Consider the following 57,671-nt stretch of genomic DNA (forward strand, 5'->3'; position numbering starts at 1 on the left):
CCGATCGCGGGCACCGATGCCTACGTGTCCTGTGATGCATTGGTCCTTTCCGTGGGGCTGATCCCGGAGAACGAGCTCTCCCGGATGGCCGGGGTTCTCCTGGACCCCATCACAGGTGGTGCACGTGTAGATGATTGTTACCGTACCTCGGTCGACGGAATTTTTGCGGCCGGGAACGCCCTGCACGTTCACGACCTGGTGGACTTCGTTTCCCTCGAGGCCGAGCGGATGGCCTCGAGCCTGGTAGGTTATTTGGATGGAAAGAGACGCTCGATGCATGAGATACCAGTAACTGCCGGTAAAGGGATCGCCTATGTCCTTCCCCAGAAGGTAAATAAAAACCGCCCCTTCACCTTATCACTCAGGGTGAAGGAACCCTTGGAAGAGGCCACCCTGACGGTTAAACAGGGAAGCCGGATCCTGCTCGCCCAAATCTTTTCTCAACTGCTACCGGCAGAGATGCTCCAGTTGGATGTCATGGCGGAGGAAGCGCCGGGGCAAGACCCCCTGGAGGTGATGGTCTCGTGAACCGATCCTACACGTGTATCCTTTGTCCCAACGGTTGTCGTTTGCAGGCGACCCTTGAGGATCATCAACTGCAGGCCTTGACAGGCGCCCGCTGCGATAAGGGGCGCACCTATGTCGAACAGGAGCTGGTCAACCCGCATAGGCAGATCGCATCGTCTGTCCTGGTTGAGGGTGGCACTTTTCCGCTGGCCAGCGTCCGGCTGACCCGTCCGATCCCCCGCGATCGTATCTTCGATGTCATGGCCGAAGTCAAGAAGATCCGCTTGCATGCACCGGTCCAATCGGGAGAGACCATCTCTCTCGATGTGCCGGATCTGTCCGTAGGCTTGATCGTCACACGATCCGTTGCACGCAAATAATGCCATGAAGAGCCCGAGGCACCCACCGATCCCGACTAGGATCCAAGGTGTGCACCGGGCTCTTTTTGCTATTGGAAAAAATCCTTGGGAAGCGTTTGCAAAAATCATTGACGAGTAGAAACTAGTATGGTAGCATGTAACTATAAAATGGGCTGTGTAGGTCCATGGCAGGAGGCGGTTGCCATCGTTCTAGAAAGAGTTGAACAGGAGAATCACATGTCCGTCGGTGAATTCGTTTACCAGACGATCAAGAAGAACATCATCAATTTGAACATCAAACCCGGAGATCGGATCAGCGAGAAAGAAATCGCGGATCTCTTGGACGTGAGCCGCACACCCGTGCGAGAAGCCTTCATCAAGCTTTCGAAGGAAGGCGTGCTCTATATTCTCCCACAGCGTGGGACTTACATCTCAAAAATCGACCTCGAGCAGGTGGAAGAAGCACGTTTTATCCGGGAAAGCCTCGAGAAGGCCGTGATGGGTATCGCCGTGACGGGTATCGATGGTGGATCGATCGCTTTACTCGAGAAAAGCCTCAAGGCCCAGAAGCGTTACATCGAGAACCAGGAGTATGAGGCCTTCTTGGAGGAGGATGAGACCTTCCACAAGATTATCTTCAAGGCATGCCGGCGGGAACGGAGCTGGGAAGTCATTGAGCAGGTCAACACCCAGTACAAGCGGGTGCGGCTCCTGAGCTTTGAGCTTTACCAGAATCTAGAGACGGTCCTCGAACAACACGTGGCTATCTACGAAGCCATCCTGAACCAAGATTTGGATGCAGCCGAGAAGATCGTTAACCATCACGTGAAGAAGATTCTGGGCGATCAGATTGAACTCAAGAAACGATACCCAGAGTATTTCAAAGACCAAGAGACCCAAGATCTTAGTTAGATTGAGGAGGGGACAGCTGATCATCTCGACAACTGTCCCGTTATTCTCCCGTGGATAGACAATCCGTTCATTGAAAAATAAATTTTTTTGGATGCGTTTTCCCAATAGGGATTGACATCAAGAACACTAGTATGGTAGCATGGTTTTGTACTCAGGCAAGCGTTTGCTCAAAGAACGTTGCAGGTATGAAAAATTTTTTAGGACATCTTACATACTTGTATACCAGTTCTCATGAGCTCACCTGAGCAACACAATAAATGTGTTAAAAAAATGAGGAGGGGACAAACATGAAGAAGTACAGAGTATTGGCACTTGCACTGGTCGCGTTATTATCCTTGACAGCGTTGGCAGGTTGTGCCGGCACAGAAGAACCAGCAGCTCCAGCAGACAACGAAGCAGAAGCGCCCGCTGAAACAGGTGGCGAGGAAGCACCTCAGGAAGAAGTACAAGATATCGAGTGGAAGCTCGGTCACCTCGGTAACGATACACACCTTTGGAACGTGACGGCAATGCACTTCGCCGATCTCGTGAATGAGAAGACCGATGGCCAGGTAACGGTTAGAGTCTACCCCAACGAGCAGCTCGGTAATGAAGTAGACAACATCGGCATGATCCAGTCCGGCGCTGCCGACATGGTCATCTCCGGAGAGTCCATGCAGAACTGGGCACCCAAAGCAGCACTCATGGCCGTACCTTACGCATTCGGCGGTATCGACCACATGAGAGCCGTCATCGAAGGTGAGATCGGTGAAGAGATCGAAGCACAGATCAACGAGAAAATCGGTCTGAAGCCTCTCTACTACCATGTGAGAGCACCTCGTAACCTGACATCCAACAAGCCAATCAGCACACCTGCAGATCTCGAAGGCTTCAAGATGCGTGTTCCGAACGTACCGCTCTTCGTAGAAGCTTGGAAGGCAGCGGGTGCAAGCCCACAGGTCATGGCCTTCAGCGAAGTCTTCACAGCGCTCCAGCAGAACGTGATCCACGGTCAGGAAAATCCTTACGACCTGATTCACTCGGCTAACTTCAACGAAGTACAGGAGTACACCAACGAGACAGAGCACGTATACGGATGGTTGTACGTACTGGTAGGAGAAGACCAGTTCAACGAGTTAACTGCAGCGAACCAAGAAGCGGTACTCGAAGCAGCTGCCGAGACGCAAACTTTCGCAGATGATCTGTTCTCTGCAGAGATCGAGAACTACAAAGCCGAACTCCAAGAGCGCGGTATGAAGATCAACACGGACGTTGATAAGGATGCGTTCCGCGAAGCGATGGCCCCGGCCGTTGCAGAGTTTCTATCGGAAGAACAACTGGACCTCTACAACCGAATTGTAGAAGCTGGTCAATAGAAGGATATTGATAGTAGGATACCTCACCTGTGAGGTATCCTATTTCAAATCATAAGTTGAAATCACACAGAATGGAGTGCGAAATGAGAAATAAGGATATCATCGAAAAGATTCTCAAAGCGGGCGCTTTCCTTTCCTTTGCCGGCCTGATCATCACGGTGCTACTGCAGGTAGTCACACGATTCCTGATCCCCGGCGTCACATTAGTCTGGACAGAGGAAGGATCGCGTTTTCTTTTTAAATTTGCCGTCGCCTTCGGGGCCCCCCTGGCGATGAAGCACGAAGAGTTCGTGAACGTGGACATTATCCTGAACCTATTGTCTAGAAAGACGCGTGATGTGTTCGAAATCATCATCCAGGTCATGAGCATCGGTCTCTTCGCGATTGTCTTCAAGCAGTCGTTGACCTTCGTTGAAATCGGACATAGCCAGCAATCGCCCACACTGGGAATTCCCATGTCGGTGGCCCACGGTGTGATCATGGTGGCTAGCCTGTTCATCATGCTGTACGGGGTCTCAAACTTTTATAAATACTTGATGGATCTTAAGAAAAGAGGTGGAACGGCATGACCGCACTAATCCTATTCGTCGCTTTCATCTTCTTGATCTTCTTCGGATTGCCGGTGGCCTTTTCCCTGGGCGTTTCATCGCTGGTCTACCTGTTGATCGAGGACATTCCCCTGACGATCATGGCACAGAAGATGTACGCCGGCATCGATTCCTTCACGCTCGTGAGTATCCCGGGCTTCATTCTGGCGGGTAACCTCATGAACACCGGTGGCATCACCAAGCGGATCATCGCCTTCGCCAACGCGATTTTGGGCTTCATCCGCGGTGGTCTGTCGCTGGCCAATATCGGTGCATCCATGCTCTTCGCAGGCATCTCGGGTACCGCCCTCGCCGACACCGCCAGCATCGGCGCCATGCTGATCCCGGCCATGAAAGAAGAGGGGTACGAAGCCGACTTTGCTTCGGCCGTGACCGCGTCCTCTTCAACGGTCGGTCCGATTATCCCCCCGAGTCTACCGATGATCATCGCCGGTACGCTGACCGGAATCTCAGTGGGTAAACTCTTCATCGCCGGTGCGATCCCCGGGCTCCTGCTCGGTGCCTCCATGATGGCCGTATCCTATGCGATCAGCGTGAAGCGCGGGCATCCCAAGGGTGAGCGCCAGCCGATCGGCGTCATCTGGAAGACCTTCAAGGAGTCCATCTGGGCCATGGGTCTGACCGCATTGATTCTTTTCGGTATCCTCAGCGGCGTGTTCACTCCTACAGAAGCGTCGATCATCGCCGTTGTGTACGCGGTAATCGTAGGAAAATACATCTACAAAGAGTTGAAATTCTCGCAACTACCCGAATCGATCATCGAATCGGTCAAAATGTCCGCGGCCATCATGATCCTCGTGGGCTTTGCGAACCTCTTCGCCTGGATTCTCGCGAGCGAACAGATTCCGCAGATGATCGCCGAAGGCATCCTAGCCATTTCGTCCAACAAATACGTGGTCATCCTGCTGATCAACCTGTTGTTGCTTTTCGTCGGCACCTTCATGGAGACGATCGCAGCGCTGATCATCTTGTTCCCGGTATTGTTACCGGTAGCAGTGACCATCGGTCTCGATCCCATCCAGTTCGGTGTCATGGCCGTCTTGAATCTCGTGATCGGTCTCACCACACCCCCCGTGGGCGTCTGTCTCTTTGTCGCCTCCAGTATAGGTGAGGTTTCACTGGCCAAGATTTCCAAGGCTGTACTACCTTTTCTTGCCGTGAGCATCGCTGTCCTCTTGCTCGTCAGCTATGTGCCGGCCATCAGTATGTTCCTCCCGAACCTTCTCAACTAATATAGACATTGAAAGGAGCAACCTCCATGAAAGCAATCCAAGTGATCGAGCCCCTGAAGCTCCAGGTGGTAGAGGTCGAAGAACCTAAAATCCAATCCGAAGACGAAGTGAAGATCCGGGTGAAGGTAGCCGGCATCTGCGGTTCCGATGTGCATATCTACCATGGAACGAACCCGATGGCGACCTATCCCCGCGTGATCGGACACGAGTTCGCCGGCGAAATCTATGAAGTCGGTCAGGGTGTCGACAATCTGACCGTGGGCGACCGCGTGGTCGTCGAGCCCATCGTCTACTGCGGCGCTTGCTATGCTTGCAAGAGCGGTCGACCGAATGTCTGCGAAAACCTTGAGGTACTCGGCGTCCACAGGGATGGCGGGATGGCGGAGTACATCGTGGTCCCCGCGAAAAACGTCCACAAGCTCGGTGAAGACGTGGACTGGAAAGTCGCCACCATGGTCGAGCCCTTCACCATCGCCGCCCAGAGCACCTGGAGGGGCGATGTGAAAGACGGCGAGTCGGTACTGATCATCGGTGCCGGACCCATCGGCATGGGGATTCTGCAGTATGCCAAACACAAGGGAGCCACCTGCATCGTGGCGGACATCGACAGCGATCGTCTCGAGGACGCCGTGGCTTTCGGCGCCGATCATGTGATCAATCCCTTTGAGACCGATATGGTCGTCAAAGCCCTCGAACTAACGGGTGGCACCGGTCCCAACGTAACGATCGATTCAGCCTGTACAGTGAAGACCTTCGAACAGGCGGTGGAGGTAACCTCACCCGCCGGTCGTGTGGTGGTACTGGGCTTTGGTAAGGAGCCATCGCAGATTCCACAGCTGCCGATCACGAAGAAAGAACTGACCATCGTCGGCTCACGTCTCCAAACGGCCAAATTTCCAGAGGTCATCGCGCTCTTCAACCAAGGCGTTCTCAATCCTGGGGCCCTCGTGACACACACCTTCCCCTTTACAGAGGTCGAGCAGGCCATGGCAACGGTGGAAGACAAAGCGATCAAAACGAACAAAGTCATCTTAACCTTTTAAATAGACACCCGATAGAGAAGGAGGCATCACCATGCAAATGACATGGCGTTGGTACGGTATCAACAACGACGATATCACCCTAGACCATATCAAGCAGATTCCCGGTGTGACCGGCATCGTCTGGTCCCTGCACGATAAAGTAGCCGGTGAAGTGTGGGAAGAAGCGCGCATCAAGGAAACCATGGATCACATCCGTTCGAAGGGATTCAACGGAGACGTGGTGGAGAGCGTGAACGTCCACGACGATATCAAGCTCGGCAAAGATACGCGCGATGGCTACATCGATATCTATATCGACACGATCCGCAAGCTGGCCAAAGAGGGCGTGAAGGTCATCTGCTATAACTTCATGCCGGTCTTCGACTGGACGCGGACGGATCTTTACAAAGAAGCACCGGACGGTTCCAACGCACTCTTCTACGAGAGAAATCTCGTGGAGGGGGCCGATCCCCAGGAGATGGTGGACCGGATCCTCAAGGGTGCGGGCGACAAGACCATGCCCGGTTGGGAGCCGGAGCGCCTGGCCAAGCTGGAGGACCTCTTCGAAGCCTACAAGGACATCGACGAGGAGAAGCTCTTCGCTCACCTCCAGTATTTCCTCGAGCGCATCATACCCGTCTGCGAAGAGGTGGACGTCAAGATGGCCATCCATCCCGATGATCCGCCCTGGCCGATCTTCGGTCTGCCGCGCATCATCCGCAGCCGCGACCACATCCGCAGATTTCTCGATCTCGTGGACAGCCCCTACAACGGGCTGACCCTTTGCACGGGTTCTCTCGGTCCGAATCCAGAGAACGACCTGCCCTCGATCGTCCGCGCCTTCGGCGACCGCATTCACTTCGCCCACGTGCGCAACGTGAAGGTCTTCGACAACGGGGACTTCATCGAGACTTCCCACCGCGCCAAGGACGGGAACGTCGACATCGTGGAGGTCCTGAAGGCCTACCACGAGATGGACTTCGACGGCTACCTCCGTCCCGACCACGGACGCCACCTTTGGGGCGAGGAGAAGACCTGCCGCCCCGGCTACGGCCTCTACGACCGCGCCTTTGGCGTCATGTACATGTGGGGCGTTTGGGACACGCTGGACAAGGAGAGGGATCAACATGAAGCTCAGTAAAGAGAACCTATCGAAGAAAAGTTTCTGGCAAGAGAAGGAGATCAACCTCCCTGGCTTCGACATCGACAAAGTACGCGCGCAAACCGAAAAGAACCCCGGTTGGGTTCACTTCGGTGCGGGGAACATCTTCCGGATCTTCCCGGCGCGCCTGCACCAACAGCTGCTCGATCAAGGGCTGGCCGACTATGGTATCGTGGCCGCCGAGACCTTTGACTTTGAAATCGTCGACCGCGTTTTCGACGCCTACGATAACCTGACCCTGTCGGTGATCATGAAGGCCGATGGTACCTTGGAGAAGTCCGTTGTGGCCAGTATCGTGAATGCCCTGACCTCGCGGACGGACAACGGTGATTTCAAAAGGCTGGTCGAAATCTTCGAGAAACCATCGCTGCAGATGGCCAGTTACACGATCACGGAGAAAGGGTACGCCATCAAGGACCACGAGGGGAATTTCTTCAGTTTCGTACAGGCGGACCTAGACAAGGGTCCCGCGTCCCCCGTGCACGCCATGAGCGTCCTGACGGCTCTGCTGTACAAGCGCTTTGAAAAAGGGGCCACGCCCCTGGCCGTGGTCAGTATGGACAACTGCTCCCACAACGGGGACAAGATCAAGTACGCGGTAACGGAGATTGCCAAGGCCTGGTTCGATAAGGGTTTCGTATCGGAGGCCTTCCTAGCCTACATTTCCGATCCCAAGCAGGTTTCCTTCCCGCTCTCCATGATCGATAAGATCACCCCCAGACCAAGCGATACGGTAAAGGGATCCCTCGAAGCCTTGGGACTCGAGGACATGGATGTCATCATCACAGAGAAAAACTCCTATACGGCCGCCTTCGTCAATGCCGAGGTGGCGGAGTATTTGGTCATCGAGGATCTTTTCCCCAACGGTAGACCGCCACTGGAGAAGGCCGGTATCCTCTTCGGCGACAGGGAGACGGTCAACAAGGTGGAGACCATGAAGGTGACCACCTGCCTGAACCCCCTGCACACGGCCCTGGCTGTGACGGGCTGTCTGCTCGGACACGAGCTGATCGCCGATGAAATGCAGGATGAAGTGCTGGCCAAGCTGGTCCACAAGATCGGCTACGACGAAGGGCTTCCCGTCGTCATCGATCCGGGCATCATCGATCCCGAAACCTTTATCGACGAGGTTGTGAAGGAGCGGTTCGTGAACCCCTTCATCCCGGATACACCGCAGCGAATCGCTACGGACACCTCGCAAAAGGTGGCCATCCGTTTCGGCGAGACGATCAAGTCCTACGCTAGGGACGAGGACAGGGATCCCGCGTCCCTCGTCGGGATCCCCCTGGCCATTGCCAGCTGGCTCCGCTACCTTATGGGCGTGGATGATGCGGGCAAGGAAATGGCCCTCTCCTCCGATCCCATGCTCGAGACGCTGACGCCCCTTCTGGGTAGCGTCAAGCTGGGCGACACCTCAGCGGATCTTCAGAAGATCCTATCGAGCGAAGAGATCTTTGGCGTGAACCTCTATGAAGTGGGGCTCGGCGAGAAGATCGAAAAGATGTTCATTGAAATGATCAGCGGGGCGGGCGCCGTGCGCGCGACCCTGGCCTCTTATCTGGCGTAAGCGAAAGGCAGGAAGAAAAGATGAAACGAATCAAGTTAATACAAGAGCTCACCGCCTCCGGTGTGGTAGCCGTCATCCGAGCCGCATCGGCCGACGATGCCGTCAAAATGATCGAGGCCGTAAAAGAAGGTGGCGTGCGCGCCATCGAGATCACCATGACCGTCCCAGGAGCCGTGGAGCTGATCAAGAATCTGTCGACCACCTACAAGGGGACCGATGTGATCATCGGGGCGGGCACGGTGCTGGACCCCGAGACCGCACGTGCCTGTATCCTGGCGGGTGCCGAGTACATCGTGAGCCCCGGTTTCGACAAGGAGACCGTGGAGCTGTGCAACCTCTACCGCGTCCCCGTCATGCCCGGTGTCATGACCGTCACCGAGGTCATGGAAGCGCTGAAGAGCGGCGTGGAGATCGTCAAGGTCTTTCCCGGAAGTGCCTTTGGCCCGGGGATCATCAAGGCCTTCAAGGGGCCGCTGCCCCAGGGCAATTACATGCCCACGGGAGGTGTGAGCCTGGACAACGTGAAGGAATGGATCAAGGCCGGTGCCGTTGCCGTGGGCGTCGGTGGGGACTTGACCGGTGATGCCAAGACGGGTCGATACGACCTGGTCACGGAAAAAGCAAAGGCCTTCATCAAGGCCGTCAAAGAAGCGCGGGAGGAGAAATAATCATGGAACACAAGAAACGAGTTGTCACCTTAGGGGAAATCATGCTCCGGCTCTCAACGCCCGGCTACCAACGGTTCGTACAGGCTGAGCAGTTTGATGTCGTGTATGGCGGCGGAGAGGCCAACGTGGCCGTCTCCCTGGCCAACTACGGGCACGATGCGACCTTCGTATCCAAGCTGCCTACCCACGAGATCGGTCAATCGGCGGTCAACCACCTCCGTCGCTTTGGCGTGAATACCGATCATATCGCCCGCGGCGGCGAGCGCGTGGGCATTTACTTCCTCGAGACCGGTGCCTCCATGCGCCCCTCCAAGGTGGTCTACGACCGCGCCAACTCTGCAATTAGCGAGGCTGATGCTTCGGACTTCGATTTTGATGCGATCTTCGAGGGGGCCGATTGGTTCCACTTCTCCGGCATCACACCGGCCCTAGGTGAGAAGGCCCAGGCTGTGACGTTGGCCGCCCTGAAGGCTGCCAAGAAGCACAATGTGACCGTCAGCGTGGACCTCAACTACCGCAAGAAGCTCTGGACACCGGAAGAAGCCAAGGCCGTGATGAGCGAGCTCATGGCCTACGTGGACGTTTGCATCGGTAACGAGGAAGACGCCGAGAAGGTCCTCGGCTTCAAGCCCGGCGAGACGGATGTGACCTCGGGCGATCTGGAGATCGAGGGATACAAGAAAATCTTCAAGGAGATGAAGGAAACCTTTGACTTCAAATACGTCGTGACCACACTCCGCGAGAGCCACTCGGCCTCCGATAACGGTTGGTCAGCCCTGATCTACGATGGCAACGACTTCTACCGCTCGCGTCACTATGAAGTGCGCATCGTCGATCGCGTCGGTGGCGGCGATTCCTTTGCCGGTGGCTTGATCCACGGTCTCATGACCATGGATGACCACGAGAAAGCCCTGGAGTTCGGCGTGGCCGCTTCGGCCCTCAAGCATACCGTCTTCGGAGACTTCAACCTCATGAGCGAGGCCGAAGTCATGACACTCATGGAGGGCGACGCCTCAGGACGCGTACAGCGTTAAGCAGATGAGGATCGCAACGCTGGGTGAACTGCTCTTACGACTGACGCCAAAGGAGCGTCGGCGCATGGTGCAGGCCGAGGGCTTCAAGGCCATCTATGCCGGTGGCGAGGCAAATGTCGCCATGGCGCTGGCGCACTTCGGTCACGAGGTGAACTTCCTCACCCGTGTGCCCGATTCTCCGCTGGGCGACGCGGCGCTCAACCAACTCAGAAGCGGTGGGGTGAACATCGGTCCTTCTACGCGGGGCGGCGATCGCCTGGGCATCTACTTTGTAGAAGAAGGACAAGGACCCAGGGGACCCAAGGTGCACTACGACCGGGCGGGATCCTCCTTCGCAACGTCGAAAGCGGAGGATTACCGAATTGATCGTTTCCTAGAGGGCGTGCAGTACCTGTACATCTCCGGGGTCACACCGGCCCTAGGGTCGGGTACGCGGGCACTGGTGCTCAACGTGGCTCGGGCCGCTAGACAGAAGAAGATCCCGATCGGCGTGGACATCAACTACAGGAGCAAACTGTGGTCGCCAGAACAAGCGGCCGCCTTTATGGAAGAACTCCTGCCCATGGCCGATCTCGTGATAGGCCTGCCCTTCTTCTCCGGGGACAGGGTCTGGACCCACCGGTCAGATCTCGATGCCAGGACCCACCGCAAACTGTGCCAAGAGACGGCAGCTACCTACGGACTCCGTTACGTGGTGAAGACCCTGCGCGCGGTCCACTCGGCTTCGGAGCACACCTACGGGGCCATCCTGTACGACGTGAAGAGCGGGGAGCTCAGCCAAGCGAAGAGCGAACCGGTGGACGTGGTGGACCGTATCGGCGGCGGCGATGCCTTCGCGGCCGGTCTCCTCCACGGGCTGTTCAGAGGCATGTCTCCAGGGGATGCCCTTACCTACGGTGTCTCCGTTTCCTATCTGAAACACACGATTCCCGGTGATATGAATTTCATCGAGGAATCTGAAGTTTACCCGATCATGCACGGAAATCATTCCGGCAGGATCGAGTGTTGAATCACATCAGCAACATCCATTAGCTAACCCCATTCATTCTAATAGAACCCCCTCATTATGACCCCTGATCGATATCGGCCGCACGATATTGTTTGGGGGCTTTTTTGGGCCTTTCATCCGAAGAGTGGTTCGCGGTATAATGGGGGTTGTTAAGCAGGGAGAATCATAGGGAGGAGGTGCAAGGACTTGGAACGCAAACGACTACTGAAGGCATGGGCCCTAGGTCTGACCAGCTTTATCCTGATCTTGTACTCCACCCGTTTTTCCTTCAACGAGTTTTCGATCAATTTCCCCTGGGGCCTGACCTTCCCCATGTTGGTCACATTGGCCTGGGGAACGCCCTACGGACTCGTTAGTCTAATCGGTGGTGGCGTCCTGCTCTATCCCTTTTTCCTAGGACCCAACAACGGTCTCGCCTCGCTGGTCCCGGCGGTGGTAGCGGTCATTTGGGTCGGTCTTCATGGATGGGGACGACAAAAACGCAAGGAGCGAGATGCCCTTGCCTACAATCCCTATGTGATCCAGGGGGCCTATAGCCTCCTGCGGATTCTACTTTATCTCGTTCTTTTTCCCGGGCTGCTCCGTTTGAACAGTGTGGTGGGCTTTTCTTGGGCCCGGACGGCCATTGAATCGGAAGTCCTCTTGATCTTTGTGTTCAAGGGCATTGTGGTGGAAGCAATCTTTCTGGCCATCGCCGATAGCCTGCTTATGCTTCCCTTTATCCGGCGGTGGATGGGGCTTGCTATCCGTCCGGGAAGCCACAGGAATACCCTGACCCTCTTGACCATGGTGGCAGGCGGTCTTTTCTTCGCCTGGATGCTCCTCTTTGTCCAGCAGGTTCTCGTCGCGGGGGAACCCATCGCCACGTGGTTCAGTGGAGGGCACGAACAATCCGCCGTCACCCTTTTGCTGACGGCGATCTTTTTCACCGTAGTGGGCGGGATCACGGCCAAGTTCGTGGAAAAGACCCTCGCCTCGAAAGTCCTCCTCCGCGGCCAGCAAAAAGACCTCATCCGGGCACACGCGTCCCTTCGTCGTTTGAACGAAGAGCTCGAAGCAAGGGTGGAGGACCGCACGGCAAAACTTCAGACCGCCGTATCTGAACTGGAGGCCTTCAGCCATACCGTCTCCCACGATCTGAAATCGCCCCTCAGGGCCCTGGACGTCTATGCTGCGACCCTACAAACGGAGTGTGCAGACAAGCTTGACGGGGAAGGGAGCGAGCTCTTAGATGACATGCGGCTTCAGATCGGGGAGATGATCAGTCTTGTGGAACATCTCCTACGCTATGCCGTGACCAGCCAGGCACCGCTGAACCGAGAACCAGTAGATCTGGGTGATCTGTTCCGCGAGACTTTCGACGCCATTGGAAAATCCCGTTCACAGGAAAAGACACGGTTGGTCCTGCGCGGTGCTCTGCCCACTGTATGGGTGGACCCACAGCTCTTTAAGCAGGTGGCCCAGAATATCCTGGATAACGCCGTAAAGTTCTCCAAAGGGGTAAGGGATCCTGCCATCGAAGTGTCATGTACCAAAGGGACAGGGGGAATCCGCTTGGAAATCCGGGATCATGGCATCGGGTTTCACGAGGTGTCCAAGGACCAGCTCTTCACTCTCTTCGGACGGGGGCACAGGAAAGAGGACTACGAGGGAGCAGGCGTGGGCCTAGCCACTGTGAAGAGGATCGTCGAAGGTCACGGGGGTAGCGTGTCCATCGACGGTGCACCGGGACAAGGGGCCGTGGTGACAATCTATCTACCCCACACCAGTGAGGAGGTGCCCTGTGTACAGCGTGATGATCGTGGATGATCTGTCGATTTTTCGCCGGCAGATCAAAAAACTTCCTGTTTGGGGAGAAGCAAGTGACTTTGAAATCTGTTCAGAGGCCCAAGATGGACACCAGGCATTGGCATTACTAAGAAAACAGCCCGTGGACCTCTTGATCACAGATATCCGCATGCCGGTGATGGACGGACTCGGTCTCCTCAAGGCGGTACGGGAGGAGGGCCTGGCCACCCACGTTGTCTTTCTCACCGATTACGATGAATTTTCGCTGGCCAAAGAGGCCATCGCCCACGGAATTTTCGATTACCTCCTTAAGCCCGTTGAGGAGGCGGCCATCTGCGACGTACTACGAAGGGTGGGAAGTGCCCTGACCGAGGAGCGAGCCCAAGCGGCAGAGCTGGAGATGCTCAGGAAAACACTCGATGAAACGGTGGCCCCTTATTATCCGGAGAAGGAGGCCAAGGCACTCCTCCGGACCCTCACAACAAGCCACGATGGTCACGCGGCGATCCTCACACGGATGGTCCGGACCACGGAAGTTGCACTTGATCAGGACCCCATGAAATGCCGGAGGGTCCTCTCTCGGGCCCTCGAGGATGTGAAAGAGGGACTGGTGGGAAAGAAGCCCTGGCTCGTTCGATGGCTGGACCCCGAAGTCTTGGCCATTTCTTCAGTGGAGGATCCCCTTGATCTGAAGGCAGTCCTAGGGGCCGTCGATCGACTGGCCCGAGCGCTCGAGCGCATCGACCCCTGGGGCAAGGATCACCCTCTGATCGATCAGATCAAGGAGGAGGTGATCCGTAGGGTGGAGGAAGGAATCTCCCAGGATGATCTCACGGAGCACGTCCACCTGTCGAAAAAGCACATCGCCGAGACCTTCCGCCGGGAGACGGGCGTTACGCTGGGCGATTACCTGACCACTGTAAAGATGTACAGGGCCGCACGCCTGCTTTTTGACCCGAGCTTAAAGATTTACCAAATTGCCGATCGGCTCGGGTACAGCGATGAGTACTTCACAAAACGCTTCAAGCGGACCTTTGGGAAAACGCCACTTCAATACAGAAACGAAACATCCGCAAAATGACCGGGTAGAACCCGTGCATCCGACCTTTTGAGCTGACCTTCTGTCTAGTATGATTATTTCATAACAAACTTTCAGAAGATAAAAGGAGGATTCACATGGCTATCCGGTCATCTAAGTTCAAGCAAGCGGCACTACTTCTCATCCTCGCGCTCGGGCTCACCGCCTGTGGTACGAGCGAAGCAACAGAACCGACGTCAGAAACACCTGAAGCGGCAGTAGAAGCGTCGGTAGAAGAGGCACTCGCCTGGGACATCCAGCCGCCACTGGGTATCGTCAAGGGCGACTATTACTATGCGGAGGAGCGCTTTCGACAAGGCCACATGGGTATGCTCGAGATCGTGAAGCAAGATGATGCGATCGTCTACGTGGAATTCAACGAGATCACCCGGCCTAACTATTACGAGCGCTTCTACCAGAATGTTCCCAAGCGTCTGTCCGAGTATAACTTTACCATGGGCGATAAAAAGGGTGCGGCTTGGGTGCAGAGCGTTGTGGCCGTGGAACAGCAGATGATCGACGAACAGCGCGTGATTGGTGAGTTCGATGCCGTCTCTGGCGCTTCGAACAGCATCAATCAGTCCATGGTACCCCTGGCCGAGAAGCTCGTGGACGAGATGGAGGCCCCATCGGATCAGCAGTACTACGCGATCGCCGAAAAGGTCGGCGGCGGCCTCACGGGTTTCGTCCAGGTGGTCCTGAAAGACGGTAAGATCCAATCCGTCCGCTACGATGAGATCTTTGCCAACCACCCCGATGAGATCGAGGACCCGGCTCTGAAAGCGTTCTACCGTCAATCCAAGTACGAGAGCGTACGCTACCAGGAGCCGTCGCGCATTGGCTTCAACGTGCAGATGGATGCCCTCAACAAGAAGGTCTCGGAGACGCAGGATCTCTTGGATCTTTCCGGTCTACCGTCGACGGATGAGTCCGGTGACTACGCATCGAGCGGCTTCACTATTCGCAATGATGCGTGGGACAACTATCTGCACCTCGCTGGAAAACTCCTCGAGGAAATGCAGGCAGATGGTGTGCTCAACTAAGAAGAGCTGAAAAACAAACAGGAGCCCTTCCTTCGGAAGGACTCCTGTTTTCCTTTGAACAGCAGGATGCTGATGATCACTTTCAAGGAGTCTTTGACGTCCTTTGGCGCGCGTTCCCCCCTGTCTTAACAGGATGTTCCCCTATAGAGGCTGCACGGGAGATTCGCCGCATGACCTGCTCGCGCTCGACGGACCGAAGGTGCATGTCAATGGTACATCTCCGAGGGGACGTAATAACGGCTGTCGATGACGTTCCCCTGTCGATCCTCCAGGTTCACGATAAAGAAAAGATCTCCGTAGGCCACACCACGCACCATCTGGTAGAGGAGGCTATGCACATAGGCCTCTGCAACCCCTGGGATCTCCAGCGGCTCTACGCTGGGGCTGTTGTCGGGGCTTTCCGTTAGAAAGAGCTCCACGTAATCCCCCGAATAGGAAAAGTAGGTGTGATCATCGGAGGCTTTCTTCTTGATCCTTCTGAAATTTTCTTCGAGAAAGGCCAGCAGCGCATTGCGCTGGTCCTCATCGAGGGTGTAATCATAGTCTCCATCCGCTGCGATCGATGGTTCGATGGACAGGTGAAGTGCTAACCGGTCCATGAGCTCAGCGAAGGCAGGTACCTCGGCGAGTGCCTTTGGAAAGGCAAGGGACCCATCGGTCGTGGCCGTCGGGATCTCTACAGAGGGCTCCTCAGCAGGCGGAGAAATTTCGGGATCTGGTGTTTGTTCGTCCGGCTCGATCACTTCTGGGGTAGCGATCACAGGATCGACTGTCACCGGATCCTCGCTCACATTTTCATCACAGCCGGCGACTATCACCAACAGGCCCATCAAGAGCACACAGAGTAGGAGATTGACTTCTCTACGAACGACCATCGGAACACCTCCACTGCCACATGGGATTCTACCCACTAGATACCCAGAGGAAGGAAGACAATAACCATTCTTGAAGAAAGTGTACAATACTAGGTCCGTGGGTATCATGAAATCGAACCCTAGGATGAATGAGAAAGGGAGTGCGAGATGTTTACGTTCGTATGCTATGAAAACTGCAGCACCTGCAAGAAAGCGAGAAAATGGCTCGATGCCACGGGCATCGTCTACTCGGAGCGCAAGATCAAAGAGGACAATCCGACTTATGAAGAGCTGAAACAGTGGCATGGGAGGAGCGGTCTGCCGCTCAAGCGGTTTTTCAACACAAGCGGGGGAATCTACCGCGAGATGGGTCTGAAGGACAAGCTTGCCGATATGACAGAAGAAGACCAGCTGAAGCTACTCGCCACGGACGGGATGCTGGTGAAACGACCCATCTTGGTGGGCGAAGGGCGGGTTTTGGTCGCCTTCAAGGAGAAAGAATGGGAGGAAATGATCTCGAAAGCATAGGCGTGGGTGTCAACCTAGCGGCTGCTGGGTATCTATAGATAACGAAGGAAAGGAGTTGTGAAAGATGGCACTACAAGTGTATTTGAATTTCGATGGCAATTGTCGTCAGGTCGTGCGTTTTTATCAGGATGTTTTTAGGACCGAGGAACCCCAGATCATGACCTTCGCTGAGATGCCACCGGATCCGGAATACCCGATTCCAGAGGAGCTGGCAGACCGCGTGATGCACACGAGTCTTGAGATCTTCGGGGATACCGTCATGTTTTCCGATACATGGCCGGGCATGCCCCTTACAGTCGGTAATAACTTTAGCCTGACTGTCATGACCAAGGACGAAGACGAGATCAAAAGGCTATACGAACGACTACGGGTGAACGGAAGGGTGGAGATGGAACTCCAGGAGACTTTCTGGAGCCAGTGCTTCGGTTCTGTGGTCGATCAGTTCGGCATTAGCTGGCAGCTCAGTCTGGAAGAAGCATAGTTCATTACAATGATAATCGATCGGATGGCCAAAGGTGTTGGTTCATCCGATTTTTTTTATCGAAAATGCATTTCAGGTGAAACACCGGCCATCTCGTCAGACAAATAACAAAGGACCTCCAACCTATGGTAAACTATAGGTTAATCAGCTTCTATCAGAAACAACCGAACAGGATCAAGAGGTGGTCATTTGCAGATTCTTAGACAATTCGGATTCATCCTACTTTTGCTTTTCTCAGGAAATACCTTGAGTTCCCTTTTGCACCTACCCATCCCGGGGAATGTGCTCGGAATGATGTTCCTTCTCGTTGGCCTGCTCTCGGGACTCTTCAAGATCGAGATGGTCGATCGCGTGGCCAACTTTATGCTCAAGCACCTGGCCTTCTTCTTCATCCCGGCAGGTGCTGGGATCATCAACAACATGGAAATCATAAGAACCGAGTGGTTCGCCATGGTCACCATCACGGTGATCTCGACGGTGCTGGTCATGGTGGTCACCGGTCTGACGGCGCAGTACTTGATGCGGAGGGTCAGTCGATGAGTGGCCTGCTTGCCTCCCCCCTTTGGGGCATCATCCTGTCAATTCTGGCCTTCGAGCTGGGCCTGTGGATCTACCGTAGGACCAAGATCACCTTTTTCAACCCGCTACTGATTGCCATTCTCGTGGTCCTGGCGGTACTGGTAGTCTTCGATATCGATTTTGAACAGTACAACGCAGGCGGACAGTATCTGACCTTCTTCTTGGGACCGGCCACGGTGATCTTGGCGGTTCCGCTGTATCACCAGAGGAAGCTGTTGAAGCGTAATCTTGTGCCGATCCTAGGGAGTGTCGTGGCGGGGTGTATCACCGCGATCACCAGCGTCTACTTACTGGCCAGAGCCTTTGGGCTGGAGGAAGCCGTCGGGGTTTCTATGGTGCCCAAGTCAGTGACCACACCCATCGGGATTGAACTCTCTGCACAGCTCGGTGGCGTCCCCTCGATCACTGTGGCCATGATCGTGCTCACGGGGATCTTCGGGGCCGTGGCCGGACCGGCCTTCTGTCGGCTCTTCGGTATCACAGATCCCGTGGCCGTGGGTCTCTCCATGGGGACGGCCTCTCATGCCCTCGGGACAACCCGTGCCATGGAGCTCGGAGAAACCCAAGGCGCCATGAGCGGCCTGTCCATCGGACTCGCCGGTCTCATCACCGTTTTCCTGGCCCCCCTGTTGCTCGGTTTTCTCTAGACGCGAAGGGACCGAAGCGGTCCCCTAGAGGAGTCGATGGTCGTAAAGGGTTTTGTTGGCTTCTCTTTCGGTTTCCTTTCCCAGTCCCTTGAGACCGAACATGGATGTATACGCACACGGATGATACAATAGTGAGAAGGTTTTAAGGATGGTGAGAACATGAGCGGTTTGACGTACAGTCAAAAGAACAGATCGATCCTGGAACAATCGGGGCAGATTCAAATGGGCGACCACATCGTGGCCCTTTACGAAGAGGAAGAGGAGATTATCGAGTATGTCGTCTCCTATATACTAGGGGCTCTCGACCGGAACGAACGGTGCATCTACGTCAAGGGAGCTCACTCGGCCGAGCGCGTACTCGAGCGCGTCCATCGTTTGCGCCCTACGGGAAGTAGTAGCGGTGATCTGGTGGTCCTGTCGAACAGCGACGCCTATGCCAAGGACGGAACGTTCTTGCCCGACCGCATGATCGATCTGTTGAAAGCCAAGTGCGATGAAGCCGTGGCCGAAGGGTACGAGGGCATCGCCGTGACGGGAGAAATCAGTTGGGTCCTCGACTATCGGGATGGGAAAGATTTGATCATCGAGTACGAGTGGAAGCTCAACGAGCGACTTTTCGACGCTTATCCCGCCTCGGCGCTCTGCCGCTACAACATGAGAGAATTCTCCGATGAGATGATCATCAACATCATCCAACTCCATCCCTTTATCCTGTACAAGCACACGATCCACGAGAATCCCTTCTATCTACCTCCGGAAGGCTACAAGAACCAAGAGGTTGCCACTTATCAGGTGAAGATGTGGCTGGAGAATATCCAGTACTTCACCTCAGAAAAGGGACGGTTCCAAGAGACCATACAAAAGAGAGAAAGAGAACTGGGCGAACTGTCGAAACAGATGACCGAGGGCCTGATCATGACGATGATCGAGATGCTGTCCATCCACGATGGCTATACGAACGTCCACAGCCAAGATGTGGCGAAACTGGCCGTGCGATTCGGCGATTACCTGGGTCTGTCACGGGAGCAAGTCATGCAGCTCCACTATGCCGGACTCGTTCACGACATCGGGAAGACGCTGATCCCCTCGGAGATTCTCAACAAATCAACGCGGCTGAGCGAAGAGGAATTCGCCATCGTCAAAAAGCACCCCGCGCACGGTGCGAATGCCCTGCAGAAAACACCCAACCTAACGCCGCTTGCAAAAATCGTTCGTTTCCACCACGAACGGGTGGATGGGAAGGGCTACCCCGACGGTCTCGCGGCTAGTGAGATTCCCTATATGTCGCGGATCCTCATGATCGTCGACGCTTACGATGCTATGATCAGCCACAGGCCATACCGCGCCGCCATGTCCAGGGCGGAGGCGCAGGCGGAATTAGAAAAGCACGCGGGGACACAGTTCGATGCAAATCTCGTGTCGAGTTTCCTCGCCATGATCAATGGTGAAAAATCCATGAGCAAGATCTTGCCTTTTCATAAAAACTGACAAGAGAAAACCCCCGGTCCGGTCATCATTTAGATGACCGGACCGGGGGTTTTTAGTGTGCTGGCGTTTATTCGGGCTGATAAGGATCTTCTTCATGGGCGGCCATGTGGGTGATGATCTCTTCGCGCATGGTCTTGGCTCTTTCGATCGCTTCTTTGGCCGTCATGTTGCTGATGGCCGTCAGGAAGGAGATCGCATCCTCGGGACTTTGTGCGTAGAGTGCCAGGGCCGCTTCATCGATGGCCTCGACACGACCGAGAAGTGCATGCTCATAGTCGTTCCAGAAGGCTTTCACACCGGCGCCGTACATAACTTCATCCGTAGCGGCCAGTGCTGCCGTTCCGCGGAAGGCCCAGTAGGCGGACTCGTCATCAAACTGATCTGTGCCCATGTGATAGGCATCTAGGGTCTCGGTGATGCCAGCGTAGAAGGGGAGGTATACCCCATGCTCGGGATTGGCCATGCTGAGCCACATCAGTCCGCCGATCTCCACGGGCATGTCCCCGCGGATCTGGATCACATGGGACTCGACTGTCCGATCGATGCCGATCGGTCGTTCCCCCTTGCCCGATTCGGTATCTGTACAGTATTCCGTATCGATATAGTCGGAACGCAGTAGGTTCATGACCTCCTTGGGGTTGATCTTCTCGTCAGGCGTCAAGAAAGTCGGATAGCGTTCGAGCTCAGCGCTTTGTTCTAGAGATGGCGTGAAGGTGCGTTGTCCCCACCACTCGCGTCGCGAGTTGCTGGTGCTACCTAGCTGCCCGAAGGCCTTGGCAAAATCGAAGGTCTCGCCATCGGCTAGAAAGCCGTTCGAGTACACGAAGTCTTCTAAGCCTGTCGAGGTCATCACGTTTTGAGTATCGTCAAAATCGACGGACGAGAGCCGGAACTGGTTGGCCACGATCAGGTATTCATCGTCTGGGATTCGGACAGCAGCCCAGTGATGACCAGACCCCACCTCGATGTACCATACTTCCTCTTCATCGGCGATGGCAAAACCGTAACCCTCCATCGCGCCATAGTAGGACACCAGCATCCCGAAGAGCTCTGTAGCCTGACGCGCGCTTTCTGCGCGAGGTAGGATCAGGGATGGGATGTGCGTTTCGCCGATGCCCTCATCGAGGAGTGGATCGACAGCAAGAACATCTTCTCGAATCCTGTGGGTGTTGGTAGCGGAGACGGCAACACCCATTTCATTGATGCCGGCCTCTTCAAAGGGTCCGTAGGAAGGATCCCAGTCGGGCAGGGCCATGTACTTGAAGGTTTCAGTAGGGTAAGGAACAGATAGCCCGTTGTAGAAAGTCTGCCTGCTACCCGGTTCAAAACTTTCCCCCTCGAAAACTTTGAAATGCTTTGGCCAGGCACTGGCGTAATCTTCATTACGCGCGATGAGCGTGGCACCGTTCGTTGTGGCATCCTTTCCTGCGAAGACCGAGGTACAGGCAAAGGAAGCGGTGAAGGAACCAACCGTGAGCAGAAAGACCAAAGTGAGCACAAGCAAGCGACGTAGATGCAGTTTCATAGACACCCTCCTTATTTCTGAATATTCAGTGAATGTTCGCTCTCATTATACACCCGGGTGCGATGCACAACAATGCATGGCAAGTGATTGCAGCATGATGTAAATCAGTCTCATTTCGAAAAGGCGTTAGCAGTAGGCTTTTGGTCCTATCCATCTTTTAGCCGGTTGGAGAGCAAGGCCTCGAAAGACCCACCGGGGAAGTGGACCCTGTGATTTATTTCTCGCGGTTGACTCGTGATGACATAGATCGTGTTAGCAGCATAGGATACGCTGTGAATGAAAGCGCCTGAACATAGGTGTTCCACCCCACCACGAGAAAGCAAACTGTCTCGTACATATCGTGGTAGACCTATCGACTTCGGGATCAGAGTCATCAGCCAGAAGCTAAGACACACCGCCGCTATCATCGGTAATCTACCAGCCAAACTCATGGCCTTGTACAAGGTGCTTTCACTGATCTTGTGCACGCCCTTTTTGATCCTCCACCCATTTTCCATCAGCACGGGCCAGCCGAATATATGAAACAAGGGGATTTTTTGACTCAGTCTCGCTAAGAGAGGGTATAGATGGAACAATCGAACTACCCATGACTGAAGTCACGAGTGTGCGGGCGCTAAATCATCAAATCAATTCCTGAGAGAAGGTGTGGTGAATATGAGCAAACTTACAAGTGAAATTTGGGAGGAACTCCGCGGCGTACTTTCCGGGAACACCCTAGATGCCTTGATTCCTCCCGTCGTTTTTGTCTTTGCCCAGTCGCAGACGAACCTATCTATGGCCGTCTTCGTGGCCGCTGCTACTGCGCTTGTCCTCGGACTTTTCAGAGCTGCCAAGAAACAAAAATGGCAGTACGCGCTCGGAGGCCTCGCGGGCGTGCTGATCGCCGGGGGCTTCGCCTATCTCGCCGGCAATGCAACGAACTTTTTCCTGCCAAAGATCGTCAGTAGCTCCGCCCTGCTGGTTTTGACACTCGTGACACTGATCATGGGAAAACCCCTCGCCGCCTGGGTCAGCCATCTCTCGCGGGGGTGGGAGCTCGAATGGTTCTGGCGCCCCGATGTCAAACCGGCCTACCGCGAGGTGACCTTATTCTGGGCTGCATTTTTCGCCTTCCGTATCCTGCTTCTGATCACCCTTTACCTGGCCGGCGATGTCTGGCGCCTTCTTTGGGCGAACACGCTCCTGGGACTTCCGGCCAATGTCGGTGTCCTCGTGGCAAGCTACCTTTATGGCATTTGGCGTCTTCGCCGCCTGGGGGGACCGGGGATCGAGGAGTACAGAGAGGAGGCATCGCCTCCGTGGAAAGGCCAGACCCGGGGTTTCTAGATAATCTCCTGGGTATACAGTAGGATAAGCACACGAAACACAGCAGCATTTAGGGAGGATACCATGGGCCAATGGATCGAAAGCATACAGAATAATCCCACCATGATCAATCTGATCGCCATCCTGCTCGGCGGTCTTTTGATCCTAGTTTTCATCACCCTGCTCAAGAGGAGTTTGGGGCGGTACGTGCGGGCGGAGAACTGGTACAAGACCAAGAAGGGTGTCAATATCTTCGGATACCTGTTGGTGCTTCTGCTCCTCGGAACCGTTTACAGCGATCGGCTCGGCGGAATCACCGTGGCCCTGGGCGTAGCCAGCGCCGGCATCGCCTTCGCCCTGCAGGAAGTGATCACAAGCGTCGCCGGGTGGATGGCCATTTTGGTAGGCGGTTTCTACAAGGCAGGGGATCGCGTCATGGTGGGCGGAATCCGCGGGGACGTGATCGACTTAGGGGTGCTAAGGACCACGGTGATGGAGCTCGGCGAATGGGTCGATGGCGACCTCTACAACGGCAGGATCGTCCGGATCGCCAATAGCTTCGTCTTCAAAGAGCCGGTCTTCAACTACTCCGCCGACTTTCCCTTCTTGTGGGATGAGATCAAGATTCCCGTGAAGTACGGAAGCGACTACCGTCTGGCCAAGGAGATCATCACCTCAACGGCTGGAGGGGTCATCGGTGATTTTTCAAAAGAAGCCCAAAAGCACTGGGACCAGATGGTCCGCAAGTACATGATCGAGAACGCGAGCACCGGTATCATGGTGACCTTGGTCGCCACGGATAACTGGGTGGAATTCACCCTCCGTTACGTTGTCGATTACCAGCGCAGGCGATTGATCAAGAACGAGCTCTTCCTGCAGATTTTAGATGCCATAGAGCGATCCGACGAGAAGGTCAAACTGGCCTCTGCGACCCACGAGATCACGGACCTACCGCCGATCGACGTGATGATGCGATGAGTGGTTTGCCACGTGTCCCCTTGTCCTCGATCGACTCAGGAGATCTGTCTGGCAGACCAATGCGCTACATAAGAAGGAGGCGCTTTCCTTGTATGCAAAAAGAATCATTATCATCGGGCTGATGCTACTGATCTTGGCGGTCCCTATAGTCGCTTGTGAAAAAGCACCTAGTGGGCTAGAAAAAAGGCCCGAGTGGGTTAACGAGGCATCGGTCGATCCCGCCATCACAAAAGCGAACCGGCAGTTCGCCTTCGATCTGATGAGGCTGACCTATGGAGAGGCGGAGGACGAGAGCCTGGTCCTCTCGCCCCTCAGCATCTCCACGGCCCTGACCATGACCTATAATGGGGCAGCAGGGCAGACTCTTGCCGAGATGGAAAGAGGCCTTCGCTACAAGGACCTTGCACGGGATGCCGTGAAAGAAAGCTACACCCACCTGCTCCCCCATCTGGAGTGGGCCGATGAGGAGGTGGCGCTCTCCCTATCGAACAGCATCTGGTACCGGGAGGGCGAGGTCATCAACCCGGACTTTCTGGAGACGACCGAATCGGTATTCGATGCCGAGGTCGCAGCCATCGACTTTTCCGATCCCGGGTCTGCGAACACCATCAACGGGTGGATCAGCGAGTCCACCGAGGGAAAGATCGAGAAGATGATCGACGGGCCCATCGGGGACCGGGTTGTGATGTACCTGATCAACGCCGTCTACTTCAATGGGGAGTGGACGGATCCCTTTGACGAAAACCAAACCTACCCGACGGACTTCCACCGAGCCGATGGCTCGACGAACCAGGTGGACATGATGCGGGCGACCGGCGCCTACGCTTTTGCAAAGGAGGAAGACCTCTCGGCTGTTCGCATCCCCTACGGCGTGGGTACCATGGCCATGTACGTCGTGATGCTCGGGGAAGACAACACGCTGGACGAACTGGTCGAAGGTCTCGATGAAGCGACCTACCGGTCTTGGCGCGAGACAGTCGACCGTAAGGGTACGCTGGATCTGCATCTGCCGCGTTTCGAAATCCGCTACGGGACCACGTCCATTAAACCCCACCTGATCGAGATGGGCATGCGGTTACCCTTTAGCGAAGGAGCTGACTTTTCTGGGATCAGGGACCAGCTCATGATCAGCGATGTGCTGCACCAGGCGGTCATCGAGGTCAATGAAGAGGGGAGCGAAGCCGCCGCGGCCACGGTGGTCGAGATGGCAGAATCGGCGGCCCCTGCCGAACCCCAACAGATTGTCTTCGACCGCCCCTTCCTCTTCATGATCGTTGAAGAGGAGACGGATACCATCCTGTTCCTCGGTACCTACACCGGACAGGCGTCATGACAGGGATGCGCTGGACCCGCTAGTTGCGAAAAGTGGGTACCAGTGCTTTCTAACGCATAGGTTTCACAAAATCTTAAGCTTCTCTTTAGCTCAATTGCGTACTCGCGGCTGTATACTGAGCATAACCTGAATAAGCGGACGAATCCCTGGTTCGTCCCCCGAGGAGTGATCGTATGAAGAATACCATGGACAATAGGTTCCGGTGGTTGGTGCCCATCCTACTTTTTTCGTTGGTGCTCGTTCTTAGCGCCTGTAGTCGAGAGGAGCCCGACACTGGGGAAGAAGTGGGTCTGGATGAAGGAGAAGCTATCCATACAGCAGAAGCCTTCGTCGCCGATTTTGTAGCCGGTGATTACACAGCGGCCTACGGTGACCATCCCTTCGATGCCGCGATGAAAGGGGCTTTCTCACCCGAGGCGATGGAGCAAATCGCCGCACAAATGACCGACCAATACGGTGAAGTGACGGAGGTGGGCGGCCGTGACACGTCAACCGCACAAGGATTCTTTGTGGTCTCCATTGGCGTCCGCCACCAGCAGCAGGACCTGTCCTACAATGTGGTCTTTAACGATAGGGGAGAAATAGGTGGTTTCAACTATCGGGAGATCAGCTCCATCGATACCCTGGGTCAACCGGGGGAACAAGACCCTACTACGGTGACCTTCGGGTCGGAAGACTATCCCGTGGAAGGGACGCTCCTTATTCCCGACGGGGAAGGCCTCTTCCCAGCCGCTGTGCTCGTCCAAGGCTCAGGACCGTCGGACCGCGATGAGACCATCGGTCCCAACAAACCCTTCCGCGATATCGCCGAGGGTCTCGTGGACGAAGGGATCGCTGTACTGCGGTACGACAAGCGCACCTTTGCACATGCTACCGCATATCTAAACCCAGAGGTCCTCGACGCACTGACCATCTACGGGGAGGTCATCGACGACGCCCGGTACGCCGTGGATTTCTTGAGTAATCAGGAAAAAATCGACCCCAACAACATCTACGTGATCGGTCACTCGCTAGGAGGCAACCAGGCTCCCAGGATCGCCGAGGACCAAGAAGAGATCGCCGGGATCGTCATCATGGGTGGCAACGTCACACCGCTCCAGGAGCTCATGATCGACCAGTACACCTACCTCTTTGCTCTCGATGATGCAAGGTCCGACGCGGCTACCGAGGCCCAACAGGCCGAGCAGTTGAAACAGATCCGAGAGGCTGTCAAGCGCATCGGTGCCGATGACCTGACGCTCGAGACGCCACCCGAGGAACTACTTGGCGTATCGGCGCGTTACTGGATGGATCTCCGCCGCTACGATCCCGTCGCACTAGCTCGGGGGCTCGATAAGCCGATCCTAGTCTTACAGGGCGGACGCGATTACCAGGTGCCCCCGGCTGAGTTCGAGAAATGGCAGGAGGGGCTGGAGAGCGAGGCCACGTACAAATTTTACGAAAAACTGAACCACCTGTTCATCGCCGGAGAGGGTACACCAACCCCTGATGAGTACGGCGTGGCCGGGCGGGTTAGCCAGCAGGTGATCGAGGATATCGCCACCTGGATCAAAGCACAGGAAGAATCATGAGGGGGACCATAGGATGTTACAGCTGAAAAATGTCACCAAAGTCTTCGGAGGAACCAAGACTGCAGTGGATCATCTCAATCTTGAGATCAAAAAAGGAGAAATCTTTGGTTTCATCGGGCCCAACGGGGCTGGGAAGACCACCACGCTACGGATGATCACGGGGATCATCGCACCAACGGAAGGTGTCATCACCGTAAACGGACACGACATCGAAAGGGAGGCCATCGAAGCCAAGCGACAGTTCACCTTTGTGCCCGATCACTCCGAGATCTACGACGCGGTAAAGGGCATCGATTATTTGAACTTTATCGCCGATATGCACGAGGTATCCGTCGGAGATCGGAAGGAGCGAGTCGAACGCTACACATCTCTCTTCCAAATCGACGACGCACTGGCCGACCCGATCAACAGCTACTCCCACGGCATGCGGCAGAAGCTGATGATCTGTGGTGCCCTGCTTCCCGATCCGGAGGTCTTCATCCTGGATGAACCCCACGTGGGCCTCGATCCCCATGCCAACAAGATCCTGAAGGATCTCATGCGCGAACACTGCGCGCGCGGCGGCACGGTCCTTTTCTCCTCCCACGTTCTCGAAGTGGTGGAGAACCTGTGCCACCGTGTGGCCATCATCCACAAGGGCAAACTCATCGCCTGCGATACGCTTGATCAGATCAAACAGCAGCGCACGGCAACGCTAGAAGAGATTTTCCTGGAGATGACAAAGGATGCGTAAACTGCTTTCGCTGACGCGTATCCAGCTCAAGGATTTTTTCAGCAAGTACACGCAGCAGCTCAACATCCACAACAAGGTACTGGGACGTTTGATCGCACTGCTGCCGATCTTGATCCTCATGCCAGCCTTCTTGATGATTCGACAGCTCCACGGGGCCTTTGTGCTCTCGGGGTATCCCGAACTATTGATCACCTATCTTTATGTGGGCGTGACCACCCTGGCCTTTCTGATGGCCCTACCGCTGGTGCTCTCGGTCTTCTTCTATGCCAAGGATTTGAGCCTTCTGGCCACGCTGCCAATCAAGGAAGATACCATCGTCTTTGCCAAGCTGTCCACGATCTACGCCTATCTCTTTGCCATCTCTGCTTTGCTTTTGGGAACGGGCGTGGGGTTCTACGCCCTGGCCGACGGCATCAAAGCCATCGGTCTTCTCATGGGCATCGTGGCAACCCTGGCCCTACCCATTTTGCCCATGGTGATTGCGACGCTCCTGATCATGCCCTTCATGACCTGGATCGGCGGTCGAAGCAACCGTAACCTGATGATTTTAGCAGGCAATGTTATTCTGCTGGCCATCATCATCAGCCTGCAACTGCTTTTCACACGGGTCCAGATGAACCCCGAGGCCGTACAACAGATCCTCGCATCGGAAGATGGTCTGCTCTATCTGCTGGGCAGGGGATTTCCGCCCAGCGTCTGGGTGACACGGATGGTCCGGGGCTCTTTGCCAGACACCCTCTACTTTCTCCTTCTCAACTTAGGCTTCCTCCTGCTTTTGAAAGGCCTCGCCAAGGGGCTTTACCGTAAGGCGCTGCTCAAGTACAACCAGCAAAATACCGCGAGGGGCAAGCAAAAAGCACTTGCATATCGGAGCCGCTCCAAGAAAAGCCTCTTGATCCGCAGGCACATCGGGATCATCTTCCACAACCCAACCTTCACGCTGAACACCGTCATGACCCTCTTCGTTCCGCTGCTGCTCTTTGGGATCTATGCGCTCATGGGTGTGATGGACCTTGACATGCTCAGGGGCCCGATGTTTACTCCCTTTGCCCCATATATTTTCACGGGGATCATTGTGTCACCGAGCTTCATGGGCAGTCTGTCGGCCACGGTGATCAGCCGGGAGGGTAAATCCTTCTGGGAGACCCGTGTCCTGCCGATCACCACGCGGGAGAACATCAGCGCAAGGATCCAGTCGACGATTCTGATCAACGGAGTGGCCACGGCGGTACTCGCCCTCATCACTTTCTGGGTGCTACCGCTGTCACCGCTGCAGATTGCCATCGCACTGCTGACGGCGATCCTTGCGGTCCTATGCTTTGCTACCATCGACCTGATCATCAACATTGAGCGTCCTTCGCTCAACTGGTCGAGTCCCACGGCGGCCGTCAAGAACAATCTGAACGTCATGCTGTCCCTCGTATCGCGACTGGTAATCGGCGGTACGGGCTACCTGGTCTACCTGTCTGTTCCCGGCTTGTCGGCCGAGGGAATTCTTCTTCTCATCTGTGCCCTGCTCCTCGTCGTCTACCTGGCGGGACGCTACCTCGTCTACGGACCCTATCAGAAAAAATTCGCAAGACTAGATCTTTAAGGAAAGCGCCGCTCTCGAGGAAGGGCGGCCTTCTGTCGGTTTTTGAGTTGGAAAGGACGGGGTAGCGGCCTATACAATTCCGACTTTAACCGATAGAATAAAAGGAGATGGCTCCGTGACCATCCGTTTTCGTATCAATTTACTTCTCACCTAGCGATGGGAAGAGGGCTATTTTAAAAGGGAGGAAAAGCATGGATCAAAAACTCGACGGATTGCAGCCGCAAGGTGTCTTTCAACATTTCGAAGCGCTCACGCGTATTCCCAGGGAATCGGGTAAGGAGGGTCAGGTGGCCGACTACCTCGTGGCCTTTGCGAAGGACCATGGACTCGATGTGATCAGGGAGGACAGTGGCAATGTGGTCATCAACAAACCTGGTACCCCCGGTCACGAGGAGGGACCCCGCGTGATTCTGCAGGGGCACACCGACATGGTCTGTGTGAAACGTGAGGGACTGGACTTTGACTTTGACAAGGAGCCCATCCCTCTGGTGGTCGAGGGAGACTTCGTGAAAACAAAAGGAACGACCCTGGGGGCCGACAACGGCATCGCCGTGGCCATGGCCATGACCATCCTGGCGTCGAAAGACCTCGCCCACCCACCCCTGACGGCCCTTTTCACCGTGGAAGAGGAGACCGGCATGGGCGGCGTGCTCGCCCTCGATCCGAATCATGTGGAGGGAGAGATTCTGATCAATCTCGACTCGGAAGAAGAGGGGACCCTCCTCGCTTCCTGCGCAGGGGGCGTCAACCATATTGTGACCTACCGTTATGAGACGGAAATCTGCAACGAAAAAGTCGGAAGAAAGATCATCATCGATGGCCTAAAGGGAGGACATTCGGGTATTGAGATCGATCGGAACCGGGCCAACGCGCTCAAGCTCATGGGGCGCGTCCTCTCGGCTCTCAAAGGTCACGTGGATTTCGGTCTGAGCGGGCTCAAGGGGGGCGAGAAGATGAACGCCATCCCAAGCCACGCGGAGATGATCTTGGTCATCGATCCCAATGATGGGGACACGCTGGCCGCGATCCTAACCGCATGCCAGACAATTTTTAGAGAAGAGTTCGCCCTTTCTGATCCCGGCCTAAGCGTCGCTCTGATGGAGATGGATGCACCTGTAGAAGCGCTCACGGCCTTGTCCACCGAGGCCGTGGAGCGTATCCTCCGTCTGACGCCCACCGGTGTACAGACCATGAGCGCTGGCATAGAGGGGCTCGTGGAAAGCTCAAATAATTTAGGTGTGCTCGAGCAGAAAGAGGGTGCCCTGGTCTTCACCAACGCCATCCGGAGCTCCGTGCGCTCGTTGAAAAAAGAAATCACCGAGCGCATCGCCTTGATCGCCGAGTGGGCGGGTGCCGAACACCACCTGACCGCCAACTATCCCGAGTGGTCCTTCCAAGCGGTCTCACCCATCCGCGAGCTGATGAAGGAAGTCTACGCCGAACGTTACGAGGAAGACCTAAAGGTCGATGCGATCCACGCCGGTCTCGAGTGCGGCTTTCTCAAGGAGAAACTCGGGGATATCGACATGGTCTCCCTAGGTCCGGACCTTTTCGATGTGCACACCCCCGATGAAAAACTAAGCATTTCCTCCACTGAGCGCGTGTACCATTTCCTCTGTGACGTGCTCGGCAGATTGTAACAGAAAACAACTGCATCCATATCCTTTCGACCAGGAGTCCCCTTTCGGGGGCTCCTGGTCCATTTCAAACGAAGGCATGAGCCCCCATCATGAGGGCAGAGGCCCGGCCGGCGGAAATCGCCCGATGCGTGCCCGGCAAGAAGAAGATGGCCACTGCTCCTCGCGCTCCTGGGTTTGTCTATGCTCGGATTCAAGGAAGGGAGATGCGTTTCAGGTTTGGTGACGGATGACCATTTTCGCTGCAGGTGATGCAGATCTTGTCCAACCGCAGGCCTCAGGGGCCTATGGCCGATAAGGGACACGCCCGATTTGTTGCAGGAATACAGGGTATCAAGGAAAATAACGACATCCCATCATGATGGAAGGAAGTGATGACCTTGCTCCAAACCTTCGGTGAATACTTGGGCTACACGATTGTAGTGCTTTATACGCTCACCGTCTTGAATTATGTGGTAAAACGTATAAAGAAACACTTCGGAGAACAACTCGCCGAACACGAGACCTTGAACAAGGTGTTCGAGGCTCTCATGAAGCCCATCGTCAAGCACCACCAAGCACTGGGCATCGCGACGGTGATTGCCCTCCTTGCTCACTTTGGTGTACAGTTCTCGTGGTACGGATTCAACCTGACGGGTGCTCTGGCCGGCTCGATCTTGATTCTCCAGACGGGACTCGGCATCTACGGGGCGAAAAAGGAAAGGAAAGGAAAAACCTGGCTCTGGCTCCACCGGTTGATCGCTGTCGTGCTACTCATCGCCATCTACATCCACATCGCCTGAAACGACCCGATCCCTTCGCCGGCAACGGCGTTGGGATTTTTGCTGGTCGTTAGAGAGAAAACTGTGATCATGCGTGAGCCCGCAGATGCCGGGGTATCAAACGAATGATAACGGTTATCAGACCCTTCAACCCAATAGGAAAGGAACATGCCCATGACTACTTATCACGAAGCACCCAATCGATACGTCAATCACCTTGTGCTCAAGGTAATCGATCTCGACAGGGCCAAGCAATTCTATACAGAGACCCTGGGTCTTCTTGTGCTCGACGAAGAACCGGGAAAAGTGCGTCTGGGTACAGAATCCTCACGGCCCTTTTTAACCCTCACCTGTCCCGCGGGTGTACAAGCCAAGGAGGCCCGTAGAACCGGCCTCTACCACTTCGCCCTCTTGATGCCGCGACGCAGTGACCTCGGACGACTCCTCCGTCATCTCGAGCATGCAGGCTACCCCGTCACCGGTGGTGCCGATCACGGGGTCAGCGAGGCCCTCTATCTTCAGGATCCCGATGACAATGGGATCGAAGTCTATGTGGATACCGATGATGAGAGCTGGAACTGGGAAGGTGAACACGTCACCATGAAGACGGATCCCCTTGATTTCGAGGGACTTTTGAAAGAAACGGGACAAGCACCGTGGGAGGGGATGCCGGCGGATACACTCCTCGGGCACATTCATCTTCACGTGGCCGATCTACAGGCGAGTCGAGACTTCTACGTCGATATCCTCGGGTTCGAGGAATCCCTGGCGCTGGGTGACGCCGCTCTCTTTCTCTCCACAGGCCACTACCATCACCATATTGGCCTCAACACATGGAACGGCGTTGGAGCCAACCCACAACCTCCGCAGGCGGCCGGGATGTCTCATTTCGATTTGAGATTACCAGATCCGATTACCCGGGAGACCTTGATTCAACAGTTGAAACGTGCGAACCATGCGGTCTCCGTTGAAGCCATGGGCACTTTCACCGAGGATCCGTCGGGTAATCGGATCCGTTTGGTGCTCTGAGGACAGACAGCAAACGATTGCTTGACAAAATATGGTTCAGGTAGATCAGATTGGTTTGTCAACGGAGGGATTTCGGCGTATACTTATGTGAAAATTCACACAATAACCAGGGAAGTGGGGAATCATGATGTCCATGCGTAAGAAAATTGGCATTGATTACGGTCACATCGAGCCCATCACCACAAGAACCGACCGGATCCGATACATCAATTTCAAGTTGGCCGCACTCGGTCTGCCCATCGTGCGAACGACGACAGAAGATCTGGCAGCCACCGGTGATTTTATCGATCTCTTCGGCGATATCATCGAAGATTACAAAGAGAAAACCCGGAGGGTCGACGTGCATGCCATCGGTATCCACAAAAGAATCAACCGCTTTTTCGAGAATTACTTCAAGGATGAAAGGGAGGTGCCGCACACCATCGATCGGTATTTTTCCCTTGATCACTATGGCTTGGCCAGAGAACTATCCCTCCCGGTCGACGGTGATGCCTTTCACAACGAGCACATGACGAGCTACCGGATCAAGCAGGGCGTGCTTCACAACCCCAAACACGACCGGCGGACCACCAAGGGTTCCTTTCACATCGTAGAGGGCGGGCCAAGGACTCCCTTCGATAAGAAGGAGGTGCCGCGTAAAACCTTCCTTCACCTCTATCGTGCGGCCCTAGAGGCACCATCGGAACTGAGGGGACTACCCTTTACCGCAGAGCAGGATGAGAAGGCGGAGACCTTTGTCGCCCTCATGCTGAAGCCCATCGTTTCGCCCGCTGTACCGGGCCTGCTCGATGAAAAGACCATGGAGATCCTGTTCATAGCACCAGGTGGATTCGTGGCCAATCTCGATTTTGTGGAATCGGTCTTCGGAAACGCCGGGGATCCGAGCCTTCATACGAATGACGCGGGACTCGACGTGATGGGATGGTCGGGTCACACCGGCTACATCGTTCTGGCCCCGCATCTGACCACCCTTAAGAAAATCGATCTCGGCTTGCCATCCTATGAGGAGGCCACCGAACGCCAGCGGCGCGATGGGATGTGTTACCGGGACCCCGAGGACTTGTATAACGACGGAATCTCTTTTAAGCTCACTTGCCGCGATGAAAAGGGTGTGGTGGTCACCCTGATCGCCGATAGCTACTTTGGTTACTCGAAAAAGGAAGTGAAGACCCAGATTAGCTATGCTGCCAATCTCTTTGGCAATGCGGAGGAGGAGCATGCCGGTGGGACGATCGCTTTTCCCCAGAAAAATCTCGGGGAGAACTATAACGCCGTGGAGGGCGAGCGCCTCGAGGGATATACCTTCGACGAGGTTGTGGCCAATCACGGTAGCCGCATGTATCTGAAAGAGGCGGGGTACGGAATCGATAAGACCTTTGATCATCTCCTCTACTTGCCCGAGAACGTTCGTGTGGATCTGCACGGTACCCTGATCGAATGGGAACATCACGGTGAAACGCGCGCGTTAAAACTGCGGCCCGATTACGTCTATATCCTTCCAAATGGCGAGAAATTTCACATTGAGAAGCACCCTGAGGCGCCCGCCTGGAAGCTCGTGGGCACGGCGGCCGAGGGCACCTTCTGTCACAAGCCCTGCACGGTTTCTGGAGGTGGAAAGTCGGAGATCTCCAAATCCGTGAGCAACGCGATCATCTACGGGACCTACTATGTCCATGATCTGGAGAAAGATCTCGATTACGTGGACCGGATCCTCCATTATGATTACCGGGGCCGATGGAGGGCCTGCCCAGATCGCACGACACCGTCGCGGTCGATCTTGTCCATCGACAGGAGCCTGGGGTCGGTGATCAAGCTACTGTCTCCATCCTCGGCCTATACCGATGCCTTCAACGCGTACATCAAAGCCATTCCCAATCACGTCAAGGGTCTTGTCTTCATGGTCAAACGTTTTTACCAGCAGTCCTGGGGAAACCAGTGGCGTGAGCATTTCTCTGTGGATATCATCAACGGTATGCCCGGCAATGAAATCAATTTCAATGGTCGGAAGATCCGTCCGAGCTATCTGCGCGTGGGTTTTTCCGAAGACAAGGCCTGGCGCGTCTTCAAGGTGCGCATGGACTTCATGCCCAGTGAGAAGGTCCAGATGGAAGATGATATCAGCGCTTCTGTAGTGGTGCCCGCGCGACACCTCGGTCACCTCGATCCCGAGTATTCGAACGAAAGCGTGAAATTCGTGGCCAACTGTGAGTATCGATTCTTCCAGCGACCCGATGAGGCGATCCACAAGGGGTACGATCTCAAGGCAGAGGAAGATCTTTCTTCCAGTCATCTCTTTGCCACGAACTTTGAACCCCTGGGCAAAGAAGCGGTGGGCGAGATCAAGGACGACATCATGTCCTACATGGACTACTCGGCTCCTGTGAAGGACCATATCGAGGACTTTCTGGCGGGCGATGCCAGCTACTGTGTGCTATCATCCGAGCCGCGTTTGATCGATGGGGTTCCGAGCAAGAACCCACGTTATCTGGAGAATCGCTCGGACTTCACCGACCCCCTCAAGAACCACGTGGCCGAGATGGGGACGCGTCTGGCCCGCAAGGTCCCCGCTGATGAACCGGTGCCGATGCCAGTGAACGCCATTTTCGCAGGTCGGCGGAACAACCCGCCGGGCGAAATCGAGGGGAAGCGGATTCGACCCCTTGCGGTCTATAACCCCATTCACTACCAAGAACTACCGGAGCTCTTTATGGATTATATCGCCAGTCTCACGGGGAAATCGCCTTCGACCACCGGGGCGGGTTCGGAAGGGGCGCTGACCAAGGCCCCCTTCAATATGCTCGCTCCGGTCTACGATCTCAACAGCGCGCTCCTTTCCTACGTACTTGGCGATTACGAGGTCTTCACCACACCGGCCGGCTTTATCGGGCCGAAGGCCAGGGTGGACCATGACATCTCGCTACTCATGCCCGAAATTTGGGCTAGACTCACGGAGGCGGAGAGAAAGGCCCATACCTTGATCGCCGAGGGTTCCTTTGAGAAACTAGAGGATTTCGACCATCTGGGTGTACGGGTTCCCGCATCGCGGTTGGGGTATCGCATGACCGAAGTCTTCTGTTACAAGTACCTCGGGAAAATCTTCGACGAGCCCCAGGCGGTGTTCACCGAGGAGATCCTCCGACCGGAGAAGCAGAGTATGATGGATTTTGCCGATGGTGTGCTCAATATCGCCGAGGGACACAAGAAAGCCGCCCTGGGTTACTTTGAAGACGGAAGCGTCGATGAGGCAATTCCGCCAATCAAAGCCCTCCTTTCCATCATGGCCTACGGCCATTTCGAGGGAAGGGGAATCGATGCCCCTGAGATCCGCGCGCTTTTCGAAAAGGATCGGGTTCTCGCGAGCGTTTGGTATGCCAAGCGACTGGCGAACAAGCAGCAGATCGACATCCATCTCATGGAGAAAAAAATCAATGAACTGGAGACCTTTGTGGAAAACCCAGTCAATAAGGATCTGATCGCGGCATTCGGCTACAAGGACCGACTGCAGCAGGCGAAAGACCAGCTGGCGGTCTACCGTTCACCAGCCTACCTGGATTCTCTCGTGGGAACGATCGGAGCAGCAGCTCTGACCATCGCATCGCGCATCGATTGAAGGTTGAGGGGCCCCGAAGGGGGCCCCTGTTTTTGCAATGAAAAAGAGGAAGTGCAGGAGGACCAATACCTGTGGGTGTGTGAGGAAAAACCCTCTGGGTATAGGATAGATAGAGTTAATGATGAAGGAAGGAGTTTGTCTGATGAAGAATTATCTGAAGTTTTTCGGCATGATCGTGACCTCGACCATTGTCATGTTGATCTTCATGTACCTGAACACATACCAAGTCGATCACGTGTTTTTCAGCGAAACACGGTTGTATATGGCCTTGCTGATGGGGGCGACCATGGCCATCATCATGTTGTCTTTCATGCTCCATATGCTGAAGAACAAGGGCATGAACATGGGAATCGTTCTCGTCAGCATCCTGGTGTTCGGAGCATCCCTTTACCTGGTCCGTAGCCAGACGACGGTGGACGATACGTCCTATATGAAGGCCATGATTCCACACCACTCCATCGCGATCCTGACGAGCAGACGCGCTAACATCTCCGATCCCCGTGTTCAAGAACTGGCCGATGCAATCATTGAAGCACAGCTCAGAGAGATTGACGAGATGAAGCGACTGATCGAAGATCTCGAGAATTGAGTTTTCGGTGAGTAGCCTTCGAGCGACCCCTTACGGTCGCTCTTTTTGCGAGAAATTTGGAACGCATGACAGAAAGGATCCGTCTTAAGGGTATGAAGTGAATAGGGGACACGCTATCGGTAGCCCCTCGCGAACCATAGAAAGGAGCATTTTTCAAGATGATGAAAACTAAGGCCATAAGACTGACGGTGATCGGTATGCTTAGCGTACTCTTGGTCCTACCGTCCTTCGCAGCAGAGGAACACTGGGCGGCGTCCCACGTGCAGGCACTGGGTGAGGTGGAAGGCGTCGAGAGCATTTTGACTGAAGAAAACTTTAACGCGACCGTGGATGCGGTGACTTTCGAAAAACTCACGGGACTAATCTTCGGTAGTGAACACGCACGGCTACCGCAAGCGATGACGCGCGAGGCCGTCGTCCACGAAATGGCAAAGATCTGGGCCGACATCTCTGGTCTAGACCTGGAGACCATTCCGGTGATCAAGATGGTCATTTACCCGGACACAGACCAGATCGATCCGGCCTACAACCACAGCGTGACCGTGGCCTATATGAAAGATATCGCCAAGGGCCGGGCTAGCGGGATTTTCGATCCCAAGGCAAGCGTGACCTACGGAGAAATGGCCGCCCTACTGAACAATACCCTCCAGGCCATCGCAGAAGAAAGCGCATCGGAGCCACTTCCGATCGCAGCTGGACGTTTGGAAACGTCGGCACGTTACGCCTACAATGGTGAACAAGTGGTCTTCACCATCGAGCTGATGAACCAAGACGAAGGGGAGAAAAACTTCACCTTCAGCTCGGGGCAACAGTACGAGATCATCGTTGAGAACGAAGCGGATGAGGAGGTCTACCGCTATTCTGACGGGCGCGCCTTCACCATGGCGTTGATTGAAGAAGAACTGGCCCCGGGGCAGAGCATGCGCTGGCAGGACTCTTGGGATCTCACGGACAAAGCGGGTGACCGTGTACCCGAAGGTCTGTATACCGCCCAGATCGAGGTGCTCGCCCGTACCGAAGAGAGCGATGGACCCACGGGCGACCAACTCACGACGACATTGACCCTGGGGATCTATCCGCTGACGGAAGAAAATACGATCGAGCCCGAGACGGCCGAAAGACTCATACGGGACCGTGCAGAGGAAACCCTAGCGGCCCTGTCCGAGCGGAACGCCGAAGCACTTTCCCAGATCGTTCATCCGGAGCGCGGCGTGCGCTTTACGCCCTACACCCACGTCTCGACAGACAGTGACGTGGTCATGGACCGCGACCAGATCCTGAGTTTCTTCACCGACGAAGCGACCTACCTCTGGGGGCATTTCGACGGCACAGGAGACCCCATCCGGATGACACCGGGCGCTTACTATGAACGCTTCATTTACTCCAGGGATTTCCAGGAGGCCGACGTGATTGGCTACAACGAGATGATCAGCAGCGGGAACATGCTGGAGAACCAGTTCGAAGTGTATCCGCATGCGATCATTGTGGAGTATTACCTTGAAGGCGATCAAGAACAGTATGCCGGTATGGATTGGCGTAGTCTGCGGCTGGTCTTTAGCCCCCATGAGGGACAGTGGTACCTCGTGGGCGTCATCCACAACCAGTGGACCATCTAGATCAAATCAGAAGAGACCGGCCAGCGCCCGGTCTCTTTTCGTGTGATGGATTTTCTCCGGGGTAAGAATAGGACAGGTCTAAAAAGAAAAGGAGTGAAGAAAATGGATAAAAGAAAAAAAAGATGGCTGGTGTTGACCCTGATCGTGGCGTTGGTGTTGACCGTCGCTTGTCAATCAGAAACGCAGGGGATCGAAGGAGAGGTACAGCTTATCGCGCCCGAAGAGGCTCAGCCGATGATCGAGGAGGAGGAAGTCGTTCTGATCGACGTGCGTACACCGGAAGAATATGAGGCTGGACACATACCCGGTAGTGTGAACATACCGATCGATACGGTGGAGGAAGAAGTCATCCGCCAGTATCCCCCGGAAGACCACCAGGTCATGGTCTACTGCCGCACTGGCTCGCGCAGTGGCCAGGCGGCCGCCATTTTAGCAGGCCAGGGGTATGATCCCGTCTACGACCTGGGTGGCATCCTGGATTGGCCTTACGAGGTGGTCAAGTGATGGCGGGCAAGTCTACTTTTGAACTGCTAGAGAAACGAGTCTGCGCCCCTTTCTCTGGGTCTGCTTACGTGTCTATCCGGTCCCGGGTCGCTATGGCCATTGTTTGATACATTAGGCATCTCTGCCTAAGCATAAGCGGTACCATGTGTGCCTGCACCGTTGGGACAACGGGAAGTGCCTGTCACATTTGTGAGCAGAGCCAAGCTCTGTAGGAGGCTTTGTAAGACTTGGATTGCTCCTGCAATCTAAGCGGTAGCCGGTGAAACAGGAAAAAGTGGTCGTCGCGAAAAGGCGATAACCGAATCCCGTGACTTCACTCATGGGTAGTTCAAGGCAACGATCGACCGACAGTTGACTACTTGGATGAGGCCACTCAGGCTATGGTCCGTGCATAGTGCCTCTAGACTAAGATAAGAGCAATAATCCGCTCATCAACCAGCAGTAGAGAGAGAAGATGATCAATCGACCGCTTTCCACTGCGCTCTTGAGCAAGCGGTAGCCGAGTAGGGTGGCAGGGAGCGCTGCGAAAAAGGCAAGACCGTAGACGAGGGGATCTGCCTGGAATTGTGCGGACCCAACGAGGTCTTTGGCCCCGAGCAACATGCTCCCGAAACCGATAGGCAGGTAGAGCAAAAAGGAGAAGCGAAAGGCCGTCTCACGCGTTAGACCCAAGGCCAAGGCGGTGACGATCGTTGCGCCCGATCGCGAGATACCTGGGATCACGGCGAGCATCCCTTGGACCGTTCCGATGAGCATTGCATCGCGGAAGGTCATCGCTTCGAAGCTTCGATCTCCATTTCGCTTTCGCACCCAGAAAAGCATAAATCCGGTTAACGATAGGAAGATGGCGATCGACAAGGGGCCGCTCAACCACTGATCGATCACATGCTGCATGGCAAATCCCGTGATGAGAACTGGGAGCGTTCCCACGAGAACGAACAGCGATTGCTGGAACGCCTCCCCGTGTCTTTGATCTCGCGTCCAAAGGAAATTGAGAAATCCCCTGAGGAGTCTCGAGACATCCCGTCGGGTGAGATAGAGAATTGCTAGAAAAGAAGCGAAGTTCAAGAATACTTCAAAGATAATACCCGGGGTATCGATGCCCATGAGGAGCGATGCGATGCGGGTCTGTGCGCTGGAGGAGATGGGTATGGGCTCGGAAAAGCCCTGGATGGTCCCGAGGATCAGTGCCTGGATGTAGGTCATGTGTATACCTCCGTAGCTAGTGAGAGATGCAAGTGTCCTCATTATACGTAGAGGACCGGGGGTGACACAAGGTGATTCGCGGAGATGTCATGATCCTGAACGAGTGTTAAGGAAAGGAACCGTCCACAAGTGAGGAGGTGGAGCAGATGATCCAATTGTTGAAAGAGAGTATCGTGCATTTCAAAAACACGTGGCGAAAGCACCTGGCCTTTGCCGTGTTAACGCTCCTGCTCACAAGTCGGCTGATCATTCCCCTCTTCTCCCATCTGATCCATCGCCTCCTGATCGGAAGCGAGTCCGGGGTACTGCTCAACAGGGACGTGTTCCAGATCCTGCTTGACTACAGGGGCTTATTGGGATTATTCTTGCTCCTTCTCCTGTCGATCCTCGTGGTTTTCATCGAACTGGGGACCTTTCTTTACCTTGCGAAGGCAGGAATGGACGAACAAGAGGTGAGCGTGAGCACTGCCATCGTAACGACGCTCCGGCAGTTACCCAGGATCCTGCGCATCGAGGTGCTCGTGATGATGGGAACCATGATGCTCTTTCTTCCCCTCATTCAGATACCAGTGAAGCCCCAACTGCTCGGTGGGATCGAACCACCTGCCATTTTGATCGAAACGATCCAAGGGTCACCTGTGTTTCGGACGATCTACTGGTCCGTCGTGGTCGTGTTCGTCTATCTCTTCCTGCGGCTCCTCTTCACACTCCACGCCATGCTGATCGAAAAAAGGCCCCCCTGGCGAGCGATGCTGCGGAGTTTTGAGCTGACCCGCAACCGGCACACGTCACTTCTGGTTCGGTGGGGTCTCCTGCAAGGGGTCTTGATGTTCTTCGGCTTGGCGCTCGGTTACCTTTTGTCCCGTGTGCCCGAGATCCGGGGGATCCCCCTTTCCCATCTGGTGAACCGGTATACTGTCACCGTCAGCGGTCTGGTCCTCAGGCTCTATACACTCCTCCTGATGCCCCTGAGCATGACGGTCCTCACCCTGATGTACCATAGAGAGATTCAGGAAGACGCCCCCTTTGATGCCTACGTCAGGATTTTGGTCCTCGAAAAGATCGAGGGGAAGATCGCGAGCATCTTCGCCAGACGTCGCGTGCTTGCTGTTGTCCTGTTGTCTTTCCTTGTCGTCGGGTCTTTTTTCATGGGTGCTTCTGCCAACGAAGAAGGCCTCTATTTGGGGCGAAGCGTGGCGGTGGCCGCCCACAGGGGAGGTGGATCGTCACCCGAGAACTCCCTATCGGCTATCTCGACGGCGCTGGAGGAGGGGGCCGATACCATCGAGATGGATGTGCAGATCACAGGTGACGGGATCTTCGTTCTCCACCACGACCTGACCCTCGAACGTATGACGGGGGACACAAGGCGTGTGATCGATCTCGAAAGTGCAGACCTTGCGACCCTGGGCATCGGTGGAGGGGAACGTCTCCCGACCCTCGAGGAAGCAATCTTACTCATCGGTGACCGAGCGGATTTGCTGATCGACGTCAAGGTCAATGGACCAAGGGCCGAGGTGGCCCTTGCGCTCCTTCGCCTTCTAGCGCGGCACGATCGGATCGATGGGACGCTCGTTCAGTCCTTCGATGCCAACTTTTTAGCGGAAGTGAGACGCCTGAAGCCAGAGATGCGAATCGGCCAGATTCTTTACTACGCCCTAGGTGATTTGGGGGAGCAGGATGTGGACTTCTTCTCCGTTCAAAAGGGGATGCTGGATGCTGCGCTCGCGCGACGCTTACACGAAGAGAATAAAGGCATCTGGGTATGGACCACCGACACCGATGAAGAGATCAAGAACGCCCTACAACATGACATCGAAGGCCTCATCACCAAATCGGTCCCCTTGACCCTGGAGATCCTGGGGCGGGAAGCAGAAGTATTCGAAGAGTGAGAAGGAGCATCAGGATGATCAGTATTGAAAACATGCAAGCGATTCTCGAAGAATTGATCGAAGAGCTCCCGGAAGAACTGTTCAGGGAGCTAAACGGCGGTGTGATCTTGTTACCGGGGATCAAGAAAAACCGTCGGGTGCCGAACGACGATCTGTTCGTGCTCGGCGAATACCACCGCGGAGGAAACATGGGGCGGTATATCGCCCTGTACTATGGCTCCTTTAGGCGGGTATTCGGCCATCTCGATGAAAAAGCCCTCCGCGAGCGACTGCTCCACACATTGAAGCACGAGTTTACCCATCATCTGGAGTCACTGGCGGGAGAACGAGATCTTGAAATCGAGGACAGGGCTTTTCTAGAGGACTATCTGAAAAGAAAGGCGAGAAAGAAATAAGCAAGGATGACGAGCGGTTCTATCGTCGGTGACGTGGTATAATGGTATCGACAAAAACGTAAGCTGACGCAAACCGGTGGAGTGGATGCGTTTGAAGGATAAGAAGGAGGCCCACGTGCAACAATTGGATCGTACGCAATTACCCTATGGAGAACTGGCCATCATCGCTCTGAAGAGCTGTCGCGAGATTGCAAAACCCATCGACGAGAAACTCTCGCGCACACGTGAGAAAGGTTCCCAATTGATAGATATCGAGGAAGTCCGCTTTTCCAATGGAGAGGGCAAGGTGGTTTTGAAAGAATCCATACGCGGGAAGGACGTCTACATCCTGTGCGATGTGGGTAACTACGGCTGTACCTACGATATGTTCGGATACGAGAATCGGATGAGTCCCGATGACCATCTGCAGGATATCAAGCGCACCCTTTCGGCCATCGCCGGAAAGGCCAGGCGGATCACCTTGATCATGCCACTACTCTATGCATCGCGTCAGCACAGGCGCAAGGGGCGCGAATCGCTGGACAGTGCCCTAGCGCTTCAAGAGTTCGAACGCCTCGGTGTGAAGGATATTATCACTTTTGATGCCCACGATCCCACGATCCAAAATGCTATACCGCTCATTTCCTTTGAGAACCTGCACCCGAGCTACAAGATTATCAAGGCGTTGGTGACGGAGGAAGATGATCTGGACATCAATGCCAACAATATGGTGGTCATCAGTCCCGACACCGGTGCCATGGACCGGGCGCTCTACTACTCCTCGAACCTTGGTGTGGACACAGGGCTATTTTACAAGCGGAGGGACCACTCGGTGGTTGTCGATGGTAAGAATCCCATCATTCAGCACGATTACCTCGGTAAGGACGTCAGCGGTAGCAATGTACTGATCGTCGATGATATGATCTCCTCCGGCCAGTCGGTCTTTGATATTTGCAAGGATCTGAAGGCACGCGGCGCGAAGAAGATTTTTGTGGCGGTGACCTTTGCCCTGTTCACCAGCGGCCACGAGACCTTCGAGGCCTACTACGCCGAGGGACTTCTCGATCGCGTATACGCGACCAACCTCTCCTATGTGCCGGAGCACATCCGGAGGGCCGATTGGTTCAGGACCGTCGATATGTCTGGATTTGCAGCCAATGTGATCGATACCCTCAACCACGACTCCTCCATATCACCGCTACTCGATTCAACGAAATTGATCCGGCGTCTGCTCGATCAGACGCATGAAAAGCACGAGAACAATAGCCAGGGCAAATAGACGAGGGAGGCGATTGCGATGAAACCCGAGAAAATGTGGCGTGCGTATCGAGAGCTAGCAGGAAGTGAGACCACCTCCGGCGGTTACGAGGCCTGGCATTTCTGCAGTGAAGCGAAAGAGGCCGATGCCTTGGCCGAGCTGACAAGAAAAGGGGTCAAGCGGGGGACTGCAGGCCTCGTGAAATCCTACGAAGCAGAGAAGGAGCCTTTGCCCAAGATCGGCGAACATCACATCATCACCGACTGGGCGGGGGAAGCGGCTTGTGTCATCCGAATCAAGGAGATCGAGGTCTTTCCCTTTAACGAGGTGACCCAGCGCCACGCGACGATCGAAGGGGAGGGAGATGGTTCTCTCGACTATTGGGTGGATGGGCATAGGAAGTTCTTCCAGATGGATGCTGAGAGCCTTGGGTTCACCTTCGAGGAGACCGACGAGGTGGTCTTCTTGATTTTCGATGTGGTGTTCCCACCCCTTCAGAAGGAAGCATAAGAGATGCACGGGATCAAAACCAAGGGGATTTTCGGGGAAGCCACGACTTCCGATGGCTTTTCCATCCTAGTGGATTGGCCTTGGCCCAGGGGTGTAAGTAAGGAGCGGGTGACGCTGGATGACCGGGTGAAGGCGATGACACCCGGTTCGGACCAGAGGAAGGTCTTCGGTCATATGGTCGATCGTATGGAGAACTTCCGCGAGAGATACAGGATGGAACTCGATGGCAACGATGAGAAAGAAGCCTTTTTGGACCGTCTGTTCAACCGTCTCGATGAACAGACGGTGTCCCTCCTCTATACCGCCAAGGACAAGACCAGCCACCACGCTAGGGTGTTAAAAGAGTGGGTCGAGGAGCATCTGTCGGATGGCGCCTAGAGGGTATCCCCTGGTGACGCCGCGTCTGGTCCTCCGGGCCCTAGTACAAGGGGATGCCGAGGTGATCTACCATCTGCGATCAGTACCCGAGAACCTACACTATGTCGATATGGTAGCCTACCGAGACGTGTCACGAGCAGCGCGGTTTATCGACCGTGTGATGCGCGACGTCTCGAGAGAACAGGTCTATTTCTGGGGGATGGAAGAAGAGGCATCGGGCACTTTGGTGGGTACGATTTGCCTGTGGTCCTTCTCTGAAGATCGGAAATGGGCAGAGGTGGGCTACGAGCTCCTTCCGGACCATAAGAAGAGGGGGTTTATGACGGAGGCCCTCACCGCGATTCTATCCTTTTCCAAAGAGAAGATTGGGCTCGAAGGACTACGCGCGATCACCCACCCTGCACATACCGCCTCTATCGACCTGCTGACCCGTCACCATTTTTTATATACGGGTAAGGTTGGAGATCTTTACCCCGGGTCAGAGGACAATCCGGAGATGAGCGTGTACGAGCGGGTGCTCAGTGAGGTTTAAGATTCAGAAGCACGCATAGGGATAAATAAGGAACAGGACAGATTACAGAAACAGGATTTGGAGGAGGGTAAATGTGAATAAGCTAACAAAAATTCTAGCGATCGTTTTGCTACCCCTGTTGCTCACCGGCTGTGGTTACATTGAAATGGCTATTGAGATGCCAGAAGCGGGCGGTGGAACGTTCACCGTGTACTCGGGACTGAGCCGTGATTTCATCGACGCATGGGAGATGACCCCGGAGGATCTCGACATGCAGATGGAGGAGTCGGGCATTGATCCAGAGGCCTTCGAGGAAATGGAAGGCGTCACTGTAGAAAACGTGGAGGGTGCTTTTACGCGAGATGGTCTGGAATACGAGGGCTCGGTGATGACGCTAAGCTTTGAAGAGCGGGAGACATTTTTCGAAGGTGAGAGTCTGGAGGAAAGCGGCATGACCCTCGAGGAACTCGAGGAGGGTGTTTATCGCTTTATGGCCGTGTTCGAAGGTTCTGCAACGACCGAGGCCGAACGAGCGGAGGCAGAACAGGGCTACGCGATGTTGCGCTCCATGGGCATGAAGATGCTCATTACCTTTACCACGGATCAGCAGGTGTACGGACACAATGCCCACAGCGTAGAGGGGGATACCTATACCTGGGATCTGCTCTCGTTGGATCCTTCACAGAACCACCTGATCTACCTTGATTTCGGTACTGCGGAGGAAGTTTCAGATCTTCCCGAGCCGGTGCTTCCGGAACCACCTGCACCTGCGGACCCCGCGGCTCTGCGTACATCGCTTGAAAAGGCGTGGGGTCTCGATCCCGCGGATCCAGCGTACTACGGAAAGGCACTGGCTGAACTGGGTATTCTGTCCGGGACAGGACAGGGACTGGAACTCGACCGACCGCTCACGCGTATCGAAGGCATGATGGTCTATTTTCACCTCTTGGGCGTCGGTGATGAGCTCGATGCCTTTGTGGCCTCGCTCCCCGCCTATGAGACTGGGTTCGCAGATGTTCCCCCCTGGGGAAAGACAATCGTGGATTATCTCCACTATAGGAATCTCGTCTCCGGTCAGGCGGCAGATCGTCTGGGGGCCACGTCGGCCATGCGCGATGACGACCTGGCTACGCTCATCCTGCGCGCTATGGGCGAGCGGGCCTTTAGTTGGTCCGATGCCCACGAGACACTCAGGGCCAAGGGACTCTATCGTCTCGACCCCAACGGAACCATGGCGGATACCGATGCGTTGACCCGCGGTGAGATGAGCCGCATGGTCTACAACGCGCTCTTCCTCCCGACGGGGCAAGGGGAGTTGTTGATCGACACACATTTGAAGGAAGTGATAGAATAAGGAGAATAGAGAGCGTACCCTTGCGGGTCCGGCTCTCTTTTTTTTGTGGTGCTTCTACAAAATTTTCTGACAGGGCTTGTGTTATGCTTTGATGAGCATATACTAATTATGGGAGCCGCTACATATGTTAGTGGTTTCGTTCCCGGCTTGGGAACAGTACATAAGAGGAGGTAGAACAAATTGAAAAAGCTACTCAGTCTCTTGCTCGTGCTCAGTCTGCTATTGGGCCCGGTTTTGCCGGCAGCAACCTTCGCCGATGTGGGCGATACGGTCGAACTGAAGATCCTTGGAACATCAGACATTCACGGGGCAGTGAACAGCTGGTCCTATGAGAACGGGTCCGATAGAGGCGATACCGGGCTTGCTAGGGTGGCTGGTCTCGTGGAAAAGATGCGGGCGGAAAATCCCAACACGCTGCTGATCGACAATGGGGACACACTCCAGGGAACGATCCTAGCAGACGATCTTTACAATGCAGATCTCGCGTTGGAAAATCCCATGATCGCCCTGATGAACGCCATGGAATATGATGCCATGGTCCTGGGTAATCATGAGTTCAACTTTGGTCTTGAACTCGTGGAAAAGGTGATGGATGAGGCCAACTTCCCGATCCTGTCCGCCAATATCTATGACAAGGAGACGGGCGAAAACTATGCGACGCCGTACATCATCAAAGAAGTGGCAGGCGTACGCGTGGCCATCCTGGGTCTCACGGTACCGAGTATTCCGCGTTGGGATGGGCCCAAGGTAGAATCTCTGACCTTTAAGCACCTGGGCGATGAAGCGGCCAAGTACGTGGCCATGATTGAAGAGGAAGGTGCCGATGTGATCATCGTATCGGCTCACTCGGGACTCGAATCCAGGCATGAGCCAGATGAGGCCGATGCTGCCAAGCATATTCTTACCTCGGCTCCCGGGATCGATGCCCTGCTCGTTGGTCACGATCACCGATCAATCGCTGAAGAGATGAACGGTATCCTTGTCGGTGCACCTGCCGCCGGCGGTGACAACGAGGTCGTTCAGTTTGATTTTGAATTGACAAAAACAGCAGACGGTTGGGAAGTGACGGGTAAAGATGTGATGACCGTAGCGCTGGCCGATGTCGAGCCTTCAGAGGAAGTCTCAGAGCTGGCAGAGCCCTACCACCAGATGACGCTGGAGTTCCTATCGAATCCAATCGGTGTTGCCACGGCAGATTTCCATCCCGAAAGCGAAGTACCCGGTATTCCGGAAGCACAGATTCGGGATACAGCCGTGATGGATCTGATCAATCAGGTGCAATTGGATGTCACCGGAGCCGATGTTTCGGCGGCGGCACTCTTCTCCTCTTCTTCGAATATCGCCGAGGGCGAAGTGTCCTATTCCGATGTCTTTGATATCTACAAATATCCAAACACCCTCTATGCCGTGGAAGTAAACGGTGCCGAGCTCAAGGAGTACATGGAGTGGTCGGCTGCCTATTATAACACCTACGAAGAGGGTGACGTGACCATTAGCTTCAACCCAGAGATTCGCGGTTATAACTACGATATGTTCGCGGGCGTCGATTACAAGGTGGACATTTCGAAACCTGTGGGTGAGCGTATCGTCGATTTGACGTACAAAGGTGAACCCGTGACAGACGATATGACCTTCAACTTGACGATCAACAATTATCGCTTCGGTGGCCTCCAGAGCATGGGGATCATCAGCAATGATGCTTACTTCAAGTCTGATCCGATCTCGCTCAGAAGCTACATCCGCGATCACATCGCATCCGAGGGGACGATCACCCCAACGACGGACAACAACTGGGAAATCATCGGGGCTGATCTCGGCCATCCTATGCGCGATGAAATCATCGCCATGGTCAACGAGGGAGTGCTCACCGTTCCCAAGTCGGAAGATGGCAGAACACCGAATGTGAAGTCGCTGAACGTTTACGAACTAGCCGAGCAGGGTGTCATCACGCTCGAAGGCGAAGAAGCACCCCTTGAAATGCCTGAAACAATGGACATGGATACCTATGTGGTTGTATCAGGAGATGTTCTCTGGAGAATCGCACAGGCTCGCGGAACCACATGGGAGAAGTTGGCCGAGATGAACGAGCTGGCCAATCCCAACCTGATTTTCCCCGGCCAAGAACTGGAAGTGCCAGTCCAGTAACAACAAAGAAGATGAAAAAGGTGAGCCCATAGGGTTCACCTTTTTTGACCTTTCGTATGGTTTTTTCTCCTTTGACCGGCTCGATCGTTACGGGAGTCTTCGTGCCAGGTCGACCATTCCACCCAGCTGATCGGGAAACGAAAGGCCATCACGTAAAGAGCGGCGAGAACAAGCAACAGGATGACTGTCCATCGGGACATGGAGCCACACCCTTTCTCCGGTAAGTCGTTACGTACTTGACAGTTTCAGTGTACGCCTGGCTGTCATATTATTCAAGCATTTCGATCGGCTTGTCGGGAAATGGATAACCGTGTGCAAAATACGCTTGAAAGAGCAAAGGGGGCTTGTTCGACAGTGGTGACGGTGGTACGATAGCCATGAACAGGGGGGATCCTATGACAGATCTGATGTTGCTAAAGGATAGTATGCAAAAATTCGCCGAGGTGACAAAAGCGGCATTGAAACTGGATATCGATCTATTTGATCATGAAGGCTACCGCGTCGCGGGAACCGGTGTATCCAAGGATAAAGTGGGAAAAGCAATCGCTACGGATGGCATCGTCAACCGCCATATTTTTAAGGGTGAGGCCTTCATCGTCATCGATCACCCGGGTGTTGAAGAAAATTGTGCTACCTGTATTCATTATGGAGATTGCGTCTACCAGAAGGCTGTCTATGCCGCCATTCGTTCTGAAGGCCAGACGATCGGTGCCATGGGAATCCTGGCCTTCAACGAGGCCCAGGCCCGTTTGCTCACGGAGAGCAAGCGGGAGATGTTGGATTTCAGTCAGATGATTGCAGAGTTGATCAGTACGCGCGTGAAGGACTTCACGATCAACCGCGCACTCAAGAATGAAATCTCCGGTGGGCTCAACCCCATCGGACTGTCGGATATTGTCGGGCGCTCCCAGGCGATGAGGACCTTCAAAGAGCGGGTGAGAAAGGTCGCCCAGAGTCGATCCACCCTCTTGCTACACGGGGAAACCGGTACGGGAAAAGAACTCTTCGCCCGGGGAGTCCATGCCGAGAGCCCCTGGCGGAGAGGACCTTTTATCGTCATCAACTGCGGGGCGATTCCCGAGAACCTGATTGAGAGTGAACTCTTTGGTTATGAGAGCGGTTCCTTCACGGGAGCGAGCAAGTATGGCAAGCTGGGTAAGCTCCAGAGCGCCGACCAGGGAACGGTCTTTCTCGATGAGGTGGAGAACATGCCCCTTTATATGCAACAGAAGCTCCTGCGCTTTCTCGAGACGCGAGAAATCGAACGCATCGGCGCAACGGATGCGATCCGGGTGGACTTACGCGTGATCGTGGCTTCGAACCAAGATCTCGAAACCATGGTCCGATTGGGCACCTTCCGCGAGGACCTTTTCCACCGGATCAACGTGATCACTCTGGATATCCCGCCTTTGCGCGAACGTGGCCAGGATACGACCTTGCTGGCCGAGCATTTTCTCGAGAAATACCGGACTTACCTCAAGCGAGAGATCGATGGCTTTGCACCTGAGGTTCTCGCGTTATTCAGAACATACCCGTGGCCCGGAAACGTTCGAGAGCTCCAAAATGCAGTGGAGTACGCCGTCAACATGACGCAGGGTGGCACCATCGGCCTCTCGGTGATTCCCGAGCGGATACGCAAAGGAGACAAGGGAGAGCACACCCTCGCCCTCATGGAGAAAAAGGCGATCGAGGAGGCCTTGAAACGTTTCGGATGGTCCGATGAGGACAAAGCCAAGGCTGCCGAACATTTGGGCATCAGTCGATCGACAATCTACCGCAAGATCAAGCACTACGGAATCGCCCCATCATGAATAAAGCCCTGTCAGAATGACATTTTCCATGTCAACTTGACAGGGCTCTTGCTATGGGACCCATACGGCAGAAAAACAGCGCCATTGTGTTATTGAGACTCTCATTTTGACATACAAGGATCTCCTTGTCTTCTTATCAACTGGGCGATTGATGCGGTTTCTGGAGGAATCGAAACTTGGCATGACCTTTGCTTTAACATAGGCCAACCCAAGAAACCAAGGAGGAATTTGATATGGACAGACGCGTTGAGTTCTTGTACCTGCAACAAGAGGATTGTGTGAAGGCCGGAGGCTATGACATGGAAGGAACGATGAAGGCCACTGAGCGTTCATTCTTCTTACACGGTAAGGGTGATTACATTTTACCCCACAAGCCCGTACTACGGTGGGGGGGACCCGAGACGGAAGAAACCATCGGACGGATCATGTCGATGCCCGGTTTCCTCGGGGGCGAGGCTTACGCAGAGGAGCTGAATGAACGTGGTCTCCTCGGCCCCGTGAACACCTCGGGAATCAAGTGGATCCCTAGCAAGCCCCACAACCCCAAGAAATTCGGTCTTCCGCGCGCGAATGCGATTATCATCATCGTGGACCCCGATACCCTGATGCCCGTTTGTATCATGGACGGTGCCTTGGTATCGGCCATGCGGACGGGAGCCGCTAGCGGCGTCGCGGTCAAATACCTGGCCAACCCGGGCGCCAAGGTAATGGGCCTTGTGGGCGCATCGGTACAGGGCATCACCCAGACCCACGCCTTCAAGTGCGGCGCCCCGACGCTTGAGATCTGCAAGGTCTTCGACCTGAACCGCGAGACGGCCGAAACATTCTGCAAGCGCATGTCCGAAGAGATCCCTTCGATGACCTTCCGCGTGGTCGACTCGGCGAAGGAAGCCTTCGTGGACAGCGACCTGATCGCCACGGCCACCATGGCCAAGTCCCCCTACGTAGACGGCAGCTGGTATAAAAAGGGCGCCGTGCACTGTGAAATTTCTTTCTGGGACACGCCGCCGGAGGCGTTGACCCACGTGGACCATGTAGTGGTCGATGATTTTGATGCCGTAGCAGGACACGGTGTGGACGTGAGCTATCGGGCTGTCAGGGATGGTGTGATCCCACGGGACAAGGTAACCGATCTAGGGCAGAGTGTGGTCGGGAACGTCCAGGTGAGAAAGTCGCCGGAGGATGTCATTTTCTTCAATCCCATTGGCATGGGAATCCACGATTTGTCCGAAGCACACAGGGTCTACACTAACGCCCGCGACATGGGCATCGGAAGGGTGCTCCCGCTCTGGGAAAACCCGATTCTAGGATAAAAGTACTCGGCCCTCCCCGAATTTCGGTGGGGGGCTTTGTTGTGTCCGTAGATCCGGTGTATAATGCTTTAGAGAGGGGGAGATCATCGTGAACAGAAGGGCGCGCAGTTGTATCATTTTTTTTATCATCCTTTTTCTCGTCACGGGCAGTGCCTATGGCGAGGACGCGGATCGTTTCGTCGACGATCGTCCGACGGTCATCATCGGCGGTGACTATCACTTCCCACCCTTCGAGTACGTCGATCAGAACGGGAACTACAAGGGATTTAACGTCGACATCATGCGGGCTATCGCCATCGAGATGGGCATCGACATCGAGCTGAGACCCATGCCTTGGTTCAGCGCTGTGCTGGCGCTGAGAAACGGGGATATCGACATGATCCAGGGGATGAAATACAATACCTCGCGGGCAACCTTTTACGATTTTTCAGATCCTTATCTGATCTCTGCCCTGGGCATCTTCGTGCGCACCGATACCAATTACATCGTCAACCTGGAAGACCTGAGGAAACGGCGTGTGGCCATCCAGCGCGATGACTTTGCCGGGGAGGTCCTGTGGCACGTACCAGAGATCGAGCTGGTGGAGACAGAAACCCACCAGATGGCCATCAACAAGTTGCTCGCCGGGGAAGTGGATGCCTACGTGGGCAATCAACTCACCGGCCTCTATTTGGTCCAGCAGGATAACCGGCGTGGTGAGGTGAAAAAGGTAGGGGAGGACCTACTACCCAGCAATTATGGAATGGCCGTCAACCGAGGTGACACTAGGTATCTAGAGACCTTCAACGAGGGTCTCGAGCGCATTCGGGAGAACGGCACCTACGACAAGATTTACAGCAAATGGTTTGGTGACCCCATCGGTCTGCCCTACGCCCTCGTTCGACGCATCGCGTACTTCGCGGCTGGTGTGCTCCTTGCCCTCCTGCTCCTGATCGGTCTCTTCTACCGATGGAATCACAGCCTGAAGCGAGAGGTGAATAGACGGACGGAAGAGCTGAGGCGGGAGTCGACCTTTAAAGAACAGACCCTCAACAGCATCTTCAGTGGCCTCGTGACCTTCGATCGCGAAGGGATCATCCTTTCCATGAACGAGAAGAATGTTCACTTTCTTGGTCCCGGCTATCGAGAGCTCATCGGTCGTCACTATTCTCAGACGAAGCTGGATGCGTTTTTCTTCAAGGAGGATTTTGAACATGTGCTAGAGACGGGCGAGGAACGGAAGAAAGTGGAGAAAGTCTACGCCAGGGGAGGGGACCAGCGAATTCTCGAGTACAATCTCTATCCGCTCACCATGGAGGAGAACAACGTCTCGGGCATCACCCTCACGATGGCCGATATCACCAGCGAAAAACTCATGCAGCAGAAGGTGGCCGTACAGGACAAACTCGAGTCTCTCGGGCGGTTGGTGGCCGGCATCGCCCATGAGATCAGAAATCCTCTCACGGCGATCAAAACCTATATTGAGCTGATCCCGATGAAATACGATAATCCGGATTTTCGGAGAAAGATATCAGAGGATTTGCCTGCTGAAATATCCAAGCTAGATCAGATCATCACGGGTTTGCTCGAGTACGCGCGACCGGGAAAAGGACAAAGGGAGCGCCTGCAGGTGAAAGGAGCGATCGATAAGATCATCGGATTTTTCCACACTCAGATCGAACAGTCCTGTGTTTCTCTCGACCTGGGCATACCGGAAGATCTATATATTCGTGTGGATTCGCAGCAGTTCAAACAAGTGGTCATCAACATGATGCTCAATGCCATGCAGGCGATCTCTGAACGTCGGGCGGGGGGGGTAATCGAGATGACCGCTTGGCGGTCCGAGAATCGCGTGATTTTGCAGATCAAGGATAATGGTACGGGAATCGACAAAGAGGATCTCAACAGGGTATTCGATCCATTCTTTACCACCAAAGAACAGGGCACTGGGCTCGGTATGACCATCAGCTATCAGTTTATCAAGGAAAATGGAGGCGAGCTAGAAATCGACAGCCAGAGGGGAAGGGGTACGGAAGTCCGGCTCCTGTTTCCAGAGGATCTAGCAACGGAGGGGAAAAGGAAATGAACAAGATGCTGATTGTGGATGATGAAGCCGCCATCTGTACATCGCTAACCTTTGCATTCGAAGACATGTACCAGATCAGTGTCGCAAAGAACATCCTGGAGCTCAACGCTTTTTTAGAAACGGAAGTACCGGAGATCGTTCTCTTGGATCTACGATTCGGAGAGTACTCGGGTATCGACCTACTCGACCGGATCATGGAGAAGGGGAGAGATGCCGTGGTGATCATGATGACCGCCTACGGCACTATCGAGTCATCGATCGAGGCCATCAAGAAGGGAGCCTACGATTACATCATGAAGCCACTCGATCTGATCAAGCTCCGTGTCCTTCTCAACAAAGCCGTCGAGTACCGGGCCATGCAGGAGAAAATTGATTACCTCGAACGCGAGGTGCACGACCGATACAGCGTGGCGGGGATCATCGGTCGCTCGGAAAAGATGAGACGGGTGCTCGATCTCGTCCACAAGGTGAAGGACAATGATATCAACGTGCTGATCCAGGGTCCCACTGGAACGGGCAAGGAGCTCGTGGCCAAGGCGATTCACTACGAGGGTCGGCGCAAGGGTGGTCGCTTTGAGGCGCTCAACTGCGGTGCGATACCGGAGAGCTTGATGGAGAGCGAACTTTTCGGTTACGAGAAGGGGGCCTTCACTCACGCCGAGAAGCGAAAGCGCGGCAAGTTTGAGCTCGCCGACGGGGGGACGATCTTCCTCGATGAGGTCGGGGAAATGGCCCCCAATCTACAAGTGAAGCTGCTCCGTGCAATCCAGCAGAAGGAGATTGTACCCCTGGGCTCCGAAGGGAGCGTCCGCGTGGATGTCCGGATCATTGCCGCCACGAACAAAGATCTGAAAAAGGAAGTGGCGAGCGGTCGTTTCAGAGAAGACCTCTTTTTTCGGTTGAACGTGGTGAGCATCGATATGCCACCACTGAACGAAAGGAAAGAAGACATTCCCGTCCTCGTCGAGCACTTCATCAACAAGCACCAGAAAGACCTGGGTGATCACCACGTGAGGGGCATCACCAAGGAAGCGCTGAAGGCTCTCGAAAGACATGACTTTCAAGGAAACGTCAGGGAGCTGGAGAATATCATCGAACGGGCTATGGCCCTGACGGAACACGACTACGTGCGATGGGAGGATCTTCCAAGACTAGACGCCTGTGGGGAGAACCCTGGTCGGCTGCTCGATGACGTGGGGATCATCCCCATCAAGATCGGTCTGTCCATGGACGAGGTGGAGCGCCAGGTCATCTTGAGAACACTGGAGGCTATGTCCAACAACAAACGAAAGACCGCTGAGGTCCTGGGGATCAGCGAACGGAGTCTGCGGTACAAAGTGAAGGCTTACAGCGAGTAGGCAATTATTACAGCCCTGCAAATTTTGCAGGGCAATTTTTTCGTACTTTTCAGTCTTTTCAACGGAGAATGGCCACCTGCCAAGCTTGTGGTATTGGCATCGGTCTTGCAATGATAGAGGAACACATCTAATAAGGAGGGGTATTGATGAATCTGAAAAAAACAATCACGCTTGTACTGCTGGTGACAATCTTCGCGCTGACCTTAGCTGGTTGCGGAAGCTCGCAGGGTGGGGACGGGACACCTGCACCGGAAAAAGAGTTCGTGACCATCGTCACCGGTTCTACTGGCGGAACTTACTATCCAGTGGGAACGATCCTGGCCACACTATGGAGTGAGCAGCTGGGTGACAAAGGTGTCGTCGCAGCAGCACAATCGTCCGGTGGTTCCGTTGAGAACCTCAACATGCTCAAGTCCAACGAAGCACAACTGGGAATCGCCGTGGCCAGTCTCGGTTACTTCTCGATGACGGGTCAAGAGGGTTTTGAAGGCAACGAGTTCGAGGATATTCGTCTCGTAACGGGTCTATGGCCCGAGCTCAGCCAGATCATCGTGACGGAGAGATCCGGGATCAACAGCATCGCTGATATCGCCGGCCACTCGATCAATGTGGGTGGAGCGGGTTCCGGTACAGAGTACAGCACGCTAAAGATCTTAGAAGTGCTCGGTGGTCTGTCGGTTGACGATTTCAGACCGGAACACCTGGGTTACTCGGAAGCTTCCAGTGCCATGCAGAATGGTCAGCTCGATGCGATGAACGCAGAAGCGGGTATCCCGACTTCCTCGGTATCAGAGATTTTGGCCAGCAAGACGAACGTAAAAATGCTCGAGATCTCCGACGAAGAGTACCAGACCCTAAAAGCCGTTGCTCCTCAGTACGGACAGTTCACGGTACCGGCAGGACTCTATTCCGGCATCGATGAAGAGATTCAGACCGTGGGTATCAAATCAGCCCTGTTCACCAATGCCTCTGTCGACGAAGAACTGATCTACGACCTGACCAAGACAATGTACGAGTATTACGAGGATATCGTAGGCTCGCACCAAGCGCTCGAATCGGTGACGCTTGACTCGGCCGTTGAAGGCTTACCTCCAGTTCCACTGCATCCAGGAGCGGCCAGATACTACGAAGAAAAGGGTATCGAGATCCCAGCCGATCTCATGCCGGCCAACTGATCAGATGATCCTCGTGAGGGTAGCCACTATACCGGCTTACCCTCACGGGTCATTTTCAACAAGGGGGAGGTAGTATGTTTAACAATAGCAAGAAGGTCAAAGTGAAAAAGGAAAAGCTAGAACCCATAGCCGTGAGAGAGTTCAGCGGAAGAATCGCCCTGATGATCACCATTTTCGCGGTGCTCACCTCATTGTTTCACGTGTATATGAACAGTTTCAGTCTGATGATTCTCATCAAGAAGAATGCACTCCACCTCGGACTCATGCTCGCGCTGACCTTCGTGATGTACCCAGCGACGAGAAAATCCGATCCGCAGAACCCCTCGAAGTTCGACTGGGTACTCGCAGCAGGTGGCTTGATCGTGGGATTGTATATTTTCTTCACCTACGATGCGCTGATCGCCAGGTCCCTCGTTCCCATTCCCAGAGATTTCGTTTTTGCCATCTTAGCCATCTTTCTAACGCTCGAAGCCGCGCGCCGAGCGGTGGGGATCGTTCTACCGATTCTATCCCTCAGTTTCATTTTCTACGCGCGGTTCGGACAGATTTTCCCGGGCATCCTGGCCCACCGGGGTTTCACCTGGGAACGAATCTTGACGCGCATGTACCTGACGGACGAAGGTCTTTTCGGCGTGACGCTCATGGTTTCAGCCAGTTACGTCTTTATGTTCATCCTGTTCGGTTCCTTCTTGCAGCATTCGGGCACGGCGAAATTCTTCAATGACTTCGCCCTGGCCTTCGCGGGTCGCCTGCGTGGTGGCCCGGCCCAAGTAGCGGTCATGGCCTCTGGTCTCATGGGGACCATCAGCGGCTCTGCCCAGGCCAACGTAGCCACTACGGGCACCTTCACGATCCCCCTGATGAAAAAAGTGGGTTACTCCCCACGCTTCTCCGGGGCCGTAGAAGCCGCCGCCTCAACGGGCGGGATCCTGATGCCACCGATCATGGGGGCCGCGTCCTTTATCATGGCCTCGTTCCTGGGGATTCCTTACGTACAGATCATGTACGCGGGCATCATCCCGGCCCTCTTCTACTACTTCGCCATATTCGTGATGGTCGATTTTCGCGCACAGAAGATCGGACTCAAGGGGATGGACGAATCTCAACTGCCGGATCTCAAACGTGTGCTAAAAGAAGAAGGGCACTTGGCCCTTCCGATCGTCGTCATCTTGTTTTTCCTGGTACGGGGTATCACGCCGCTCTACGCTGCCTTCTTCGGACTGATCTCCACGATCCTGTTCAGTTCGCTACGGAAGAACACGCGGATGAAGCCCAAGGATTACATCCTGGCTCTCGAGGAGGGAGCCAAGACCGCTGTATCCGTGGCCATCGCCTGTGGCGTCGTAGGCTTTATCGTAGGTGTCGTGGCGATGACGGGGCTCGGTCAGGTCATCGCGCTGAACATCATGAAACTGTCCTTCGGACAGCTTTGGTTGGCACTGATACTGGTCATGGTCTCCTCGATTTTCCTGGGCATGGGGCTTCCCGCCACGGCTTGTTACATCATCACGGCCAGTGTCGCTGCACCCGCTCTGATCCAGATGGGTGTTCTCCCTATCGCGGCCCACTTCTTTGCCTTCTACTACGGCACCTTGTCTGCGGTCGTGCCACCTGT

50 protein-coding genes (2 of these 50 running past the window's edge) are annotated in these 57,671 nt (G+C 54.8%); 47 read left to right on the top strand and 3 right to left on the bottom strand.

What is annotated here, in order from left to right; genetic code table 11:
• The 15 genes from ACULM0_RS14870 to ACULM0_RS14940 form a co-directional block, all read left to right on the top strand.
• Nucleotides 1-528, top strand: the final stretch of a protein-coding gene (locus ACULM0_RS14870; protein WP_463678318.1) for an NAD(P)/FAD-dependent oxidoreductase. Its footprint begins 711 nt before the window's first position; the window shows 528 of its 1,239 coding nt (coding positions 712-1,239); the start codon falls outside the window, past its left edge; its stop codon occupies nt 526-528.
• The gene (locus tag ACULM0_RS14875) at nt 525-887 is read left to right on the top strand and encodes a DUF1667 domain-containing protein (protein ID WP_463678319.1); all 363 of its coding nucleotides are present in this window, start codon (nt 525-527) and stop codon (nt 885-887) included. Before ACULM0_RS14870 ends, ACULM0_RS14875 begins: the two co-directional genes overlap by 4 nt.
• Nucleotides 888-1,103: 216 nt before the next feature.
• Nucleotides 1,104-1,778: a GntR family transcriptional regulator gene (locus tag ACULM0_RS14880; RefSeq protein ID WP_463678320.1), complete on the top strand. Its 675-nt coding sequence runs from the start codon at nt 1,104-1,106 to the stop codon at nt 1,776-1,778.
• Between the two features lie 287 nt (nt 1,779-2,065).
• The gene (locus ACULM0_RS14885) at nt 2,066-3,133 is read left to right on the top strand and encodes a TRAP transporter substrate-binding protein (RefSeq protein WP_463678321.1); all 1,068 of its coding nucleotides are present in this window, start codon (nt 2,066-2,068) and stop codon (nt 3,131-3,133) included.
• An 83-nt stretch (nt 3,134-3,216) separates the two neighbouring features.
• Nucleotides 3,217-3,702: a TRAP transporter small permease gene (locus ACULM0_RS14890; protein WP_463678322.1), complete on the top strand. Its 486-nt coding sequence runs from the start codon at nt 3,217-3,219 to the stop codon at nt 3,700-3,702.
• Nucleotides 3,699-4,973 carry a TRAP transporter large permease gene (locus tag ACULM0_RS14895; RefSeq protein ID WP_463678323.1) on the top strand — a complete coding sequence of 425 codons (1,275 nt, stop codon included), beginning with the start codon at nt 3,699-3,701 and terminating at the stop codon, nt 4,971-4,973. Before ACULM0_RS14890 ends, ACULM0_RS14895 begins: the two co-directional genes overlap by 4 nt.
• 26 nt (nt 4,974-4,999) lie before the next feature.
• The gene (locus tag ACULM0_RS14900; RefSeq protein ID WP_463678324.1) at nt 5,000-6,016 is read left to right on the top strand and encodes a zinc-binding alcohol dehydrogenase family protein; all 1,017 of its coding nucleotides are present in this window, start codon (nt 5,000-5,002) and stop codon (nt 6,014-6,016) included.
• 31 nt (nt 6,017-6,047) lie between these two features.
• Nucleotides 6,048-7,136, top strand: coding sequence for a mannonate dehydratase (uxuA, locus tag ACULM0_RS14905; protein ID WP_463678325.1), 1,089 nt, complete (start codon nt 6,048-6,050; stop codon nt 7,134-7,136).
• Nucleotides 7,123-8,724, top strand: a complete 1,602-nt coding sequence (locus ACULM0_RS14910) for a mannitol dehydrogenase family protein (protein ID WP_463678326.1) — start codon at nt 7,123-7,125, stop codon at nt 8,722-8,724. The genes uxuA and ACULM0_RS14910 overlap by 14 nt, the downstream gene beginning before the upstream one ends.
• A 20-nt stretch (nt 8,725-8,744) precedes the next feature.
• On the top strand, nt 8,745-9,392 hold the full coding sequence (locus ACULM0_RS14915) for a bifunctional 2-keto-4-hydroxyglutarate aldolase/2-keto-3-deoxy-6-phosphogluconate aldolase (protein WP_463678327.1): 648 nt from the start codon (nt 8,745-8,747) through the stop codon (nt 9,390-9,392).
• Between the two features lie 2 nt (nt 9,393-9,394).
• Nucleotides 9,395-10,426 (top strand): PfkB family carbohydrate kinase, encoded by a 1,032-nt coding sequence (locus ACULM0_RS14920; protein ID WP_463678328.1) that lies wholly within the window; start codon nt 9,395-9,397, stop codon nt 10,424-10,426.
• 4 nt (nt 10,427-10,430) lie between these two features.
• Nucleotides 10,431-11,435 carry a PfkB family carbohydrate kinase gene (locus ACULM0_RS14925; RefSeq protein ID WP_463678329.1) on the top strand — a complete coding sequence of 335 codons (1,005 nt, stop codon included), beginning with the start codon at nt 10,431-10,433 and terminating at the stop codon, nt 11,433-11,435.
• Nucleotides 11,436-11,621: 186 nt separating this feature from the next.
• Nucleotides 11,622-13,244, top strand: a complete 1,623-nt coding sequence (locus ACULM0_RS14930; RefSeq protein WP_463678330.1) for a sensor histidine kinase — start codon at nt 11,622-11,624, stop codon at nt 13,242-13,244.
• Complete coding sequence (locus ACULM0_RS14935) at nt 13,219-14,304, top strand: response regulator transcription factor (RefSeq protein WP_463678331.1); 1,086 nt, start codon at nt 13,219-13,221, stop codon at nt 14,302-14,304. The genes ACULM0_RS14930 and ACULM0_RS14935 overlap by 26 nt, the downstream gene beginning before the upstream one ends.
• A gap of 95 nt (nt 14,305-14,399) precedes the next feature.
• Nucleotides 14,400-15,344, top strand: coding sequence for an FMN-binding protein (locus ACULM0_RS14940; RefSeq protein ID WP_463678332.1), 945 nt, complete (start codon nt 14,400-14,402; stop codon nt 15,342-15,344).
• A gap of 206 nt (nt 15,345-15,550) precedes the next feature.
• Here ACULM0_RS14940 and ACULM0_RS14945 read toward each other — a convergent pair whose 3' ends face one another.
• The gene (locus ACULM0_RS14945; RefSeq protein ID WP_463678333.1) at nt 15,551-16,219 is read right to left on the bottom strand and encodes a hypothetical protein; all 669 of its coding nucleotides are present in this window, start codon (nt 16,217-16,219) and stop codon (nt 15,551-15,553) included.
• A 147-nt stretch (nt 16,220-16,366) separates the two neighbouring features.
• Here ACULM0_RS14945 and ACULM0_RS14950 point away from each other — a divergent pair, with 147 nt between their 5' ends.
• The 5 genes from ACULM0_RS14950 to ACULM0_RS14970 all read left to right on the top strand — a co-directional run bounded on the left by ACULM0_RS14950 (nt 16,367) and on the right by ACULM0_RS14970 (nt 19,921).
• Nucleotides 16,367-16,726: an arsenate reductase family protein gene (locus ACULM0_RS14950; protein ID WP_463678334.1), complete on the top strand. Its 360-nt coding sequence runs from the start codon at nt 16,367-16,369 to the stop codon at nt 16,724-16,726.
• Nucleotides 16,727-16,790: 64 nt separating this feature from the next.
• Nucleotides 16,791-17,207 carry a VOC family protein gene (locus ACULM0_RS14955; RefSeq protein ID WP_463678335.1) on the top strand — a complete coding sequence of 139 codons (417 nt, stop codon included), beginning with the start codon at nt 16,791-16,793 and terminating at the stop codon, nt 17,205-17,207.
• A gap of 189 nt (nt 17,208-17,396) precedes the next feature.
• Complete coding sequence (locus ACULM0_RS14960) at nt 17,397-17,747, top strand: CidA/LrgA family protein (RefSeq protein ID WP_463678336.1); 351 nt, start codon at nt 17,397-17,399, stop codon at nt 17,745-17,747.
• A complete protein-coding gene (locus tag ACULM0_RS14965) occupies nt 17,744-18,433 on the top strand; it encodes an LrgB family protein (protein ID WP_463678337.1) in 690 nt (229 codons plus the stop codon). Before ACULM0_RS14960 ends, ACULM0_RS14965 begins: the two co-directional genes overlap by 4 nt.
• 159 nt (nt 18,434-18,592) lie before the next feature.
• The gene (locus ACULM0_RS14970; protein ID WP_463678338.1) at nt 18,593-19,921 is read left to right on the top strand and encodes an HD domain-containing phosphohydrolase; all 1,329 of its coding nucleotides are present in this window, start codon (nt 18,593-18,595) and stop codon (nt 19,919-19,921) included.
• 67 nt (nt 19,922-19,988) lie between these two features.
• Here the strand turns inward: ACULM0_RS14970 and ACULM0_RS14975 are convergent, their stop codons facing one another.
• A complete protein-coding gene (locus ACULM0_RS14975) occupies nt 19,989-21,446 on the bottom strand; it encodes a C69 family dipeptidase (RefSeq protein WP_463678339.1) in 1,458 nt (485 codons plus the stop codon).
• Between the two features lie 654 nt (nt 21,447-22,100).
• Between ACULM0_RS14975 and ACULM0_RS14980 the strand changes: the two genes are divergently transcribed.
• From ACULM0_RS14980 to ACULM0_RS15040, 13 genes are all read left to right on the top strand, one after another.
• The gene (locus ACULM0_RS14980) at nt 22,101-22,772 is read left to right on the top strand and encodes a DUF3159 domain-containing protein (protein ID WP_463678340.1); all 672 of its coding nucleotides are present in this window, start codon (nt 22,101-22,103) and stop codon (nt 22,770-22,772) included.
• 63 nt (nt 22,773-22,835) lie between these two features.
• Nucleotides 22,836-23,729, top strand: coding sequence for a mechanosensitive ion channel domain-containing protein (locus ACULM0_RS14985; protein ID WP_463678341.1), 894 nt, complete (start codon nt 22,836-22,838; stop codon nt 23,727-23,729).
• Between the two features lie 88 nt (nt 23,730-23,817).
• Nucleotides 23,818-25,062, top strand: a complete 1,245-nt coding sequence (locus tag ACULM0_RS14990; RefSeq protein ID WP_463678342.1) for a serpin family protein — start codon at nt 23,818-23,820, stop codon at nt 25,060-25,062.
• Nucleotides 25,063-25,235: 173 nt separating this feature from the next.
• Complete coding sequence (locus tag ACULM0_RS14995) at nt 25,236-26,633, top strand: alpha/beta hydrolase (RefSeq protein ID WP_463678343.1); 1,398 nt, start codon at nt 25,236-25,238, stop codon at nt 26,631-26,633.
• 13 nt (nt 26,634-26,646) lie between these two features.
• Nucleotides 26,647-27,366 carry an ABC transporter ATP-binding protein gene (locus ACULM0_RS15000; RefSeq protein ID WP_463678344.1) on the top strand — a complete coding sequence of 240 codons (720 nt, stop codon included), beginning with the start codon at nt 26,647-26,649 and terminating at the stop codon, nt 27,364-27,366.
• Nucleotides 27,359-28,960: a putative ABC transporter permease subunit gene (locus tag ACULM0_RS15005; protein WP_463678345.1), complete on the top strand. Its 1,602-nt coding sequence runs from the start codon at nt 27,359-27,361 to the stop codon at nt 28,958-28,960. The genes ACULM0_RS15000 and ACULM0_RS15005 overlap by 8 nt, the downstream gene beginning before the upstream one ends.
• Nucleotides 28,961-29,151: 191 nt before the next feature.
• The gene (locus ACULM0_RS15010) at nt 29,152-30,600 is read left to right on the top strand and encodes an aminoacyl-histidine dipeptidase (RefSeq protein WP_463678346.1); all 1,449 of its coding nucleotides are present in this window, start codon (nt 29,152-29,154) and stop codon (nt 30,598-30,600) included.
• A gap of 371 nt (nt 30,601-30,971) precedes the next feature.
• Nucleotides 30,972-31,379, top strand: a complete 408-nt coding sequence (locus tag ACULM0_RS15015) for a hypothetical protein (protein ID WP_463678347.1) — start codon at nt 30,972-30,974, stop codon at nt 31,377-31,379.
• Between the two features lie 153 nt (nt 31,380-31,532).
• Complete coding sequence (locus tag ACULM0_RS15020; RefSeq protein WP_463678348.1) at nt 31,533-32,387, top strand: VOC family protein; 855 nt, start codon at nt 31,533-31,535, stop codon at nt 32,385-32,387.
• Between the two features lie 133 nt (nt 32,388-32,520).
• Nucleotides 32,521-35,997 (top strand): hypothetical protein, encoded by a 3,477-nt coding sequence (locus tag ACULM0_RS15025; RefSeq protein ID WP_463678349.1) that lies wholly within the window; start codon nt 32,521-32,523, stop codon nt 35,995-35,997.
• A 142-nt stretch (nt 35,998-36,139) separates the two neighbouring features.
• The gene (locus ACULM0_RS15030; RefSeq protein ID WP_463678350.1) at nt 36,140-36,586 is read left to right on the top strand and encodes a DUF305 domain-containing protein; all 447 of its coding nucleotides are present in this window, start codon (nt 36,140-36,142) and stop codon (nt 36,584-36,586) included.
• Between the two features lie 158 nt (nt 36,587-36,744).
• Nucleotides 36,745-38,202 (top strand): BsuPI-related putative proteinase inhibitor, encoded by a 1,458-nt coding sequence (locus ACULM0_RS15035; RefSeq protein ID WP_463678351.1) that lies wholly within the window; start codon nt 36,745-36,747, stop codon nt 38,200-38,202.
• 102 nt (nt 38,203-38,304) lie between these two features.
• The gene (locus ACULM0_RS15040) at nt 38,305-38,706 is read left to right on the top strand and encodes a rhodanese-like domain-containing protein (RefSeq protein WP_463678352.1); all 402 of its coding nucleotides are present in this window, start codon (nt 38,305-38,307) and stop codon (nt 38,704-38,706) included.
• Nucleotides 38,707-39,111: 405 nt separating this feature from the next.
• Here the strand turns inward: ACULM0_RS15040 and ACULM0_RS15045 are convergent, their stop codons facing one another.
• Nucleotides 39,112-39,912 carry an undecaprenyl-diphosphate phosphatase gene (locus ACULM0_RS15045; protein ID WP_463678353.1) on the bottom strand — a complete coding sequence of 267 codons (801 nt, stop codon included), beginning with the start codon at nt 39,910-39,912 and terminating at the stop codon, nt 39,112-39,114.
• A gap of 146 nt (nt 39,913-40,058) precedes the next feature.
• Here ACULM0_RS15045 and ACULM0_RS15050 point away from each other — a divergent pair, with 146 nt between their 5' ends.
• The 14 genes from ACULM0_RS15050 to ACULM0_RS15115 all read left to right on the top strand — a co-directional run.
• On the top strand, nt 40,059-41,804 hold the full coding sequence (locus ACULM0_RS15050) for a glycerophosphoryl diester phosphodiesterase membrane domain-containing protein (protein WP_463678354.1): 1,746 nt from the start codon (nt 40,059-40,061) through the stop codon (nt 41,802-41,804).
• Between the two features lie 14 nt (nt 41,805-41,818).
• A complete protein-coding gene (locus ACULM0_RS15055; protein WP_463678355.1) occupies nt 41,819-42,199 on the top strand; it encodes a metallopeptidase family protein in 381 nt (126 codons plus the stop codon).
• 115 nt (nt 42,200-42,314) lie between these two features.
• Nucleotides 42,315-43,457 (top strand): ribose-phosphate pyrophosphokinase, encoded by a 1,143-nt coding sequence (locus tag ACULM0_RS15060; RefSeq protein WP_463678356.1) that lies wholly within the window; start codon nt 42,315-42,317, stop codon nt 43,455-43,457.
• An 18-nt stretch (nt 43,458-43,475) separates the two neighbouring features.
• Nucleotides 43,476-43,946 (top strand): ASCH domain-containing protein, encoded by a 471-nt coding sequence (locus tag ACULM0_RS15065; protein WP_463678357.1) that lies wholly within the window; start codon nt 43,476-43,478, stop codon nt 43,944-43,946.
• A gap of 3 nt (nt 43,947-43,949) precedes the next feature.
• Complete coding sequence (locus ACULM0_RS15070; protein WP_463678358.1) at nt 43,950-44,324, top strand: DUF488 domain-containing protein; 375 nt, start codon at nt 43,950-43,952, stop codon at nt 44,322-44,324.
• Nucleotides 44,314-44,856 carry a GNAT family N-acetyltransferase gene (locus ACULM0_RS15075; protein WP_463678359.1) on the top strand — a complete coding sequence of 181 codons (543 nt, stop codon included), beginning with the start codon at nt 44,314-44,316 and terminating at the stop codon, nt 44,854-44,856. The genes ACULM0_RS15070 and ACULM0_RS15075 overlap by 11 nt, the downstream gene beginning before the upstream one ends.
• Nucleotides 44,857-44,929: 73 nt before the next feature.
• Nucleotides 44,930-46,189 carry a hypothetical protein gene (locus tag ACULM0_RS15080; protein ID WP_463678360.1) on the top strand — a complete coding sequence of 420 codons (1,260 nt, stop codon included), beginning with the start codon at nt 44,930-44,932 and terminating at the stop codon, nt 46,187-46,189.
• A gap of 180 nt (nt 46,190-46,369) precedes the next feature.
• The gene (locus ACULM0_RS15085; protein ID WP_463678361.1) at nt 46,370-48,334 is read left to right on the top strand and encodes a 5'-nucleotidase C-terminal domain-containing protein; all 1,965 of its coding nucleotides are present in this window, start codon (nt 46,370-46,372) and stop codon (nt 48,332-48,334) included.
• 395 nt (nt 48,335-48,729) lie between these two features.
• Complete coding sequence (locus tag ACULM0_RS15090; RefSeq protein ID WP_463678362.1) at nt 48,730-50,145, top strand: sigma-54 interaction domain-containing protein; 1,416 nt, start codon at nt 48,730-48,732, stop codon at nt 50,143-50,145.
• A 233-nt stretch (nt 50,146-50,378) separates the two neighbouring features.
• A complete protein-coding gene (locus ACULM0_RS15095; protein WP_463678363.1) occupies nt 50,379-51,458 on the top strand; it encodes an ornithine cyclodeaminase family protein in 1,080 nt (359 codons plus the stop codon).
• Nucleotides 51,459-51,546: 88 nt separating this feature from the next.
• Nucleotides 51,547-53,523: a transporter substrate-binding domain-containing protein gene (locus tag ACULM0_RS15100; RefSeq protein ID WP_463678364.1), complete on the top strand. Its 1,977-nt coding sequence runs from the start codon at nt 51,547-51,549 to the stop codon at nt 53,521-53,523.
• Entirely contained in the window at nt 53,520-54,881 is a 1,362-nt protein-coding gene (locus tag ACULM0_RS15105) for a sigma-54-dependent transcriptional regulator (RefSeq protein ID WP_463678365.1), read from the top strand. Before ACULM0_RS15100 ends, ACULM0_RS15105 begins: the two co-directional genes overlap by 4 nt.
• A gap of 146 nt (nt 54,882-55,027) precedes the next feature.
• Nucleotides 55,028-56,056 carry a TAXI family TRAP transporter solute-binding subunit gene (locus ACULM0_RS15110; RefSeq protein ID WP_463678366.1) on the top strand — a complete coding sequence of 343 codons (1,029 nt, stop codon included), beginning with the start codon at nt 55,028-55,030 and terminating at the stop codon, nt 56,054-56,056.
• A gap of 74 nt (nt 56,057-56,130) precedes the next feature.
• Nucleotides 56,131-57,671, top strand: partial view of a TRAP transporter permease gene (locus tag ACULM0_RS15115; RefSeq protein WP_463678367.1) — the 5' portion only. It continues 397 nt past the right edge of the window; only the first 1,541 of its 1,938 coding nucleotides appear in the window; the start codon lies at nt 56,131-56,133; its stop codon lies beyond the right edge, outside the window.

This window comes from Halotolerantifilum yawarlongkerapense, assembly GCF_054506745.1.

Coding starts and splice junctions, on each gene's coding strand:
- ACULM0_RS14980 (WP_463678340.1), top strand. CDS start 22,101: ATGAGCAAACTTACAAGTGAAATTTGGGAGGAACTCCGCGGCGTACTT.
- ACULM0_RS14945 (WP_463678333.1), bottom strand. CDS start 16,219: ATGGTCGTTCGTAGAGAAGTCAATCTCCTACTCTGTGTGCTCTTGATG.
- ACULM0_RS15090 (WP_463678362.1), top strand. CDS start 48,730: ATGACAGATCTGATGTTGCTAAAGGATAGTATGCAAAAATTCGCCGAG.
- ACULM0_RS14965 (WP_463678337.1), top strand. CDS start 17,744: ATGAGTGGCCTGCTTGCCTCCCCCCTTTGGGGCATCATCCTGTCAATT.
- ACULM0_RS15035 (WP_463678351.1), top strand. CDS start 36,745: ATGATGAAAACTAAGGCCATAAGACTGACGGTGATCGGTATGCTTAGC.
- ACULM0_RS14985 (WP_463678341.1), top strand. CDS start 22,836: ATGGGCCAATGGATCGAAAGCATACAGAATAATCCCACCATGATCAAT.
- ACULM0_RS15020 (WP_463678348.1), top strand. CDS start 31,533: ATGACTACTTATCACGAAGCACCCAATCGATACGTCAATCACCTTGTG.
- ACULM0_RS14895 (WP_463678323.1), top strand. CDS start 3,699: ATGACCGCACTAATCCTATTCGTCGCTTTCATCTTCTTGATCTTCTTC.
- ACULM0_RS15105 (WP_463678365.1), top strand. CDS start 53,520: ATGAACAAGATGCTGATTGTGGATGATGAAGCCGCCATCTGTACATCG.
- ACULM0_RS14910 (WP_463678326.1), top strand. CDS start 7,123: ATGAAGCTCAGTAAAGAGAACCTATCGAAGAAAAGTTTCTGGCAAGAG.
- ACULM0_RS15045 (WP_463678353.1), bottom strand. CDS start 39,912: ATGACCTACATCCAGGCACTGATCCTCGGGACCATCCAGGGCTTTTCC.
- ACULM0_RS14925 (WP_463678329.1), top strand. CDS start 10,431: ATGAGGATCGCAACGCTGGGTGAACTGCTCTTACGACTGACGCCAAAG.
- ACULM0_RS15030 (WP_463678350.1), top strand. CDS start 36,140: ATGAAGAATTATCTGAAGTTTTTCGGCATGATCGTGACCTCGACCATT.
- ACULM0_RS15070 (WP_463678358.1), top strand. CDS start 43,950: ATGCACGGGATCAAAACCAAGGGGATTTTCGGGGAAGCCACGACTTCC.
- ACULM0_RS15025 (WP_463678349.1), top strand. CDS start 32,521: ATGCGTAAGAAAATTGGCATTGATTACGGTCACATCGAGCCCATCACC.
- ACULM0_RS14915 (WP_463678327.1), top strand. CDS start 8,745: ATGAAACGAATCAAGTTAATACAAGAGCTCACCGCCTCCGGTGTGGTA.
- ACULM0_RS15110 (WP_463678366.1), top strand. CDS start 55,028: ATGAATCTGAAAAAAACAATCACGCTTGTACTGCTGGTGACAATCTTC.
- ACULM0_RS14970 (WP_463678338.1), top strand. CDS start 18,593: ATGAGCGGTTTGACGTACAGTCAAAAGAACAGATCGATCCTGGAACAA.
- ACULM0_RS14940 (WP_463678332.1), top strand. CDS start 14,400: ATGGCTATCCGGTCATCTAAGTTCAAGCAAGCGGCACTACTTCTCATC.
- ACULM0_RS14885 (WP_463678321.1), top strand. CDS start 2,066: ATGAAGAAGTACAGAGTATTGGCACTTGCACTGGTCGCGTTATTATCC.
- ACULM0_RS14890 (WP_463678322.1), top strand. CDS start 3,217: ATGAGAAATAAGGATATCATCGAAAAGATTCTCAAAGCGGGCGCTTTC.
- ACULM0_RS15050 (WP_463678354.1), top strand. CDS start 40,059: ATGATCCAATTGTTGAAAGAGAGTATCGTGCATTTCAAAAACACGTGG.
- ACULM0_RS14880 (WP_463678320.1), top strand. CDS start 1,104: ATGTCCGTCGGTGAATTCGTTTACCAGACGATCAAGAAGAACATCATC.
- ACULM0_RS15000 (WP_463678344.1), top strand. CDS start 26,647: ATGTTACAGCTGAAAAATGTCACCAAAGTCTTCGGAGGAACCAAGACT.
- ACULM0_RS14950 (WP_463678334.1), top strand. CDS start 16,367: ATGTTTACGTTCGTATGCTATGAAAACTGCAGCACCTGCAAGAAAGCG.
- ACULM0_RS14955 (WP_463678335.1), top strand. CDS start 16,791: ATGGCACTACAAGTGTATTTGAATTTCGATGGCAATTGTCGTCAGGTC.
- uxuA (WP_463678325.1), top strand. CDS start 6,048: ATGCAAATGACATGGCGTTGGTACGGTATCAACAACGACGATATCACC.
- ACULM0_RS15075 (WP_463678359.1), top strand. CDS start 44,314: ATGGCGCCTAGAGGGTATCCCCTGGTGACGCCGCGTCTGGTCCTCCGG.
- ACULM0_RS15040 (WP_463678352.1), top strand. CDS start 38,305: ATGGATAAAAGAAAAAAAAGATGGCTGGTGTTGACCCTGATCGTGGCG.
- ACULM0_RS15065 (WP_463678357.1), top strand. CDS start 43,476: ATGAAACCCGAGAAAATGTGGCGTGCGTATCGAGAGCTAGCAGGAAGT.
- ACULM0_RS14920 (WP_463678328.1), top strand. CDS start 9,395: ATGGAACACAAGAAACGAGTTGTCACCTTAGGGGAAATCATGCTCCGG.
- ACULM0_RS15005 (WP_463678345.1), top strand. CDS start 27,359: ATGCGTAAACTGCTTTCGCTGACGCGTATCCAGCTCAAGGATTTTTTC.
- ACULM0_RS15010 (WP_463678346.1), top strand. CDS start 29,152: ATGGATCAAAAACTCGACGGATTGCAGCCGCAAGGTGTCTTTCAACAT.
- ACULM0_RS14900 (WP_463678324.1), top strand. CDS start 5,000: ATGAAAGCAATCCAAGTGATCGAGCCCCTGAAGCTCCAGGTGGTAGAG.
- ACULM0_RS14975 (WP_463678339.1), bottom strand. CDS start 21,446: ATGAAACTGCATCTACGTCGCTTGCTTGTGCTCACTTTGGTCTTTCTG.
- ACULM0_RS15015 (WP_463678347.1), top strand. CDS start 30,972: ATGACCTTGCTCCAAACCTTCGGTGAATACTTGGGCTACACGATTGTA.
- ACULM0_RS15055 (WP_463678355.1), top strand. CDS start 41,819: ATGATCAGTATTGAAAACATGCAAGCGATTCTCGAAGAATTGATCGAA.
- ACULM0_RS14995 (WP_463678343.1), top strand. CDS start 25,236: ATGAAGAATACCATGGACAATAGGTTCCGGTGGTTGGTGCCCATCCTA.
- ACULM0_RS15095 (WP_463678363.1), top strand. CDS start 50,379: ATGGACAGACGCGTTGAGTTCTTGTACCTGCAACAAGAGGATTGTGTG.